Below are 57,671 nucleotides of genomic sequence, written 5' to 3'. Positions count from 1 at the left end.
TCGACCTGGTCGTCGTACGCCTCCTCGGCGGCCTCCGCGCCTGGCAGGACGGCCTCGACCTGCTCCTCGCCCCCGGCCAGACCCGCCCGGTCGTGGTCCTGACCGGCGAACAGGCTCCGGACGCCCAGCTGATGGAGGCCTCCACGGTCCCCATCGGCATCGCGGCCGAGGCGCACGGCTACCTCGCGCACGGCGGCCCGGCCAACCTCGACCAGCTGGCCCGGTTCCTCTCGGACACCGTCCTGCTCACCGGTCACGGCTTCGAGCCGCCCGCCGCAGCCCCCACCTGGGGCCCCCTGGAGCGCGACGCGCAGCAGACCGCCGAGGCGGCGCCCAAGGTCGCCGTGCTCTACTACCGCGCCCACCAGATGAGCGGCAACACCGCCTTCGTCCACACCCTCTGCGAGGCCATCGAGGTCAAGGGCGCCCAGCCCCTCCCCCTCTACGTCTCCTCCCTGCGCACCCCCGAGCCGGAGCTCCTCCAGGCCCTGGAGTCCGTGGACGCGATCATTACCACCGTCCTCGCGGCCGGCGGCACCCGCCCCGCCACCGCCTCCGCCGGCGGTGACGACGAGTCCTGGGACGCCGGCGCCCTCGCCGCGCTCGGCGTGCCGATCCTCCAGGCGCTGTGCCTGACCGGTTCGCGTTCCGCCTGGGAGGAGAACGACGAGGGTCTTTCCCCCCTCGACGCAGCCACCCAGGTCGCCGTGCCCGAGTTCGACGGCCGCCTGATCACCGTCCCGTTCTCCTTCAAGGAGCTCGACGAGGACGGCCTGCCCGCCTACGTGGCCGACCCCGAGCGGGCCGCCCGCGTCGCGGGGATCGCCGTACGCCACGCCCGACTGCGCCACATCGACCGCCGCGACAAGAAGGTCGCGCTGGTCCTGTCCGCCTACCCGACCAAGCACTCCCGCATCGGCAACGCGGTCGGCCTCGACACCCCGGCCAGCGCCGTCGAGCTGCTGCGCACGCTGATCGCCGGCGGATACGACTTCGGCCCCACCGAGGACATCCCCGGCCTGGTGTCCGGCGACGGCGACGAGCTGATCCGCGCCCTGATCGAGGCCGGCGGCCACGACCAGGACTGGCTGACCGAGGAGCAGCTGGCCCGCAACCCGGTCCGGATCCCGGCCGCCGACTACAAGCGCTGGTTCGCCGAGCTCCCGGCGGAGCTGCGGGGCAGCGTCGAGCAGCACTGGGGCGAGGCCCCGGGCAACATGTTCGTGGACCGTTCGGCGAACCCCGAGGGCGACATCGTCCTGGCGGCCCTGCGCCGCGGGAACCTGCTCATCCTCATCCAGCCGCCGCGCGGCTTCGGCGAGAACCCGATCGCGATCTACCACGACCCGGACCTGCCGCCCTCGCACCACTACCTGGCCGCGTACCGCTGGATCCAGGCGCGCGCGGAGGACGGCGGCTTCGGCGCCGACGCGATGATCCACCTGGGCAAGCACGGCAACCTGGAGTGGCTGCCGGGCAAGAACGCCGGCCTGTCCGCGGCCTGCGCGCCGGACGCCGCGCTCGGTGACCTCCCCCTCATCTACCCCTTCCTGGTCAACGACCCGGGCGAGGGCACCCAGGCCAAGCGCCGCGTGCACGCGACCCTGGTCGACCACCTGGTCCCGCCGATGGCCCGGGCCGAGTCCTACGGCGACATCGCCCGCCTCGAACAGCACCTGGACGAGTACGCCCAGATCTCCGCGATGGACCCGGCGAAGCTGCCGGCCATCCGCGCCCAGATCTGGACCCTGATCCAGGCGGCGAAGCTCCACCACGACCTGGGCCTCGAAGAGCGCCCGGACGACGACGGCTTCGACGACTTCCTGCTCCACGTCGACGGCTGGCTGTGCGAGGTCAAGGACGCCCAGATCCGCGACGGCCTGCACGTGCTCGGCGGCGCCCCGACCGGTGAGGCCCGGGTCAACCTGGTCCTCGCCATCCTGCGCGCCCGTCAGATCTGGGGCGGTACGACGGCCCTCCCGGGCCTGCGCGAGGCGCTCGGCCTCGACGAGTCCAAGGCCACCCGTACCTCGGCGGACGAGGTCGAGGCGCAGGCCCGCGCCCTGGTCCAGGCGATGGAGGACACGGACTGGTCCCTCGACGCCGTGGCCTCGGTCGCCGCGGACCAGTCGCCGGAGGTCGTGGCGGTCCTGTCCTTCGCGGCCCGCGAGGTGGTCCCGCGCCTGGCCGGCACGACGGACGAGATCGCCCACGTCGTCGCGGCCCTGGACGGCCGCTTCGTCCCGGCGGGCCCCTCGGGCTCCCCGCTCCGCGGCCTGGTCAACGTGCTGCCGACGGGCCGCAACTTCTACTCGGTCGACCCGAAGGCCGTCCCCTCCCGCCTCGCGTGGGAGACGGGGCAGGCCCTGGCCGAGTCCCTCCTGACCCGCTACCGCACGGACAACGGCGAGTGGCCGGCCTCCGTCGGCCTGTCCCTGTGGGGCACGAGCGCGATGCGCACCTCGGGCGACGACGTGGCGGAGGCCCTCTCCCTCCTCGGCGTCCGCCCGGTCTGGGACGAGGCCTCGCGCCGCGTCACGGGCCTGGAGCCGATTCCCCTCGACGAGCTCGGCCGTCCCCGCATCGACGTGACCCTGCGCATCTCGGGCTTCTTCCGCGACGCGTTCCCGCACGTCATCGGCCTCCTGGACGACGCGGTCCGGCTCGCGGCCTCCCTGGAGGAGCCGGCGGAGTCGAACTTCATCCGCGCCCACGCCCAGGCGGACCTCGCCGTGCACGGCGACGAGCGCAAGGCCACGACCCGTATCTTCGGCTCGCGCCCGGGTACGTACGGAGCCGGCATCCTCCAGCTGATCGACTCCCGCGACTGGCGCACGGACGCCGACCTCGCGGAGGTCTACACGGTGTGGGGCGGCTACGCGTACGGCCGCGGCCTGGAGGGCCGCCCGGCGCGCGACGAGATGGAGACGGCCTACAAGCGCATCACGGTCGCCGCCAAGAACACGGACACCCGCGAGCACGACATCGCGGACTCGGACGACTACTTCCAGTACCACGGCGGCATGGTGGCCACGGTCCGCGCCCTGCGCGGCACGGCCCCCGAGGCGTACATCGGCGACTCCACGCGTCCCGAGACCGTGAAGACCCGCACCCTGGTCGAGGAGACCAGCAGGGTCTTCCGCGCCCGCGTGGTCAACCCCAAGTGGATCGAGGCGATGCGCCGCCACGGCTACAAGGGCGCCTTCGAACTCGCCGCGACGGTCGACTACCTCTTCGGCTACGACGCCACGACGGGCGTGGTCGCGGACTGGATGTACGACAAGCTCACCGAGACGTACGTGCTGGACCCGACCAACCGCGCCTTCCTGGAGGAGGCCAACCCCTGGGCCCTGCACGGCATCGCGGAACGCCTCCTCGAAGCCGAGTCCCGCGGCATGTGGGAGAAGCCGGACCCGCAGATCCTCGAATCCCTCCGCCAGGTCTACCTGGACACGGAGGGCAACCTCGAGGGCGAAGGCGAGTAGGACGAGCGAAGAGGCCGTCCTCCCCACCCTTGCCGGCGGGGAGGACGGCCTCTCGCGTTGCCCGACTAGGCCTTGACGGTCTGGTTCAGCGCGACGAGCGCCTGCGCCCACCGCACGTACTTCAGCTGCCCGAAGTCGGCGACGGTCTTGACCCCGAACGCCTCGTGCAGCAGCTCGCCGTCCTTGTCGCTGACCCCCTTGAGAGCGGCCACGGGAGCCGCGAGCACCTCGGCGAGCGGCTTGTCGGCCCACGCCTTGTCGAGCACCTTGTCCAGATCAATAGCCACGAGTGTCCCTCCCGGAACGCCGAAACCAAATAACGTGGCAAACCTAACCGAACCAGACATTTCCCCCAAGCTCCGACACCCCGCACCACCCGTGTCGACCGTGCGGGGCACCGCAGCCCGAGGCCCATCGCCTGCGGGGATGCCGAGCGCGGCGGAGCGTGTCGGCCATACCGCCGCATTCACTTCGGTCTACGGTGAATCCGAGATCCCAGCCTCGCGTCCGAGCGATCTTCGAGGCAGCCGCCGCCACACGCCTTCACCTTCGAGGAGCCGCAGATGAGCGCGACATCATGGGCGAACGCCTCCACCCGCCGTGCCGTTGCCGCGGCTGACGGCGCGATCTGACCCGCCACCGAGCCCGGGCAGCAGTCGGCCGTGACCGGACACAGTCCTTCCGATACGAACCCGAGCGATCCGCACGAGCCGGAGCCGCAGCGTGCGCAGTCCGCCGAGACCCGCTGGCCGATGGCCGGAGCCGTCCTCGCTTCCGCGGTGCTGACCATGCTCCTGCCCGACGACTTGCGCCTGGGACCCCGATGGGCGCTTCCCGCCACCGAAGCGCTGCTTCTGGTCGCGCTGATCTCGGCCGACCCCGTCCGGATCAGCCGCCGCTCAGCCGCCTTGCGCGCCGTGTCGATCGCCCTGGTCGGCGTGCTGGCGTGCGGTGCCATCTGGTCGACCATCCGGCTGATCGACGATCTCATCCACGGCGGGGCGGAGACCAACTCCGCCGCCGCCCTCCTGCTGGCCGGCGGCAGCGTATGGGCCTCCACCGTCCTCGCGTTCTCCCTGCTGTACTTCGAACTCGACAGCGGCGGCCCGGCCGCCCGGGCCCACCACATGCCCCCCACGCCGGCACTCGCCTTTCCCCAACACCTCAGCCCCGAAGTGAAAGCCCCGCACTGGCGTCCCCACTACGTCGACTACCTCTACCTCGGCTTCACCAACTCCACCGCGTTGAGCCCGACCGACGTCATGCCACTCGCCGCCTGAGCCAAGATCGTCATGATGCTCCAGTCCATCGTCTCCCTGGTCATCCTGGGACTCGTCATCGCCCGCGCCGTCAACGTCCTCGCCTGACGAACGCCGAACCGGCGCACGCACCACACCGCACGACACCACGGCCGAGGCTGGTAGTCGTGGACCAGCCGGTCTCGATCGCGCTCTGCCGCTGACGGTGGCCCGGGACAGGGGCTGCCCGGTGGCCTGTCTGCCCAGGCTGAGGATGCGGCGGATCACCGATCTCTATCCGGGCGGGTGGCGGAGCCGAGAGCGGGCCGGGTGGGCGGCCGTGCCGCGCGCGACCCGCGCCAGCGGGTCGCCTTGAAGACGTATAGAAAGTTTGGACGCATCCCTCATCGGCGGCATGCCATGGTCATCGGTGGAGGCTCGTGCTGGGGATCCAGCCTCGGGCGTCGGCTTGGCTGGCGTGGCTTCAGGTGGTGCTGCCGTCGCTTCGTCTACTCAGCTCGGGTGACCTTGGCGTGGTCGGTCACGACGCGTCTGAAGAGGTCGTGGCCGGTGCGTCCGGTGTGACGAAGGGCCCAGTCTTGTGCGGCCTCTTGCTCGTCGTGCGGGCCGGATTCGGCGTCGCAGCCTGCGGTGACGCCGAAGGCTTCGTAGGTGATGCCGCCCTCGGGGGCGTGCCGGATGGTGTGGGGTACGTGCCGGTACACGGCGCGGGCTGTCACTGGTGACCCTCGGGGTGGCGTCGCATGTAGACGTTGCAGTCGGTCACGGTCGTCATATCGCCGACCAAGAGTGCGCGGTCGCGTACGTTGGCCAGTTCGGTGCAGCCTGCACAGCGCTCGACGGGGGCCGGGTCCGGCTCCAGTCGCAGCGGCAGTTCAACAGGCGCAGTCGAGTACCTGGTCGGCTCACTCATGGTGCGGCCACCCTTCGAACGTCACATGGCTGACCTGTTGACAGGTCGGTGCTCTAGTTCAGTATTCGAGTGACCGAAGCACTCCCGCTACGGTTCACAGTGCACTAGTGTGCCCTCACTGACAGCACGTCAACTCAATGGAGGGGCACGCCTTATGCCCAGTCCCAAGACGTTCACGAAGATCGCTGATCACTTCCGGGAGCGCATCCTGTCGGGCGAGCTTGCGCCGGGTGCCAAGCTGCCGACCAACCGGGAGATCGCCGGACAGTGGCAGGCCGCAGCCGCCACCGTCTCCCGGGCTCTGCAAGCTCTCCAGGTCGAGAACTTCATCCGCACCACCCCCAGGGGTACCTTCGTCGCCGATGACCCGCGGTGGACCCTGTCGGCGCGTGACCGGCTGGCCAGGGTCCAGCGGGTGAAGTCGTTTCTGGCCGAGGGTGAGACAAGCCGGGTGACGGCCGCTGAACTGATCGCCCCGCCGCTGTACGTGGCGGAGATCTTCGATCTGGAGACCGGGGACCAGATGGTCCGGCGCGAGTGGCTGGCCGGCCGTGGCAAGACTCGGACCGTGTTCGCGGTGACCTGGTATCCGGCGCCGTTCGCCGCATTGGTCCCCGATCTGCTGAACACCGCTCCGGGCCGCAATCACGGCCTGTCCGCACGCGTGCTCGAAGCCACCGGGCGCACGATCACCCACGCCAGGGACGACATGCACGCCCGCCCCGCCGACGCACGGGAGGCAAGTGCGCTGGGGCTAGCCGTCGGCTCACCCATCCTGGCCGGTGCCCACAGGTGGTCGGACTCAGAAGGGATCATCGAGTACGGGGAATGGTGCCTGCCGCCTCGGTTCACCATCGGCTACGAGTACCAGCCCTGACGATGAACACGAAGTGTCCCCGGAAGCATTGACCTCCGGGGACACTCAGTTCGGGGGCCGCTTTCAGCCCTCAACAACACTCTCAGCCCGACGCCGGAAGCTCTGATGAACCACCCGTCACGGCAGTCGTCTGCTGACGTGGCCGTCACCGTCAAGCGGCACCTGGCCCTCCGGATTCTCCCGGGGGGCGCAACCTGTGCAGGCGCATCACCGTGGTCGCTCCCACCGAGCTGCCGGCCATCTTGGCTCCGGGGCTACGACGTTGCCGCACGCTCCAGCGCACCAGTGCCAGCGGATTACCGCCACTGCCAACCAAGACGCGGGCCTCCGAACTCCGCATCGCACTCCCCACCCGCTGCGCCCAGTCACTGAAGCACCACCACGACCAGCAGCAGCACGAGCGCGAGACCGCGGGCGCCACATGGCAGCACAACGGGCACGTGTTCGCCACTGCGCACGGCAGCCCAATCGGCCCTTCACCACGCTCCTCCGCAAGGCAGACCTCCGCCGCATCCCCTTCCACGATCTCCGCCACTCCACCGCCACCGTCCTCCTGGAACAGGGCGTCGAACTCGTCGTGATCAAGGAACTCCTCGGCCACGCCCACATCGGCGTCACCGCCACCGTCTACGCCCACGTCAGACTTCGACTTCAGCGGGACGCCATCGACCTCTTCGGCCGCACTCTCCACAACCCCACCGAAGCCACCACCGGTTCGGAGGCCAGCGCCGGCCCACCGCTTGGCGCAACGGCCGACCGCTGACGTTGCCGTCAAATACTGCCGTCAAATACCCCAGCGGCCCCACCGGAAACAGATCCGGTGGGGCCGCTGGACGCTGTGAGGCTGCGACGGTCGGCAGTGCCTTATTCCGCGTGGAGCGGCAATCCAGGGCGCACAGTCAATTTCACTCACCCGCCCCTCGGCTATGCCGGACACTGATGTACGTCTCTACTCCTTCGTTACATCAGGATCAAGCACCTCTCGCGAGGGAACTATCAAGCCGATGCATGCGATCACCCGCGTAAGATCAGCACTGAGGAACACTATAAAGCGATACCCTCCCCTCTTTCGGTCATCGATAAACCCGACCAGCAGTTCCTGATTACCGATTTTCGCGAGGCTAGCCACCGCCTCCTCGAAACCCAATGATGGGCGCTCGAGTTTCTGCAATCTCCGCAACCGCCGGGCGTAGGTGTGATGCAGTCTCGCGGCAGGCATTCTCCCTGGCCATATTTCGAACGGCGCCCCAGCGGCAAGGGCACTCTTAGCCTGCGAGTTGACAGTGGATTCGACAGCGAACGCTTGCCTCAGCTCATCTCGCTCCACGTGCGCTCCTATTGTGATCGCGGATTGAACCATGCCCCATTCCCTATCCTGATCTCCGCCGCTTCAATTACCCCTTCAAGTAGATGCTCCTCCTCGAAGAACCCGGAGTCGATGTCCGTATCGTGAACCTGAATATCTCTACTCGGATCCACGTCGGAGCGACGGATTCGCATCACGACTGAGCCCGGCCCCCATTCGTCAACCTCTTCCTGGGCTCTCCCCTCACTGTGGCTCCAGGAAGTGTACGGACTGTCCGTATTGTTGCCGCCTGAATGACTCGCCGGAGTGGACGGACCACCTATCGGAACAGCTCGACCTTCAAGTGCATCGGCATGCTTCGGGTGCCCATCCCCGACTCCTCGATAATAATATTCACCATCGCCACCACAATTGTGGACCAGGACCGGGGCCGTACCCGACCTCGGCGGCTTCGACACCACCCCCGGAACCCAGCTCTGGCTCTACGACTGCAACAGCTCCCCCGCCCAGAGGTGGACGATCCCCACACTGGGCACCGCACCCTGCCGGTCCCCAGCCCGTAGCCACCACACCGCGCGGAGGCCGTCTCCCACCCCGGGGAGGCGGCCTCCGCCGGTTCCGGGGCGCAATCCCTCGAAGGGGGGCATCGACACCTCCGGGTGGTTCGAACGCCGGGTTACCGGGCGCGCCTTGGGGTTCGGAGGCGCGTCGCAACTGTGTGCGGGCGTTCGTTCTCCGGCGGCCGTGACGCCGCTCTGAGCAGCCACGTTCTTCCGGCGTCAGTTCGCAGCCGCAGCGCCTCGGGAGGAATCTTGCGATCCGTGCACGTTCATGTGGTGTTCGACCCGGCACCGGGCGGGGGTGGCTGCGCGTGAGGCTCCTCAAGCGGCCCGCGGCCGCCGAGCCCGCCGTCTCCGAGAGCGAGCGCCGTCTCTTCGGTGGGCCCCTGCGCTACGACGCCGGCTGGTCCAACCACGACTACGCCCGGCTGGAAGGCCGGCTGATCAGCACCCTGCGCTCCATGCCCCGCATGGTCGGCGGCACCCTGCGCCTCGCCTGGGACACCGACCGGCCCGCCCTGCTCACCGTCGCCGCCGCCGAGGCCGGGCAGGGGATCACCTCCGCCGTCGGGCTGCTCGTCATCAGCGAGGTGCTCCGTACGCTGCTCGGCGCGGGCAGTGCGGCCGACCGGCTGCACGCGGCCGTGCCCGCGCTCGCCGCCGGCGCGCTGGTCGCCGTACTGGGGGCCGTACTGGCCTCGCGCTCCACGGCGGCCGCCGGGCGGCTGGAGCCCAAGGTCGAACGGGCCGCGCACGAGCAGTACCTGAGCGCCGCCGTCGCGGTGGAGCTGGAGGCCATCGAGGACGGGGAGTTCCGGCGGCTGCTGGACAGCGCCCAGTGGGGGCCGCCCTCCGCCCGCCGGACGGTGGGTGCCTGCGTGGCCACCCTCGGCGGGGTCATCTCACTGGTCGCCACCGCCGGGGTGCTCACCGTGCTGCACCCGCTGCTGCTCCCCATGCTGCTGCTCATCGCCGCCCCGCGCGGCTGGGGCGCGATGCGGGTGGCCCAGCGACGCTACCTGTCCGTGATCACCTGGGTGGAACACGTACGGGCCGCCCGGCTCATCGGCCAGCTGCTGATCTCCCGCACGTCGGCCCCCGAGGTACGGGTGCACGGCGTCGGCCGCTATCTCCTCGGCCACTACCGCAACATGGCCGAGGTCGCCGAGGGCGAGGCCACCCGCCTGGCCAAGGACAAGGCCGCCACCGAGTTGCTCGCCGCCGCGCTCTCCGGCCTCGCGGCCCTGATCACCTACGGGGCGATGGGTGCGCTCATCGTCTCCGGCCGGATGGACCTCGCCGTCGCCGGCACCGCCGTGATCGCGGTGCGCACCGGGTCGGCGAGCCTGGGCGCGCTCGTGTCCACCACCAACACCCTGCACGAGGAGTCCCTGTACGTCCGGGACCTGGAGCGGTTCGTCGCCGAGGCGGCCCGCCGCGCCATCCCCTCCGGCGGGCAGGCGCTGCCCGAACGGCTCGCCGTGGTACGGCTCGACGACGTGGACTTCAGCTACCCGGACCGGGAAGAGCCCGCGCTCAGCGGGATCACCCTCACCGTCGAGGCGGGCACCGTCGTCGCCCTCGTCGGTGAGAACGGATCCGGCAAGAGCACCCTCGTCAAACTCCTCGCGGGCCTGCACCTGCCCGACTCGGGCTCGTTGACCTGGGACGGCGTGGAGCTGCGGGACGCCGACCGGGAGCAGGTCTTCGACCGCGTCGCCCTGCTGACCCAGGACTTCGAGCGCTGGCCGGTGACCGCCCGTACCAATATCGCCATCGGCCGGCCCGGTGCCGAGGACCCGGACCGCGCCGCCGGCCCGGCCGCCGAGGTGGTCGCCGCCGCCCGGTACGCGGGGGCGGACCGGGTCGTCGAGAAGCTGCCGCACGGCTACGAGACCCTGCTCGCCCGGGTGTTCCGGGGTGCCTCGGAGCTCTCCGGCGGGCAGTGGCAGAAGTTCGGTCTGGCCCGCACCCACTTCCGCGACGCCCGCGTCCTCGTCGTGGACGAGCCGACCTCGGCACTCGACCCGGAGGCGGAGATCGCCGCCTTCGAGAGCATCCGGGGCCTCGCCGGGCCGCAGCGGGCGGTGGTCCTCGTCACGCACCGGATGTCCGGCGTGCGCTTCGCCGACGTCATCTACGTGCTGCACGAGGGCCGGCTCGTCGAACAGGGCGGCCACGAGGATCTGCTCGCCCTGGGCGGGCGGTACGCGGCGATGTTCCGGATGCAGGCCGAGCAGTTCGCCGGCACGGCAGGCGGCACGGCAGGCGGCACGGCAGGCGCTACGGCAGGCGGCCCTGCGGACGCCAGTGCAGTCGGTACTGAGAACGGCGCGCCGGACGGCACAGCGGCGGCACCGCCCCCCTCTATCCCCCGCCAGGCCCCCGCGCCGCGGAACGGCAGGTCCATCACCTGAAGCGGTGAACTCCCCCTTATCCCGGCGGCACCACGGGTAGGGCACTGCTGATCTCGTGCGGGGGCCCGGGACGACCAGGCCCCCGCACCCATGGACGAAAGGCCCACCCCGTCGTGACGCAGCCGTTTCAACTGCCGGATTTCTATGTGCCCTATCCGGCACGACTGAACCCACACCTGGAGGACGCGAGGATCCACACCAAGCGGTGGGCGCGCGACCTCGGGATGCTGGAGGGTTCCGGCGTCTGGGGGGAGAGCGATCTCGACTCGCACGACTACGCGCTGCTCTGCTCGTACACCCACCCCGACTGCGACAGCGAGGCGCTGTCCCTCGTCACCGACTGGTACGTCTGGGTGTTCTTCTTCGACGACCACTTCCTGGAGATGTTCAAGCGCTCGCAGGACCGGGCCGGCGCCAAGGAGTACCTCGACAGGCTGGCCGCCTTCATGCCGATGGACCTGGCCGGCGGCTTCCCCGCGCCGACCAACCCGGTCGAGGCGGGCCTCGCGGATCTGTGGGCGCGGACCGTCCCCGCGATGTCCAAGGACTGGCGGGAACGGTTCTCCTTGTCCACGAAGAACCTCCTCGACGAGTCGATGTGGGAGCTCGCCAACATCAACATCGGCCGGGTGGCGAACCCCCTCGAGTACATCGAGATGCGCCGCAAGGTGGGCGGCGCCCCCTGGTCGGCCGGCCTGATCGAATACGTCGCCGCCGAAGTTCCGGCGCGCGTCGCGCACTCGCGCGCGCTCGGCGTCCTGCGCGACGCCTTCTCCGACGCCGTCCACATCCGCAACGACCTCTTCTCCTACCAGCGCGAGGTCGCCGACGAGGGCGAACTGTCCAACGCCGTGCTCGTGTTGGAGACCTTCCTCGGCTGCACCACCCAGGAGGCCGCCGAGGTCTCCAACGATCTGCTCACCTCCCGCCTGCACCAGTTCGAGCAGACCGCGCTCGCCGAACTCCCCCAGCTCTTCGCCGACCACGCGATGAACCCGGCGGAGATCGCGGCCGTCCTCGCCTACGCCAAGGGCCTGCAGGACTGGCAGTCCGGCGGCCACGAATGGCACATGGTCTCCAGCCGCTACATGAACAAGGAGGCCAGGGCCACCGCACCGGTCACCCTGCCCTTCCTCCCCTCCGGGCTCGGCACCACCGCGCTCGACCTGAGGTCCGTCTTCACGAAGCGCTCGGCCGACCTGCGCCGCCGCTCCTTCACCCACGTCCCCTTCGAGCGCACCGGACCGTCCGTGATCCCGGACATCTACATGCCGTTCGCGCTCTCCCTCAGCCCTCACCTGGACCACGCCCGAGAGGGATCGGTCGACTGGGCCCGGCGCATGGGCCTCCTGGAACCGCAGCCCGGCGACCCCGGCTCCGCCATCTGGACCGAACAGAAGCTGCGGGGCTACGACTTCGCGCTCTGCTCGGCCGGCATCGACCCGGACGCCGCGCCCGAGGCGCTGCTCCTCAACGCCTGCTGGCTGACCTGGGGAACGTACGGGGACGACTACTACCCGGTGGTCTTCGGCCAGGCCAAGAACCTCACGGCCGCCAAGGCGACGACCGCGCGGCTGGTCGCGATGATCCCGGTCGACCACGCCGAACAGCCGCCGCCGGCGACGGCGATGGAGCGCGCGCTCGCCGACCTGTGGGTCCGCACGAGCCGGAGCATGAACCGGGCCGTCCGCGCCGAGTTCCGGGCGACGCTCGTCAGCATGCTGGAGAGCTGGGTGTGGGAGATGGAGAACCAGATCCAGAACCGCATCCCGGACCCGGTCGACTACGCCGAGATGCGCCGGCACACCTTCGGCTCGAACCTCACGATGTACCTGTGCCGGCTGGGCCAGGCGGGCCGCGGCATCCCCGAGGAGATCTACGCCTCCGGGACCATCCGGTCCCTGGAGAACGCGGCGGCCGACACGGCGTGCCTGTTGAACGACATCTTCTCCTACCAGAAGGAGGTGGAGTTCGAGGGCGAGGTACACAACCACGTCCTGGTCACCCGAAACTTCTTCGACATCGGCTACCCGGAGGCGCTGCACATCTGCCACTCGCTGATGACCCAGCGCACGGAGGAGTTCGAGCACATCGTCGCGAACCAGCTGCCGCTGCTCTACGACGACTGGAAGCTGGACGCCGACGCCCGGGCCGGGCTCGACGCGTACGTCGGCGAGCTCCGGGACTGGCTCTCCGGAATCCTCAACTGGCACCGGAAATGTCGGCGATACCGCGAGGAGGACCTGCACCGGGCGGGCACCGCTCTGTCCACCGGCGTCTGGAGCTCCGGCTTCGGCATGTCGGCCGCCCGGATCTCCCTGCCGGCTTGAGGGCCGGCGTGAACCGAGCCGGCGTGAACCGAGCCGGCCCGATCCCCGCCGGCCCGATCCCCGCCGGCCCTCAGAACTCGTCGCTCGTGTGCGGCAGTACGGGCGTGCACAGGGCCGCGTCCAGCGCGGCGGCCGCGCCGGGCGTGTGCTCCCGTACCAGCCCGGCCGCGACGAGTTCGGCGACCCGGGTCCCGCCCAGGTAGCAGGCGGCCAGCTCCCTTACGTCCATGGCCAGGTCGGCGGCGGCGTCCGCATGCTCGTACGCCGCCCGGCCCGGCCCCGCGTCGAGCCGGAACCGCCCGGTGTTGCCGTGCAGCCGTACGTCGTGCACCTCCAGCACCACGTCCACCGGTGCGGCCCAGGACCGCGCGGTCAGCGCCGCGCGTACGTCGACCAGGCGCAGCCAGAGCGCCGGGAATTGGGCGGTGACCCGCACCTGGTCCCGGTCGGCGGCGAAGTGCAGCAGCGGGTCGTCGGGCGGGCGCCCCCACGCGCGGACCCGGCCGGTGAGGTCGAGGGCGGCCAGGCACTCCCACAGGGCGGCGGCGACCGCCGGGGTGTCGGCCTCCAGTTCATCGACCCGGACCAGGCCCTGGGGTGCGCGGGCGGGCCCGCCGTCGGCCTCGGGCTTCGTGCGGTAGAGCACGTAGCCGGCGATCGACTCGCCGGGCTCGCCGAGGACGATGATCCGCGGCGGGCTCAGTTCCTCGTCCTGCTCGTCCTGTTCGGCCAGCCACTCCTCGCGCCAGCGCGGTGCGCTGCGGCTGGGGCGGCCGGCCCGCCGGGCGCGGGCGGACTCGTGGAAGGGCCCGATCACCGCGAGCGCCTCCTGCGGATCGACGAGCCGCAGCGGGCGCCGGTCCGGGTCGATGCGCAGGGCCAGCGGCCGGGTGGAGTCGATCTCGATGGTGACGCCGGTGGTCGCGCCGCCGTAGCCGAAGCGGCCGTAGATGGCGGCCTCGGAGGCCCACAGGGCCGCGACCGGGCTGCGCGTGGCCGCAGCGCGCTCCAGCATCTCGGTCATCAGCCCGGTGAGCACGCCGCGGCGGCGGTGGGTGGGGGCGACGCAGACGAACGTGAGCCCGGGGCAGGGCAGGTCCGCCCCGGGCACCGAGAGCCGGAAGTCGTGCGCGGCCATGAAGCCGACGAGGGCGTCCCCGTCGTAGGCGCCGATCCGCAGGCACCGCACCAGCAGCGCGTGGTGTCTCGCGCGGGCCTCCTTCTCGGGCCGGTCGTGGAAGACGAGGTACGCGAGTTCCAGAGCGCGGTCGATGTCGGCCTCGGGTACCTCATGGATGTCCACCATGATCGCGAGACTAATCGGTCATCGCAGACCGGTCATCCCATAAGGGTCAGAGAGGTTACGGGTTTCAGCCGTTCCGGCGGCCGGCTGCCCGCTGCCCGCTGCCCGCTGCCAAGGAGTGACACCTCTCCGGCTCCGAAACTCCGCGGCCTCCGAGATCACCTGTGGGTACGGTGTGCCGTCGGCCGTCACGGGGAGGGGATCAGGGCGTGATCGACGGAGAGTGGAGCGGGAACGAGCGGGCCGTCCGGGCGTTCACCCGGCTCGGCTTTCGGGAGGAGGGGCGGCGGCGGGCCGCCGTGTTGCCGGCGGGTGAGCGGTACGACGAGGTCGCGGAGGAAGCGGGCGCGGCCGTCGCTACCGCCGTACGATCCAGGTCGACGCCCGGTACCGCTCGACACCGCCACCTCCACATCCCGGACATCTGCGCCGCCCAGTCCCGTACCCGAGAGACGGAGTAGCCGCCATGGCCCGACTGCACTCCTACGCCACCCGCGTCACCTGGACCGGGAACCTCGGCACCGGCACCAGCCACTACCGTGCCTACTCGCGGGCGCACGAGGTGGCCGCCGGAGAGCTGCCGGCGATCCTCGGCAGCTCCGACCCGACCTTCCGCGGCGATGCCTCCCGATGGAACCCCGAGCAACTGCTGCTCGCCGCACTGTCCCAGTGCCACATGCTCTCCTACCTGCACTTCTGTACGATCAACGGCGTGGTGGTCACCTCGTACGTCGACGAGGCGACCGGGACGATGGCCACCGCCGGGGACAGCGGGCAGTTCACGGAGGCTGTGGTGCACCCCCGGATCACCGTCAGCGAGGAGTCGATGGTGGCTGCGGCGATCGCACTGCACGAGGAGGCCCACCGGGCCTGCTTCATCGCCAACTCGGTGAACTTCCCCGTCCGGCACGAGCCGACCGTGACGGTGGGCTGAGCGTCCGGGCAGGCCCCGGTCACGCCGTTGTCCCGCGACGGAACCTAGCGGCCGGCGGGACCGGTCCAGGAGGCCGGGACACGGCCGATCCGGACCCGCTGGGGGTGGTCGCCGACGGGGACGGAGACCCGTTTGGCGCCGGTGGCGAAGTCGATGGCCGTGACCCGGTCGGCTCCGCTCTCGGAGATCACGCAGGCCGTCCCGTCACCGTCGACGGTGGCCCAGTACGGCTTGGCGGCGGGCACGAGCGGCCCCTCGGCGAGGGTGGCGCGGTCCACGACGGTCGCGTAGTCGTCCATGGTTCCGGCGATGCACAGCTTGGCCCCGTCGGGGCTCATGGACATGCCGTGGTGGCGGGAGTCGTTGACCCAGGTGGTGCGGTCGGTGCTGGTGGCGGGGTTCTCGGGGAGGGTCTTGAGGCGGGTGATCCGGTCGGATGCCACGTCGTACTCCAGGAAGCCGTTGAAGAACGACACCTGGAAGTAGAGCTTCGACTCGTCGGGGCTGAAGGACACGGGGCGCACGGCGTCGGACAGGTCGCGGCGGCCGAAGGCGTCCAGCCGCTCCCGCATGTCGATCACCCGTACGGTCCGGAAGGTCTGCGCGTCGACCACGGTGATCTTCCGGTTGCCCTTCGTCCAGTCCAGCCAGGGCGCGTCGAGGGCGGTGTTCACCTCGCCGATGGAGCTGTTCCACAGGAAGCGGCCGTCACGGGTGAAGGTGTTCTCGTGCGGCTTGTCCCCGGTGCCGAAGGAGCCGACCTGGCGTCCGGTGGCGATGTCCAGGACGTGCACGGTGTTGGAGGTGGAGGCCGAGACGGCGATGCGGGTGCCGTCCGGGGAGACCGCCATGTGGTCGGAGCGGTAACCGGAGACGGGGAAGCGCCAGTTGATCCGCCCCGAGGTCACGTCGATGGACACGACGTCGGCGAAGCTGGGGCGGGAGACGACGACCGCGGTGCCGTCCGCGGTGGTGAACATGTCGTCGACGAACTGGTCGTGGCCCTCGCCGGCGCTCTCCCGGATGCCGAGGAAGAAGGCGAGTTTCACGGGGTTGAGGTAGATCTCGCGGAGCCGCTCCGCCTTGTCGGGGATCACGTTGATCCGGCCGACCTTGGCGAGATCGCCGGTGGAGGCGAGGACGTCGGCGGTCCCCTCCCAGTTGTTCCCGACGAAGAGCACCTCGCGCAGGCCGGCCGCAGGAGCGGCGGGGGCGGCCGCGGGGGCCGGTGCCGGTGTGACGGCGGTGAGCAGGGCGGCCGCCGCCAGGACGCCCAGGGTTCGCACACTACGCAACATCCGCTCAACTCCGTTGTGGACAGGGGATGGAGAGGGCTCCTCCGGCGAGGACACCCCCTATTACCGGCCGGTAAGATAGGGGGAACGCCAAAAGGGCGCAACCCCTACGGGTGGCGCCCTTTTCTCACCTTCGGCCGTCACTCACCCCTTCAAGCGACGGAACCGATCCTGCTGACGACGGTGTTCGCGACGTCCGGGTGGATCGGGATGTGCGCGCCGGTGAGGGCCGCACCGCTGCCGCCGCGGCGGTTCGCGACGATCTCGGCGGCGATGGACAGCGCGGTCTCCTCCGGGGAGCGGGCGCCGAGGTCCAGGCCGATCGGGGAGCGCAGCCGGGCCAGTTCGAGCTCGGTGACGCCGACGTCGCGCAGCCGCTTGTTGCGGTCCTCGTGGGTGCGGCGGGAGCCCATGGCGCCGACGTAGGCGACGGGGAGCTTGAGGGCCAGTTCGAGGAGCGGGACATCGAACTTGGCGTCGTGGGTGAGCACGCACAGGACGGTCCGGCCGTCCACTTCCGTGCTCTCGAGATAACGGTGCGGCCAGTCGACGACGATCTCGTCCGCCTCGGGGAAACGGGTCTTCGTCGCGAAGACGGGCCGGGCGTCGCACACCGTCACCCGGTAGCCGAGGAACTTTCCGATCCGCACGAGGGCGGAGGCGAAGTCGATGGCACCGAAAACGATCATCCGCGGGGGCGGGACGCTGGATTCGACCAGCACCTTCAGCGGCTCTCCGCAGAGCCTGCCGTCGGCGCCGATCTCCAGCACGCCGGTCTTGCCGGCGTCGAGCATGGCGCGGGCTTCTTCGGCGATGGTGCGGTCCAGCTCGGGGTGTCCGCCGAAGCCGCCCTCGTGGGCGCCGTCGGTACGGACGAAGACGGCGCGGCCCATGAGCTCGGCCGGGCCCTCGGCTATCCGGGCCACGGCCGCGGCCTCACCGCGGGCCGCGGCGGCCAGGCCGGCCGCGAACACCTCCCGTACGGGAGAGCCCACAGGGACCGGGGTGACGAGGATGTCGATGATTCCGCCGCAGGTCAGACCCACGGCGAAGGCATCGTCGTCGCTGTACCCGAAGCGCTCCTGGACGGTTTCGCCGTCCTCCAGCGCCTGCCGGCACAGCTCGTACACCGCACCCTCCACGCATCCGCCGGAAACCGAGCCGATGGCCGTGCCCTCGCTGTCGACGGCGAGAGCGGCCCCGGGCTGCCGGGGCGCGCTGCCGCCGACCGCCACGACCGTGGCGACGGCGAAGTCACGTCCCTGCTCGACCCACCGGTTCAGCTCTTCGGCGATGTCCAGCATGGGGGCCTCCTCGGAGAGGTTCGTCTTCCAGTATCAGATACGTGGAGCGTGCGGTATTTCGTACGGATCAGGTCGGTCCGGGTCAGCCGACCCCGAGCCAGCCCTCGATCGGGTGGAGCGCGAAGAAGACCAGGAAGATTCCGGTCAGCGCCCACATGAAGCCGCCGATCTCACGGGCCTTGCCCTGAGCGATCTTGATGGCGACGTAGGAGATGACGCCCGCGGCGACACCGGCGGTGATCGAGTAGGTGAACGGCATGATCACGACGGTCAGGAAGACCGGGATCGAGGTCGCGCTGTCGGACCAGTCCACGTGGCGGGCGTTCTGCATCATCATCGCGCCGATGACGACCAGGGCCGCGGAGGCGACCTCACCCGGGACGATCTGCGTGATCGGGGTGAAGAAGAGGCAGGCGGCGAAGAACAGGCCGGTGACCACGGAGGCGAGGCCCGTGCGGGCGCCCTCGCCGACGCCGGTCGCGGACTCGACGAACACGGTCTGGCCGGAGCCGCCCGCGACACCACCGATGGCGCCACCGGCGCCGTCGATGAACAGGGCCTTGGACAGGCCCGGCATGCGGCCCTTGTCGTCGGCCAGCTTGGCCTCGGTTCCGACACCGATGATGGTGGCCATGGCGTCGAAGAAGCCGGCGAGCACCAGGGTGAAGACGATCATGCCGACGGTCATGTAGCCGACGTCGCCCCAGCCGCCGAAGGAGACGTCACCGAAGAGTGAGAAGTTCGGCATCGAGACCGCGGAGCCGTCGAGCTCCGGCGGACCGTTCTTCCAGGCCTTCGGGTCGATGTCGACGACGGCGTTGAGGATCGCGGCCAGGACGGTGCCACCGACGATGCCGATCAGGATCGCGCCGGGCACCTTGCGGGCCTGGAGCATGAAGATGGCGATCAGGGTGATGCAGAAGAGCAGGACGGGCCAGCCGGAGAGCTCACCGACCGCACCGAGCTGGACGGGGGGACCGAACTCCGGACCCTTGCCGACGAAACCGGCCTTGAAGAAGCCGATGAGGGCCACGAAGAGGCCGATGCCCATGGTGATGGCGTGCTTGAGCGCGAGGGGGATCGCGTTCATGATCATCTCGCGGAGGCCGGTGACGACCAGGAGACAGATCACGACGCCGTACACCACGCACATGCCCATGGCCTGCGGCCAGGTCATCTGCGGGGCGACCTGCGAGGCGAGCACGCCGGACACGGAGAGGCCGGCGGCGAGGGCCAGCGGCACCTTGCCCACGAAGCCCATGAGGAGCGTGGTGACGGCCGCGGCGAAGGCGGTGGCGGTGATGATCGCCGATCCGTCCATCACGGTGCCCGCGACGTCCTTGCCCGAGAGGAGCAGGGGGTTGAGCAGGAGGATGTACGCCATGGCCATGAAGGTCGTGATACCGCCACGGACCTCGTTGCCGACGTTCGAACCTCTATGCGTTATGTGAAAGTACCGATCGAGCCAAGAACGCCCGGCGGGATTGCGAGAGCCGTCGCCGGCCTCTTCCGCGGTGGTCTTGGTCTCCACAGACGATTGGGTCATGGTGCCTAACTCCCAAGGTTCACAGGGGCACCCGCTTGGGGATTGGAGATTGCGGGATTTGGGATGCTGCGTTTGGCTGCACGACCCGGGGTGACGGCCCGAGGCGACGCGAATGTGCACTGCGTGTACTGCGGGTAGTGCGGCGGTGACCGCTGGTACTACGTGGGGGTTTTGGCAGGGGTGCTGCCAGGTGAAGCGACCGCGAGCGGTGCGGTGCTCCGTAGGTACTCCGGACGGTGCGCTGTGAAGTGTGACGTTCCCAAATCGCACCGCCCGGAGAGTCTGAGGGGGTCCGGGGGCCTCTCGGCCCCCGGACCACGCCGTCCTAGAGGGTCCCGGTGAGGGCTTCCGGACGGATCGGCGTCTTGTTGATCTCCAGACCCGTCGCCTGCCGGATCGCCGCGATGACGGCCGGGGTCGACGAGAGGGTCGGGGCCTCGCCCATACCGCGAAGGCCGTACGGCGCCTTCGGGTCGGCGAGCTCCAGGACGTCGACCGGGATGGTCGGGGTGTCCAGGATGGTCGGGATCAGGTAGTCCGTGAAGGAGGGGTTGCGCACCTTCGCGGTCTTCGGGTCCACGATGATCTCTTCCATGATCGCCACGCCGAGGCCCTGGGTGGTACCACCCTGGATCTGGCCCACCACGGAAAGCATGTTGAGCGCCTTGCCGACGTCCTGTGCGGTCGCCAGCTCGACGACCTTGACGAGGCCGAGCTCGGTGTCCACCTCGACGACCGCGCGGTGCGCGGCGAAGGTGTACTGGACGTGGCCGTTGCCCTGGCCGGTGACCAGGTCGAAGGGCTCGGTCGCCGCGTGACGGAACTCGAGCTCGAGGTCGATGGCCTCGCCCTCGAGGACGTCGGCGATGTCCGCGAGGACCTCTCCGCCGTCGGTGACGACCTTGCCGCCTTCGAGGAGCAGCTCGGCCGTGGCCCACGCGGGGTGGTACGAGCCGTTCTTGCGGCGGCCGATCTCCAGAAGGGCCTCGCGGACGGCCTCACAGGTGTTCTTCACCGCGCCACCGGTCATGTACGTCTGCCGGGAGGCGGACGTGGAACCGGCGGAGCCGACCTGCGTGTCGGCCGGGTGGATGGTCACCTGCGTGACGCCCAGCTCGGTACGGGCGATCTGCGTGTGGACGGTGATGCCGCCCTGGCCGACCTCCGCCATGGCCGTGTGGACCATCGCGACGGGCTCGCCGTTGATGACCTCGAGCCGCACGCGGGCGGTCGAGTAGTCGTCGAAGCCCTCGGAGAAGCCGACGTTCTTGATGCCGACCGCGTAGCCGACGCCGCGGACGACGCCCTCGCCGTGAGTGGTGTTGGAGAGGCCACCGGGCAGCGCGCGGACGTCCGCGTTCTCGCCGGCGCTCTCCCACTGGCGCTCGGGCGGCAGCGGACGGGCCTTGACCCGGCGCAGCAGCTCGGCGACCGGCGCCGGGGCGTCCACGACCTGGCCGGTCGGCATGACCGTGCCCATTTCCATGGCGTTCAGCTGGCGGAACTCGACCGGGTCCATGCCCAGCTTCGCCGCGAGCTTGTCCATCTGGGCCTCGTAGGCGAAGCAGGCCTGGACGGCGCCGAAGCCGCGCATCGCGCCACAGGGCGGGTTGTTCGTGTAGAGCGCGATCGCCTCGATGTCCACGTCCTCCAGGACGTACGGACCGACCGAGAGGGAGGAGGCGTTGCCCACGACCGCCGGGGAGGCCGACGCGTACGCGCCGCCGTCCAGGACGATCTTGCACTTCATGTGCGTGAGCTTGCCGTCCTTGGTGGCGCCGTGCTCGTAGTAGAGCTTCGCCGGGTGACGGTGCACGTGGCCGAAGAAGGACTCGAACCGGTTGTAGACGATCTTGACCGGCTTGTTCGTGGCGAGGGCCAGGAGGCAGGCGTGGATCTGCATCGAGATGTCCTCGCGGCCGCCGAAGGCACCGCCGACGCCCGAGAGCGTCATGCGTACCTTCTCCGGCGGGAGGCCGAGGACCGGGGCGATCTGCTGGAGGTCCGAGTGCAGCCACTGGGTGGCGACGTACAGCTCGACACCGCCGTCCTCGGAGGGCACGGCCAGGCCGGACTCCGGGCCGAGGAAGGCCTGGTCCTGCATGCCGAAGGTGTACTCGCCCTCGACGATGACGTCGGCGCGCTTGCGGGCCTCTTCCACGTTGCCGCGGATGATCGGCTGGCGGTGCACGATGTTCGGGTGCGGGACGTGACCGATGTGGTGGTCGTCGCGGCCCTCGTGGATCAGCGGCGCGTCGGGGGCCAGGGCGGAGGCCTCGTCCGTGACGAGCGGCAGCTCACGGTAGTCGATCTTGATCTTGGCGGCCGCGCGGCGGGCGGTCTCCGGGTGGTCGGCGGCCACGAGGGCGACCGGCTCACCGTGGTGACGTACCCGGCCGTTGGCGAGGACCGGGGTGTCCTGGATCTCCAGGCCGTAGTTCTTCATCTCGGCCGGCAGGTCGTCGTACGTCAGCACCGAGTAGACGCCGGGCACGGCGAGCGCCTCGGAGATGTCGATGGAGACGATCTCGGCGTGGGCGACGGTGCTGCGCAGGGTCTGGCCCCACAGCATGTCCTCGTGCCACATGTCCGAGGAGTACGCGAACTCACCGGTGACCTTGAGGGTGCCGTCCGGGCGGAGGATGGACTCGCCGATGCCGCCCTTGTTGTGCTTCTGGGTGACGTTGGTGGGCGTACCCGCCGGAACGGTGCGCGTGTTCTGCGCCATGGTCAGACCGCCTCTCCCTGACGGGCGGCCGCGAGGCGGACCGCGTCGAGGATCTTCTCGTAGCCCGTGCAGCGGCAGAGGTTGCCGGACAGGGCCTCACGGATGTCCTGGTCGGACGGGGAGGAGTTCTCCTCCAGCAGCGCGTCAGCCTGGACCAGGAGGCCCGGGGTGCAGAAACCGCACTGGACGGCGCCGGCGTCGATGAACGCCTGCTGGATGGTGGAGAGCGGGGCGCCCTCACCGGTCTGCGAGTCGGCCGGCTTGGCCTGCCACTGCTTGGCCGCGTCCAGGGACACGCCCTTGCTGCCGCAGCCGCCGCCGGTGCCGCAGGCACCGCCGTGGCCGTGCTCGTCACGCTGCTTGGCGAACTCCGCCAGGCCCTCGACGGTCACGACGTCGCGACCCTCGACCTGACCGGCCGCGACCAGACAGGAACACACCGGCACGCCGTCGAGACGGACGGTGCAGGAACCGCACTCGCCCTGCTCACAGGCGTTCTTCGAACCGGGCAGGCCCAGGCGCTCGCGCAGGACGTAGAGAAGGGACTCGCCCTCCCACACGTCGTCGGCTTCCTGCGGACGGCCGTTGACAGTGAAATTGACGCGCATGATTACGCAGCCCCTTCAAGCGAGCGGCCGTTGCCGGTACCGCGGTACTGCTCCCAGGTCCAGACGAGCTGGCGGCGAGCCATGATGCCAACCGCGTGACGGCGGTACTTCGCCGTGCCGCGGACGTCGTCGATCGGGTTGGCCGCGCCGGAGGCGAGGTCACCGAACTGCTTGGCGATCGACGGGGTGATGACCTTGCCGGACTCCCAGAAGCCGCCCTCTTCGAGCGCGGCGGTCAGGAACTCCTCGGCGGCCTTCGCCCGGATCGGGGTCGGCGCGGCCGAACCGATGCCGGTGCGGACCGTGCGGGTCTCCGGGTGCAGTGCCAGGCCGAACGCGCAGACCGCGATGACCATCGCGTTGCGGGAGCCGACCTTGGAGTACTGCTGGGGGCCGTCCGCCTTCTTCACGTGGATGGTCTTGATGAGCTCGTCGGCGGCGAGCGCGTTGCGCTTCACGCCCGTGTAGAACTCGTCGATCGGGATCAGGCGAGAGCCGCGTACGGACTCCACCTCGACCTCGGCGCCCGCCGCGAGCAGCGCGGGGTGGGAGTCGCCGGCCGGCGAGGCGCAACCGAGGTTGCCGCCGACACCGCCGCGGTTGCGGATCTGCGGGGACGCGACCGTGTGCGAGGCGAGCGCGAGACCCGGAAGCTCCGTCCGGAGGTTCTCCATGATCTGCGTGTACGGGACGGAGGCACCCAGACGAACCACGTCCTCGCCGACCTCCCACTCCCGCAGGAGACCGATGCGGTTCAGGTCCAGGAGGTACTCCGGCCGACGGTGGTCGAAGTTGATCTCGACCATCACATCGGTGCCACCCGCAATCGGCACAGCTGTGGGGAACTCGGCCTTAGCGGCGAGCGCCTCCTCCCAGCTGGCGGGGCGAAGGAAGTCCATGTGCGGCTCTCTTCTTCTTCATCGTGTCGTTCACTTCAAGCCAGGAGGCCTACAGGCCCTCGACTGGTCGTTCACGTGCTGTTAACGCGGTGTGGACTCAGTACACCGGCCGCCTGTCCCCCGGGTGCAGTCACCGAAACCATGAAGGAGTTGGCTGACGGCCTCCCTCGTCTTGTAGATTCGTATGAAAGGCAGGATGCGACGACCTGCCCGATTTCCAACGGCAACATTCGAGACAGATCGGCGGCGACACCATGCGGCTGCGCGCACTGCTGGAAACCGAGGCGCTGGGGCTGCGGCTGCTCGGCGGCGAGGAAGAACTCGACCGGACGGTCCGCGGGGTCATGACGACCGACCTACGTGATCCCAGCCGGTACCTCTCGGGGGGTGAACTCGTCCTCACCGGCCTGGCCTGGAGACGAAATTCAGCCGACTCCGAGCCGTTCGTACGAATCCTCGCGAGCGCCGGCGTCGCCGGGCTCGCGGCGGGCGAGGCGGAGCTGGGAGCCATCCCGGATGATCTGGTCTCGGCCTGCGTGCGCAACCGGCTGCCGCTGTTCGCCGTGAACGAGGACGTTGCATTCGCCACGATCACCGAGTACGTCGTACGGCAGGTCTCGGGCGAGCGGGCCGGTGATCTCGCGGCCGTCGTGGACCGCCACCGCCGGCTCATGACGTCGGGGCCGGCCGGCGGCGGCCCCGACGTGGTGCTGGATCTGCTCACCACCGACCTCGATCTCCGGGCCTGGGTGCTGTCCCCCACGGGCCGGCAGATCGCCGGGGCGGGCGAGCCGCTGGCGCCGGGCGTGTGCGCAGCACTGGCGAGCGAGCACCTCGCGGCGGTCCGGACGGGCCGTAGGGGACCGCACCGGATCTCCATCCAGGGTATTACCTACTCGCTCTTCCCGATCAGGGGACACGGCCGCGGCGCGGCCGGCCCGGCGGCCCGGGACGTGCGCGAGACCGTGCTGTCGGACTGGCTGCTGGCCGTCGAGGCGGACGCCGGCGACTGGCCCGCCGAGCGGCTGGACCTCCTCCAGGGCGTCACCCAGCTGATCGCCGTGGAGCGGGACCGGCGCGACGCGGCCCGTACGGTGCGCCGCCGCCTCGCGCAGGAGGTCCTGGAGCTGGTCCAGACGGGTGCAGCGCCCGCCGAGATCGCCGCCCGTCTGCGGGTGGCGGCCCCGGTGCTGCTGCCCGGGCTGGGCGCCGCCCCGCACTGGCAGGTCGTCGTGGCCCGGGTGGACTGGGAGGGCGGGGACATCCCCGGCGGCCCGGTGGCCCAGTCGCTGCTGGAGGAGATCCTCGTCGACCCGTCGGTCTCGGGGCCGGAGCCCTCCGACCGGATCGCGGTGGCCCATGCGGGTGACGAGGCCATCGCGCTCGTACCGCTGCCCTCGCTGTCCGGGGACGCCGGGGAGGACAAGGGCCCGGACTCGGCCCTGCACGCCGACGAGCTCCTCGCGGCCGTACGGGACCCCCTGGCGGCCGGTCTGGACGGCGACGGCCGGATCACACTGGGCGTCAGCGCGGCCGTGCACTCCGCCGAGGGGCTGCGCGGGGCGCTGGAGGAGGCCCGGCACGCCCGCCGGGTGGCCGCGGCGCGCCCCGGCCGGGTCTGCGCGGCCGGCCACCACGAGCTGGCCTCGCACGTGCTGCTGCTGCCGTTCGTCCCGGACGACGTCCGCCGCGCCTTCACGGCCCGGCTGCTGGACCCGCTGCGGGACTACGACCGGCGCCACCGCGCGGAGCTCATCCCGACCCTGGAGGCCTTCCTGGACTGCGACGGTTCGTGGACCCGCTGCGCGACGCGGCTGCACCTGCACGTCAACACGCTGCGCTACCGGGTCGGGCGAATCGAGCAGTTGACGGGGCGGGACCTGTCCCGGCTGGAGGACAAGCTCGACTTCTTCCTGGCACTGCGCATGAGCTGAGAAGATCCGTCCCGCGGCCGGAGGGGTCCGACCTGCGGGACGGCTGATGATCCGTCCGGACTTTGTGAAAGAGTTCACCCGACCCCTTGGCCGATGCCGCCGATCCGTGCTCTCATTTCGCCCCAGGGCTCAACGATGTGCTGCTTGGTTGCTTTGGGGAGGGCAATGTGGCGGATACCGCCATGTCGGGTGCCGGAACAACGGGAGGGGACGACCCCCTCCAGCGGGCGATATGGCGGCTGCGCTCGCGCGGCTGTTGGACCGACGCGGCGGCGCTGCTGACGCCGCACCTCGCCGATGCGGGTGCCGCGGTCCAGCGCACCGCGCTGCTGGTCGAGCGGTGCCTGTTCACCGGCCAGGGCTGGGCCGAGGCCGAGGACGCGCTGCGGGTCGCCGAGGCGGTGGCGCAGGACGACGACGACCGGGGCGCGGCCGCCTGCGAACGGGGCCAGCTGGCGTACGCCGCGACCGTGCTCGGCGTGCGCGACCGGGCCGACGAGGCCCGCTCCGCACTGGGCCGGGCCGCGGCCCTGCTGTCCCCGGGTTCCCGGACCCGCCCGCTGCTGGACTTCCGCCGCGGCCTGGTCGCCGAGCACCTGGCGGACGCCCCGCAGTCGGCCCGGCCGGCGTACCACCGGGCGCACGCGGGCGCGGAGGCGCACGGGGACACCCTGCTGCTGTCGTTCACGTGGCGGCACCTGGCCGCGCTGTCCCTGCGGGACGGCGAGGTGGCCGAGGCCCGCAAGGGCTTCGCGGAGTCCCTGCGGATCCGGGAGGACCTGGGCTTCCTGATCGGCACGGCCCCCGCGCTGGCCGCGCTGGCCGAGGCCGAGCCGGAACCGGAGGCCGCCCGCCTGCGCGCGGAGGCCCGCCGCCTGCTCCACCTCCTGGGCGGCATCCCCACCTGGCTGGCCGACCAACTCCAGCCGACCCCGACCCCGTCGCCTGCCCCGTCGCCTGCGGCGTAGCTCCCCGTACCTGCAGGGCGCTCCGCGCCCCCGCCTCAAGCGCCGGCGGGGCTGGAGAATCCAGCCCCGCCGGCGTTTGAGGCGATCTTTCAGCCCCTCCGGCGCTTGAGGAGCGGGGTACGGGGCGGAGCCCCGGAGCTTTGAGCCGCGCCGGCGATCGAGGCGCGGGCACGGAGCGTCGTAAGGGGTATGGGGCGGAGCCCCGGAGGTCAGGAGCCGGCGAAGTGTTCGCGGACGAGGGACTCGACCACCGGGAGGTCGCGCGCGATCAGCGCCTCCAGCAGCGCCGAGTGCTCCGCCGCGTCGGCGACGAGATCCGCCCGCCGAACCCGCGGAGCGCCCGGCAGGGGCCACTGCGCCCGCCGGTGGAGCTCCTCCGCCACCTGCACCAGCTGCGCGTTGCCGGCCAGCCTCAGCACCGCCCGGTGGAAGGCCCGGTCCGCCTCCGCGTAGCCCGGCAGATCACCCGCCGCGGCCGCCTCCGCCGTGGCGGCGGCCTCCGGGCGCAGGGCCTCCCAGGTCTCCGCGGGCACCGTGCGGGCCAGCCGGAGCATGACGGGGACTTCGAGCAGCGCCCGGACCTCGGCCAGCTCGGCCCGTTCCCGCGGGGTGCGCGACAGGACGCGGAAGCCCCGGTTCGGCAGGCATTCCACCGCCCCCTCGACCGCCAGCTGCTGCATCGCCTCGCGCACGGGGGTCGCGGAGACCCCGAAGCGTTCTCCGAGGGCGGGGCCCGAGTAGATCTCCCCGGGTACCAGCTCACCGTCGATCAGCGCCGCGCGCAGGGCGTCGAGGATCTGCCCGCGCACCGAATGGCGCAGTACCTTCCGAGTTTTTTGTGCCGGTATCCGGGCTCGGTCCGTGTCGTGCACTCGGTCCTCCTCCGGGTCTCGACCTGACCTGAGGATACGGCCTCGCCGAGATCGGATAAGGTAAGGCTAACCTGTTAACGATCGTGCGATTCGGTGGTCCACCCCATGGCCGTCACTGTCGTGACCCCTGCCCTGCACGTCCCGTCCGCCCCGGCCGGCTCTCCGGTGACGGACGCGTACGCACGCCTGGCCGAGGTCTACGGCGGACTGAGGGTCGACGAGCGGGCCGCGCACGAACCCGTCCCGCGCGGTGTGGGATGGGTCGGCGCGGACGAGCTCGCGGCGGGCGGACCGGCCCTGGACGCCTTCCTCGCCTGGGACGACGCCCAGGTGTTGAGGGACTACGGGACCCAGGCCCGCCCCGATGTGATCGCGAGCTTCGGGCTGCACCGGTACGCGTGGCCGGCCTGCCTGCTGATCACCCTCCCGTGGTTCCTGGACCGGCGGGTCCCGTACCTCCCGGTCGCCGGGGTGGCCTTCCACCGGACCCTCGGCCGGATGGCCGTGCACGTCGAGGGCTTCGCCTGCCTGCCGGACGATCCGGCGGCCGTTCTCCCCGGGGCCCGTGTCGTGCCCGACGAGGAGGCGCTGCGCGGTGAGGTGCGGGCTGCGGTGGCCCAGCACCTCGGGCCCGTGCTGGAAGGTTTCGGCCCGCGCATGCGGCGCGGCCGCCGGGCCCTGTGGGGCATGGTGACCGACGAGGTCGTCGAGAGCCTCTGGTACATCGGCGACCTGTTCGGCGAGGAGCGCCGGGCGATGGCCGAGCTGGAGGCACTGCTGCCCGGCTCCACCGCCCCGTACACCGGGGGCGCGGGATTCCGTACGCTCACGGGTCCCGACGGCCGCGGGCTGCCCACCCGGGACCGGGCCAGCTGCTGCTTCTTCTACACGATCCGGCCCGATGACACCTGCGTCACGTGTCCCCGGACCTGCGACGCGGACCGCGTCGCCCGGCTCACGGCCGACGCCGTCGACTACTGAGCGTGATCCCGGCACTAACCCACCCGTAGGGGTGACCGTAATCGAACACAACTCGGTCCATGCGGCCGCCAGTTCGAGCTACAACACCCTATCCGGCGGGCCCCGCCCCCCGAAGGCGTCCACTTGCCCCGAAACCCGCGTGCACGGCTCACCGGCTACGCCACTATGGCGCCCGGAAAGCCGCACGGCCGCATGGACGCATACGCGAGGCAAGGGACATCCGCATGAGACTGACCGACATATCGCTGGACTGGCTGCTGCCCGGCAGCCTGCTGATCCTGGGCGTACTTGCGGCAGTTGCGGTACTCGCCCGTGGCAAGCGCGAGAGCGAGAAGGCCGCGGCCGACGACAGCTGGGAGCGCAGCGAGGAACGGCGGCGGCGCAAGGAAGCCGTCTACGGGTCGGCCTCGTACGTCCTGCTCTTCTGCTGCGCGGCCGTCGCCGCAGCGCTGTCCTTCCACGGTCTCGTCGGCTTCGGCCGGCAGAACCTCAACCTCTCCGGGGGCTGGGAGTACCTGGTTCCCTTCGGCCTCGACGGCGCCGCCATGTTCTGCTCGGTGCTCGCCGTCCGCGAGGCCAGCCACGGCGACGCGGCCCTCGGTTCCCGCATACTGGTCTGGCTGTTCGCGGGCGCGGCCGCGTGGTTCAACTGGGTGCACGCCCCGCGCGGCCTGGGTCACGACGGGGCCCCGCAGTTCTTCGCCGGGATGTCGCTCTCGGCGGCCGTGCTCTTCGACCGCGCCCTCAAGCAGACCCGCCGGGCGGCGCTGCGCGAACAGGGCCTGATCCCGCGGCCGTTGCCGCAGATCCGGATGGTGCGCTGGCTGCGCGCGCCCCGGGAGACCTTCGGCGCCTGGTCGCTCATGCTGCTGGAGGGGGTCCGCACCCTCGACGAGGCCGTGGACGAGGTGCGCGAGGACAAGAAGGAGAAGGAGCAGGACCGGCACCGCAGGCGGGAGCAGCACCGCCTGGACCGCGCGCACATCAGGGCGCTCGGCCGCCAGCACCGGGCCTTCGGCCGCGCCCGCGGCCGCCAGGTCGAGCTGCCCGAACTGACGCAGGGAGCGGGCTCCGCGCCGGTCGGCGCGGAGCCGGCCATACCGGAAACGGGACAACTGCCCCCGCGCCGCCGGCCCTCCCTGCAGGCCGTGAACGGAACCGAATCCTTTGACGTGACCGGCGCCCGGACGGTGGACCTCACCGCCGAGGACGACACCCAGACCATTCCCCGGCTGGACTCGCTGGAGCGCAAACTGAAGGACCTGGAGCAGCAGTTCGGCTGACAGGTCCCGATCGGGGAAGACCTCCGAGGGCCCGCCCCATCAGGCGGGCCCTCCCTCGTACGGCGCGTCGTGGCGCCCGTCCAGCTCGAACCACACCACCTTGCCGCTGCCGAGGGCCAGCGCGTCCACCCCCCAGTCGTCGGCGAGCGCCTGCACCAGCACGAGTCCCCGGCCGTGCGTACCGTCGTCGGCGGTCGGTACGTACGGCCGGGGCCTGCGTGCGGCGTAGTCCCGGACCTCCACCCGTAACCGTGTGACGGCGAGACTCGCGGACACCTCCGCGCCCCGGCCGGTGTGGACGAGGGCGTTGGTGACGAGCTCGGTGATCAGCAGCTCGGCCACCTCGGCCGCATCGGTCCGGCACCGGTGGTGCATCAACTCCCTCAGGGCCCGGCGGACTTCGCCCACCGCCTTCAGGTCGGCCCGGCGCACGCTCCGGGTGATCCGCAGCGTGTCCACCGCTCCCCCGTCCTCACCGGCGGACGGTTCGCGCGGCACCGGCCCGCCTCTCCGCCACAACTTCCCGTTCTTCGCCCCCACCCGCACGGCGATGTCCCTCCCCGCGTCCACGCTCTCGAACAGGTCTACGGGATGCATGCCCCCCGAGGGGGTCCGCACTCCTGCGGGCTTACGGGCGGGGCACGTTACGGAGGTTGGATCGAGCCATCTGGATCATGCGACCCACCCCTCCGTCCAACACGATCTTGCTGGCGGACAGTGCGAATCCGGTCACCATCTCGGCGCTGATCCTCGGTGGAATCGACAGGGCGTTGGGGTCCGTCACCACGTCCACCAGAGCGGGCCCCTTGTACCGGAAAGCGTCCTTCAAAGCCCCTGTGAGCTGCTTGGGCTTCTCGACGCGGACCCCGTACGCGCCCGCCGCGCGGGCGATCGCGGCGAAGTCGGGGTTCTTGTTGGTCGTCCCGTAGGAGGGCAGGCCGGAAACCAGCATCTCCAACTCGACCATTCCGAGGGATGAGTTGTTGAAGAGGACCACTTTGACGGGGAGGTCGTACTGCACCAGGGTGAGGAAATCTCCCATCAGCATCGAGAAACCGCCGTCGCCCGACATCGACACCACTTGACGGTTCCGGTCGGTGAACTGTGCGCCGATGGCCTGCGGGAGGGCGTTGGCCATGGAGCCGTGGCTGAAGGAGCCGATGATGCGCCGTTTGCCGTTCGGGGAAAGATAGCGCGCCGCCCACACATTGCACATGCCGGTGTCGACGGTGAAAACGGCGTCCTCGTCGGCCAGTCCGTCGATGACCGCGGCCACGTACTCGGGATGGATCGGGGTGTGCTTCTCGACCTTGCGCGTATAGGCCTTCACCACCCCTTCCAGCGCGTCCGCGTGCTTCTTCAGCATCCGGTCCAGGAAGCGGCGGTCCGTCTTGGCCTTCACCCTCGTGTTCAGCGCGCGCAGGGTCTCCCGTACGTCTCCCCAGACCGCGAGGTCCAACTGGGATCGACGGCCGAGGTGTTCGGGTCGGATGTCCACCTGGACGATCTTCACGTCGTCGGGGAGGAAGGCGTTGTACGGGAAGTCCGTGCCGAGCAGGATCAGCAGATCGCACTCGTGGGTGGCCTCGTAGGCCGCGCCGTAGCCCAGCAGCCCGCTCATGCCGACGTCGTACGGGTTCTCGTACTGGATCCACTCCTTGCCGCGCAGGGCGTGCCCGACGGGCGCCTTGACCCGGCCGGCGAACTCCATCACCTCGGCGTGCGCCCCGGCCGTGCCGCTGCCGCAGAAGAGCGTGACCTCGTCCGCCTCGTCGACGAGGCGGACCAGCTTCTCGATCTCGCCGTCGCCGGGCCGCACCGTGGGGCGGGCGGTGACGAGCGCGTGCTCCACCGCCTTCTCCGGGGCGGGCAGGGCCGCGACGTCCCCGGGCAGGGCGACCACGCTGACCCCGCTGCGGCCGACGGCGTGCTGCACGGCGGTCTGGAGCAGACGGGGCATCTGCGCGGGGTTCGAGATCAGCTCGCTGTAGTGGCTGCACTCGCGGAACAGCTGGTCGGGGTGGGTCTCCTGGAAGTAGCCGAGGCCGATCTCGCTGGAGGGGATGTGCGAGGCGAGCGCGAGCACCGGCGCCATCGAACGCTGGGCGTCGTACAGCCCGTTGATCAGGTGCAGGTTCCCCGGGCCGCAGGAGCCCGCGCAGGCGGCGAGGCGGCCGGTGATCTGGGCCTCGGCGCCCGCGGCGAAGGCCGCCGTCTCCTCGTGGCGCACCTGGATCCAGTCGATGTCACCCGTCCGGCGGATCGCGTCCACGACGGGGTTGAGGCTGTCGCCGACGACTCCGTACACCCGCCGCACGCCGGCGCGCACGAGGATGTCGACGAACTGCTCCGCCACGTTCTGCTTGGCCATGAGGGGGGCACCCTTCCCGGTCTCCGGTCCGGTCTCTCCGACACGCGTGCCTCCCATCCAGCCATGTATGCGCCGGTTACGCCTCCCAGACCGCGGCGGCCGTGCGGTCGTCGGCGTACCCCTTGAGGCGGAGCTGGGTGTCCGCGAGGAAGGCCGCCAGGCCCGGCGGCTCCGCCTCGCTCCAGCGGGCGGCGAGCTCCGCCGTGAGCGCGGCCTCCTCCCGCATCGGCTCCGCCAGGCCGCCGGAGCACAGCAGCAGGGTGTCCCCCGGCCGGGCCACGGCCGCGCGGAACCGGAAACCACCCTCGGTGTCCTCGGCCTGCCCGGCGGGTTCCAGGTCCTGCCACTGGCCCGAACGGAGGCGGAACAGCCCGCCCGCGCCGGCGCCGAAGCAGACCCTCGTGCGGCACTCCGGGTCCACGGGGAGCAGCAGCCCGCGCAGCCCGGCCGTGTACGCCGCCTCGGCGAGCCCCAGTTCGGCGGCCCGGGCCCGGAGCCGGCCGTAGCCCCGGTCGGTGAGCCGCTGGAGGCCCGAGCGCAGGGCGTCGCGGCGCCCGGCGCGGATGTCCTCGGCGAGGCGGCTCTGGCTCCGCCCGACGGCCGCGGCGACCGTGCGGCACAGCTCGGCGGCGGCCTGCGCGGCCCCGGGCGCGGCCCGGTCCCCGCCGGCCAGGGCCACCAGGACCAGGGCGTCGTCGCCGCCGCCGAAGCGGGCGGTGAGCAGGAAGTCCCGGCGGGCCTCGCCGCGGAAGCGGGCGGAGTCCCCGCGCAGGGAGGCGGCGCGCAGGGTGTACGTGCCGTAGCGGGCCCCCTCCAGCACGGTGTCCGGGGTCAGCCCGTCGAGGGCGGCCGGGTCGGCGGGCGGGAGCGCGCCCGGTTCGGCGGCGTAGGTGGGGGCGCGGTCGCCGAGGTGGTGCACCTCGGGCCGCCGCTCCGCCGGGGCGTCCGCTGCGGGTACGGGTACGGGTACGGGCGCGGGCTGCGGCACCTCCTCGGTCCGGTCCTCCCGGCGCGGCGCCTGCGCACGCCGGGCCGGCAGCTCGGGCCCGGCCACCGGCGGCACCTCGACACCCCCGAGCGCGTACCCGGTGGCCCCGCCCGCACGAGGATCCCGCGGCGCGCCGACACCCACCGGGGCCGAGGGCGACGTCGGGGGCGCGGGCGGGCCCGGGGGCGTAGGCGGGGCCGAGGCCGCTGACGCAGGCGGGGCCGCAGACGAAGGCGGGCCCGAGGCCGCAGGCTGTCCCGAGCCCCAAGGCGGGGCCGAGGCCTCAGGCGAAGGCCGTGGCAAGGCCGTGGGTGAAGCCGCAGACGCAGGCGGCGGTGGCGGAAGCGGAAGCGGTAGCACAGGCGGTGCCGGCGCCGAGGGTGGAGGCGGTGCCGGCGGCTGCGCCGGCGCCGAAGGCTGTGCCGAGCCCCAAGGCGGGGCCGAAGCATCGGGGGAAGGCCGTGACGAGGCCGAGGGCGGGGCCGCAGACGAAGGCGCGGCCGAGGCCGCAGGCCCAGTGGAAGGCGGAGCCGGGGGCGCCGGCGGAGTCGAGGCCGCATGCGGGGCTGATGCCGGTGCCGAAGACGGGGCCAAAGGTGCGGGCGGAGCCGGCGCCCAAGGCTGCGCCGAGGCCGTAGGCGAAGGCTGTGGCGGGGCACCGGGCGGAGGCGGGGCCGAGGCAGTAGGCGGAGGCGGGGGTGGCGGGGCGTACCGCTCGGCGGGTGACGGCAGTTCCGCTTCGGGCGGGGACTCCGGGGCCGGGCGCGGGCCCGGAAGCACCGGCGGGGGCGGCGGCGGGACGTACCGCTCGCGGGGCGACGGCACTTCCGGCGCGGGCGGTGGCTCCGGAGCCGGGCGCGGGCCCGGAAGCAGCGGCTGTGTCCGGCCCGGGTCGCCGGGCCCGGCGTCCCGCATCGGAACCGGCCCCGGTGGGCCGCCGTCCCGCCGGAACGCGTCCGCCACCGGCGGCCGGGCGGGCAGGCCCGCGTCCGGGGCCACAGCCGGTCGCGGGCCCGGCAGCGGCCCCCGCTCCGGCGCCTGCTCCGGCCCCCACTCCCACTCCCGCTCCGGCGGAGGCGGTGACGCGGGTACGGCCGGGTCCGCCGTCACCCCCGCCGCCGAGCGGAACCGGTTGTCCAGGGTGTCCCCCGGGTCGGCTTCCGGCCCGGCGTCCGGATCCTCGTAGAGCTTCTGCCACCAGTCGTCCGCGCCCTGCTGACTCATGTCCCCATTCTCGGCCCCCCGCACGGGCGGAAAACGCCGAACGCACGAAATCGGCCTTGGGGAACATCGGTACAGAGGTCAACGCGGTTCTCGTACGCGCGGCGGGACTTGCGCCGAGCCGGGATCGCCGGGCCGGCGGTGGACCGCGGGCGCGGTGCCGAACCGCAGGCTGTGGTCCTGGGCGGCGCCGTACGGTCACGCCGTAGGCGAGCGTGGTCCGTTCGGCCCGTTCGGCGGACTCCTGCCCGGCCCCGTCTTCAGCCGGGCCAGGAGCGCCTGCCCCTCGGCGGCCTCGATGGCCATCGTGGGCAGCGCGCCGCCCGCGTAGCCGGTGAAGGCGACCCAGCGGCCCGGGGCCTCGCGGTGGGCGAGCACCGCCTTGGCGCCGGCGGCCTCGGCGTTCCGCGCGACCTCGTACAGCGCGCCGTCCACCGCCTTCACCAGGACGACCGCGTCCTTGGCGCCGGCGGCGGCGAGCTCCTCGGGGGTGCCGGAGCCGGCGTCGACCAGCGGGGCACTGCCGGTTCCGTCGAGGTTGTCGCTGCCGGTGGAAGCCGTGATCGGGTGCAGGACCGGGCCGCCGACGGCCTTCAGCTCGGAGATCTGGAGCGCTCCAGGTTCGCCCGGACCTTGCCGTCCAGCCACAGCTTCTTCAGCCCGCCCGAGACGGAGCGCGCGCGGGCGTCCGTACCGGTGACGTCGGCCCAGAAGGCAGCGGCCTGCTCCTTGTCGGCGGAGAGCGCGACGGCGCCGATGGAGCCGAGGACGAGCGAGCGGTCCGCGCCGCGGGGCGCGGGCGGGGCGCTGCGCGCCACGTTCACGGAACCGTCGTAGACCGCGATGAGCGGGAGCTTCTTGGTGTGCGCGTCGTCGTAGCCCTGCCGGACGAGGCCGGTGACGTTGAAGAGCTCGTGGTCGGCCCGGCCCGCGGCGAGCGCCTTGACCGCACTCTCGGGGTACACGTACAGGTCCTTGCCGGACTGCCTCGTCTGCACGAGCGGCTGCGAACCGTCCTCGCGCGGCATCACGGTGGCGGCCGGCCGGCCGCGTCCGTGGAGACCAGGATCCGGTCACCCGTGACGAGGGTGACGGTGACGGGGGCCGTGGGCTGCTTTCCGGCCGCCTCGCTCCCGACGAGTGGTCTCTTTCCCGCTCCAGGTGCTCCGTCGACCGGCTGCGCCGTCGACGGGCCGACGGCGGTGACGGCAAGGACGGCCGCGGTGGCCGCCCCAAGTGCCGTACGCGATATCGGGCGCATCGCTCTCCCCAGGTGAATTCCGGCCAACTGCTGCATTGCACGGCAAAGCTGCCGCGTAAATGGCTTCTGGCCAGCGGATGTTGGTGCTGCGGTGGCGCCACCTTGGCAGAGGGGCGGGGGGTGCGGCGATGATGTCCGCGGCGGGTTTGCGCCGTGGCCGCTTCCCGCCAGGCGCTGTGTCGAAAGGTGGTGGACGGGTTGCTGGGTGCCATAGGCCTCGACGAGGGGCAGGAGTCGGCGTACCGCGTGCTGGTGGCGCTGGGTGCGGCGGAGGTACCCGACCTCGCGCACCGGCTGACGCTGCCGGTGCCGCAGACCGAACGGGCCCTGCGCCACCTGGAGCGGCACGGGCTCGCGGCGCAGTCCTCGGCCCGGCCCGGACGCTGGGTGGCGGCCCCGCCCGGGGTCGCGCTCGGGGCCCTGCTGACCCAGCAGCGGCACGAGCTGGAGCAGGCGGAACTGGCGGCGGCGCTGCTGGCGGAGGAGTACCGGGCGGAAGCGGCCGAGCCGGCGGTGCACGACCTCGTGGAGGTGGTGCAGGGCGCGAGCGCGGTGGCGCACCGCTTCCGCCAGATCCAGCTGGGGGCCGAGAAGGAGGTGTGCGCGCTGGTCAGCGGCCGGCCGCAGGTGGTGACCGGGACGGACAACGAGGCCGAGGACCGGGCCTGCGTCCGCGGTGTCGACTACCGGGTGGTGATCGAGCGGGAGGTGCTGACCCTGCCGAGCGGGATCCGGGAGGCCTCCACGGCCCTGGCCCGGGGCGAGCAGGTCCGGGTGACCGGGCAGGTCCCGACGAAGCTGGTGATCGCGGACCGGACGCTCGCGATGGTTCCGCTGACGGTCCGCGGCGCGGAGCCGGCGGCGCTGGTGGTGCACGCGTCGGGGCTGCTGGAGTCCCTGACGGGCCTGTTCGAGGCGGTGTGGCGGGAGTCGCTGCCGCTGCGGCTGGGGCCGACCGGCTCGGCGGAGGAGTCCGACGGCTGCCCGGACTCCACGGACCTGGAGATCCTGTCCCTCCTCCTGGCGGGCATGACGGACGCGAGCGTGGCGAAGCACCTGGAGCTGGGTCTGCGGACGGTGCAGCGGCGCGTCAAGGGCCTGATGGAACTGTCCGGGGTGACGACACGCCTGCAGCTGGGCTGGCACGCCTACGAACGGGGCTGGGTGGCCCGATAGGCCCTGGTCGGTCAGGCTGAGCAGATGGATCTGCCTCAGCTGCTCCTGGTGGGGCTGGTGCTGCTGCTCGGGGTACTGGGGGTGCTGGTCCCGGGTGTGCCGGGCACCTGGCTGGTGTGGGCGGGGCTGCTGTGGTGGGCGCTGCACGTGCGGTCGGCGCTGGCGTGGTCCCTGCTCGTCTCGGCGACGGCCCTGCTGCTGGTGGTCCAGGTGGTGAAGTGGCAGTTGCCGCCGCGGCAGGTGCGGGGGCTGGGGATCACCCCCCGGACGGCGGTGTTCGCGGGGGCCGGCGCGGTACTGGGCTTCGTCCTGGTCCCCGTACTGGGAACGGTCCCGGGCTTCGTGGGCGGCATCTACCTCTGCGAGCGGCAGCGCCTGGGGACGCACGGCGAGGCGTGGGCGTCGGTACGGGCGGTGATGCGGGCGGTGGGGACCAGCGTGCTGGTGGAGCTCTTCGCGTGCCTGCTGGTGGTGGGGGCCTGGGTGGGGGCGGTGGTGGCGGGGTCGTAGTCGTGTCCCCGGGGGCCGGTGCGGGACCCGCGTCCCGGCGGCGGGCCCGAAGGACCGCACCCGGAGTGCCCGGAGGCGCCGCGGAGAGCTTCGATCCCGCTCTCCCCGGCGCCTCCCGGGGCCGCCGCGGCGGCCCCGGATCACCGGCGGCCCCGGCCGGACCGGTCGTCAGACCACGAACCACACCTTCTCGATGCGGTCCGGGCCGACCTCGTACATCGCGACGGCCGATCGGGCCTCGCCGCCCATGAAGCCGGTGACGCGTTCCTGGTCGATCACGATGCGGCCGTGCGTGACGCGGGAGACGAGTTCCGCGTGCAGGTCCGGGCTCGACTCGAAGAGGGTGGCGTAGCGCTCCGCGAACGCCGGACCCGAGCGGTCGGCCATCACCTCACCCGACGGGAAGGCGTGCACCGGCACGTCCTTCACGTAGAAGGCGAGAAAACCCTCCAGGTCACGCGCGTTGTAGGCGGCGAGCTGGCCGTCGACGATCTCCTCCGGAGACATCCGGCGAGTTCCTTTCCTCATCCCGCCGGCACCAGGGTGCGGCGGGAACGTGTACGGATGACGAGCAGCGCGCCCGCCAGTGCGATGCCGCCGGCCACGTGCACCAGGTCGAGCAGCAGCAGACCGGAGGGAATCTCCAGCAGCAGGCCGACGAACTGCTCACCGAGGCCGAACACCACACCCAGATAGAAGATCATGCTCGCCCTGACCTGTCCGAGCCGGTCCGCGGGGGCCGGTTCCAGGATCCGGGCGTTCGTGAAGTGGATCCAGTAGGCGTTGACGAAGGTCAGCACCACGTACAGGGCCATGTGCACGGCGAAGGCGGACCGGCCCGACACCGCGCTGACCACGCCGCAGCCGGTCAGGACCGCGGCGAACACCAGCGCCCAGCGCTGGGCGAGGGCGGGCCGGCGCAGCAGCGGAGCGGTGACCCAGAATGCCAGGCCGTAGAAGAACCACGCACCGGAGAAGGCGATCCCCGTCGGCACCAGGTCCTGGGCCTCGGCGAGCACGCTCGCGTAGACCATCATCCCGGAGAGGCTGACCAGGAAGCCGATCTGGAGCAGGTTCCAGGGCCAGAGCCGGGGCAGCCAGTAGCTCTTGACGGCGTCCGCCCCGCGTGCGAGGACATTGCCCCAGCCGAGGTCGAACCCGCCCGTGCCCGGGGCCCCCGGCTCGCCCGGTGCCCCGGGCCGCTCCAGCCGGGGGGCCAGCAGCGACAGCACCAGCACCGAGGCGGCGAGGTCGAAGACGAGCGCCACCACGAGGGTCCGGGCGGTCCACGCCGGTACGGCCGCGCAGATCACGGCGGCGAACACCATGGCGCCCTGCGGTGAGGTCACCATCTGCAGCACGGCGCCCTGCGAGCTGGAGCCGGAGACGTCGGCGAGCAGCCGGTAGGCCAGCACCGAGCTCGCGCCCACCAGGGCGAACCGCACCGCCGTCCACACCAGGACGAAGTCCGGACCGGCCGTGCCCAGCCAGGTCGTGAGCAGGAACACGACCGCCAGGACCAGCTGGAGGCCCTGGAGCAGGGCGAACTTCCGGTGGATCAGCCCGCGGTCGGCCCATACGCCGACCAGCAGGGCGCCCACCACGCCCAGCACCTGGCGCTCCATGCCCAGCAGCCCCACCAGCGAGTCGGAGTGGGTCTGGGCCGCGAAGCTGGGCACCAGGAGCAGCCACAGCACCGTCGAGCCGAGCGAGCTCAGCAGGATCGTCGAGAACGTCGCACGCATCATCGTTTTCTTCACCGGCCCAGGACGGCGACGCCGCCGTCGAGCAGCAGGCGCAGCGGCACGCTGACGCCGAAGGTGTCGCGTACGGCCGTGGCCAGCCGCAGCGCGGTCAGCGAGTCCAGCGTGCCGACGGCGTCCGGATCCCCGCAGATCCTGCTGACGAGCGCGTCCAGCGCCGCGGGGTCGATGCGTTCCGCGCCCTCGACCCGGGCCGGCAGCGCCGCGTTGCCGCGGTCGTAGCCGTCGGGGGCCGCGTGCGCGGGCCGGGGCAGCCGCGCGAGCGGCCCGGCGGTGCGGTTCCCCGCCGCCTCGTCGCCGAGCAGTTCTGCCAGGACCGCCTCGTAGACCTCGGCGACGTCCCGTACCGCTGCCCGGCCGAGAACGGAGGCCGCCGCGTTGAAGTTGACCCGCATCCGGCGCGTGAACAGGTCGGCGTTGAAGGTCACCAGCAGCGCGAAGTCCGAGTGCTCGAACCACTTCAGGTCGCCGATCACCTGTCCGCCGTCCGCGCCGAGCCGGTCGGCGTAGGCGCTGAAGTTGACGAAGTTGAACGCCGTCTCCACCAGGCGCCGGCCGCCCATGGCCTGCTGGATGGAGGCGTACGCGTAGCGCCGGTGCGGCAGGTGCTCGTGACCGATGCGGTTGACGTCCGCGAGGAGCTCCGGCCAGGAGCCGCCGGTCCGGGCGCGCAGCGGCACGATGTTGAGGAACAGCCCCACCATGCGCTCGGCGTCCACGTGTTCGGGCCGGCCGTGGCCGAAGACGCCGGTGGTCACGTCCTCGGTGCCGGTGATCAGCGACAGGGCCCGGAAGTGGGCGGCCAGGCAGACGTCCTTCACGGACACCTGGTGGCGGGCGGCGAGCTCGGCCAGCTGGTCGTAGCGCGACTCGTCGAGCAGCAGCTCGGCCTCCGCCCAGCGGGCGCCGGGTTCGGGCAGGCGCGGCAGCTTGGTGTAGCCGGCTCCGTCCAGCAGGCCGGTCCAGTACGCGCGGGCGGCACTGTCGTGCTGGGCGGCCAGCTCCAGGCGTACGTAGTCGCGGTAGGCGAGCGGTGCGGGCGCCGGCGCGGTGCGCGGCTGTCCGGCGAGCACCCTGCGGTAGTCCTCCAGCAGGCGGGCCATCAGACCGGAGAAGCTCCAGCCGTCGATGACGGCGTGGTGGAAGCTGACCGACAGGTGGAAGGAGCCGGCGGAGGCCCGGTGCACGAAGAAGCGCATCTGGGTGGGCGCGCTCCACAGGAAGCCGGTGCTCTTCTCCGCTTCGAACCACGCGTCGACGGCGGCGTCGCGGGCGGCCTCGCCCAGGTGCGAGAGGTCGTGGACGGTGAGGTTGACCTGTCCCTTCTCGTGCACGAGCTGCAGGGGCACGCTGTACCCGGTGAGTGCGAAGGAGGTCTTGAGGATCTCGTGCTCGTCGACCACGGCCGTCAGCAGGTCCTGGAGCACCTCCTGGTCGAAGGGGAGGTCGATGCGGTAGCGGATCAGGTCGTGGAAGACGGCCTGGGCGGGGTCGGTCTCCGTGTGGAAGATCATGCCCAGCTGGAGCCGGGTGGCCGGGTAGGCGTCCTCCACCCCGGCCGGGACCGCGTCCCGGTCCTTCTCCGGAAGCAGGTCGAAGGGCCGGCTCGGGGCCTCGTCGGCGCTGTGGGCGGCCGCGGCGATGAGGCCCTGGTCGGTGAGCGCACGGATGGTCTGGACGCGGAACAGGTCGTTCAGCGCCACCTCGAAGCCGGCCCTGCGCAGGGCCCCGACCAGCCGGATGCCCTGCAGGGAGTCACCGCCGAGCCCGTGGTAGGTGTCGTCGACGCCGACCCTGGGCACGCCCAGGACGTCCTGCCAGACGGCGGCCAGCCGGGACTCCACGTGGTCACGCGGTGCGGCGTACGCATGGGCGGCAGCGGCCAGGTGCTCCTCCGGGTCGGGCAGGGCCCGCCGGTCGGTCTTGCCGTTGATGGTCAGGGGCCACTGCTCCACCTCGATCAGGAAGCTGGGCACCATATACCCGGGCAGTCTGTCGGCGAGGTGGGCGCGCAGCTCTGCGGCGTCGACCGGTTCACCGGACGCGGGCACGTAGTACCCGGCCAGGGCCTTGCCCCCGGTGCGCCGGGTGAAGGCCAGCACCAGGGAGGAGTCGACCCCGGGGTGGGAGGTCAGCGCGGCCTCGATGTCGCCCGTCTCGATGCGGTAGCCCTGGATCTTGACCTGCGCGTCGCCGCGGCCCAGGTACTCGACCTCGCCGCCGGGCATCCGCCGGGCCAGGTCGCCGGAGCGGTACGCCCGGACGGGTCCGTGGCCGAGGTCCAGTTCGACGAACCGCTTGGCGTTCTCCTCGGGCCGGCCGAGGTAGCCGCAGGCCACGCCCGCGCCGGTCACGACGAGTTCGCCGACGGTGCCCACGGGGACCGGCCGGCCGGCCCGGTCCAGCAGGTACATGCCGAGGTCCGGAATGGGCTCGCCGATCATGCTGCCCGGGGCGGTGGTGTCGGCCGCGGTCACCGGACGGTAGGTGACGTGCACGGTGGTCTCGGTGATGCCGTACATGTTGACCAGCTGCGGCCGGGAGTCGCCGAAATGGGCGAACCAGTCGGTGAGCGAGGCGAAGTCCAGGGCCTCGCCGCCGAAGACGACGTGGCGCAGGCGGACGTCTTCACGCCCGGCCCGAGCCATGATCGCGTGCTTGACCTGGGCGAACGCCGACGGCGTCTGGTTGAGCACGGTCACGCCCTCGGTGACCAGCAGGTCGGCGAAGTCCTCCACCGAACGGCTCACCCAGTACGGGACCACGACGAGGCGGCCGCCGTACAGCAGCGCGCCCCACAGCTCCCACACCGAGAAGTCGAAGGCGAAGGAGTGGAACAGCGACCAGGTGTCCTCCTCGCTGAACCCGTACCAGTGCTCGGTCGCGCCGAACAGGCGCAGCACGTTGCCGTGGGTGACCAGTACGCCCTTGGGGCGCCCGGTGGATCCGGAGGTGTAGATGACGTAGGCCGGGGACTCGGCGGTCAGCGTGTGTCCGGGGGCCCGGTCGGTGCCGTCGCCGACGAGTTCCGCCAGGGCCTCGGCGGTGCCGGACACCGTGGCGCGGTCGGGGAAGAGGCCGCACACCTCGGGGGTGGCGACGACCAGCCGGACGTCCGCGTCCTCGACCGTCGTACGGATGCGGTCCTCGGGGTAGCCGGGGTCGATGGGCACGTACACGGCGCCGGCCTTGAGGGTGGCCAGGATCGCGAGGACCATTTCCAGGTCGCGGTCCAGGGCGAGGGCCACGAGGTCACCGGGGCGGACGCCGCGCTCGGCGAAGCGGTGGGCCAGGGCGTTGGCGCGGCGGTCCAGTTCCCGGTACGTCAGGGTGCGGCCGGCGCAGGAGACGGCGGTGGCGTCGGGGTGCTTGCCCGCCATCGCCTCGAACCGGTCCACCAGGGTGCGGTGGCCTTCGAGTTCGGGCGCCGCGGGGCGGGCGGGCGCCGGCAGCAGCTCGGCCCGCTCCGCCTCGGACAGCGGAACGGTGTCCGACCAGGCGGTGTCGCCGCCGGCTGCGAGGGCCTGGAAGCAGCCCAGGTAGTAGCCGAGGTAGCGGTCGACCTGCTCGGCGGAGAACTGGCCGGGGTCGTAACCGATGCGGTACTCCCAGCCGCCTTCGTAGGCGTTGGCTCCGACGTACACCACGAGCGGGGCGTTGGTCTGCTCGAAGTAGTCCACCGAGACGACGGCCGGCTCGCGGTCCGGCGCGTCCGCGGCGTCCCGCTGGTGCACGTGGAAGTTGGTGAAGTTGAAGAGCACGTCGAAGGCCGGGCCGCCGTGCAGCTTCTGGATGGCGGGCAGCGGGTACCAGCGGTGCGGCTGGACGCGCTGTTCCAGCTCGAAGCAGCGCTCGGCCAGCCACCGCCAGCTCTGCTCGGGGTCCAGCCGCAGCCGGAAGGGCAGGGTGTTGAGGAACATGCCCAGGGCGTGTTCGGCATCCTCCACTTCGGGGCGGCCGTTCGCCACGAGGCCGGTGGTGACGTCGTACTGGTTGGCGATCAGGGACTGCACGCGCAGGTGCGCGGCGAGGAACACGCTCTTGAGCGGCACCGACCACTGCGTGGCGCGCTCGCGCAGCGCGGTGAGCAGGCCGTCGTCGAGCGGGCGGGCGCTGACGACGACTTCGGCGGCCGTCTGCTGTCCCCGGGCGCCCTCCCCCAGCCTCGGGACCTCCGTGAGCTGGCTGCCGGCCAGTTCCGTGGTCCAGAACGCGCGCTGCGCCGGATCGCTTTCGGCCGCGTCCTCCAACTCGGCGTAGCGGCTCTGCAGCGCGGGTACGGCGGCGGCGGCGGTGGTGCGGCCGGCCAGCCGGTCGCCGTAGCCGCGCACCCACTCCTCCACCAGGGAGGCGACGCTCCAGCCGTCGAGGATGGCGTGGTGGAAGCTCAGCCCGAGGACGACGCGGCCGGGACCGGTCAGGAAGAACCGTGCGCGGTACGCGGGTCCCGGGCCGGCCGGGTCGACGGGGCGGCCCTTCTCGGCCTCGGCCCAGGCGGCGACGGCGGCGAGCGGATCGGCCTCGGTGCGCAGGTCCACGACCTCGGCGGGCGGATTCGGGGTGTCCTCGACCACCATGTGCGGCCGGTCGAAGGACTCCAGGTCGAAACGGGCCCGGAGAACGGCGTGACGTTGCGTCAAGTCACCCCATGCGGAGAGGAGTTCGGCCTCACCGATACGGGGCACGTCCACGTGGTAGCGGAAGATGTCGTGGTAGACGGGGACGTCCGGTTCGACGCTGCTGTGGTAGATCATGCCCTGCTGGAGGGCGGAGGCCGGCCACGCGCGGGCCGGTTCGGCATCGGCGGGCACGGCGGCTGCGTCCACGGCGACGGGCTCGGCCCGGCGGACCACGGCGGCCAGGTCGGACAGCACCTGGTGGGCGAAGACCTCGCCGACCGACACCTCGTACCCGGCCTGCCGCAGCGCGGCCACCACCCGGATGGCGAGGATGGAGTCACCGCCCAGGGCGAAGAAGCTGTCCCGGGCGCCGACCCGGCTCACTCCGAGGGCGTCGCTCCAGGTCGCGGCGAGCAGCCGTTCCACCGCCGTGGCCGGCTCGGTGAACTCCCGTTCGGGGTCGTTCTGCTGCCGGGGCGCGGGCAGCGCGGAGACGTCGCGCTTGCCGTTGTGGTTGGTGGGGATGGCGGGGACGGTGACGACGAACTGCGGCACCATGTACGAGGGCAGTTCGGCGGCCAGCGCCGCCCTCAGACCGGCTTCGTCGAAGTCCGGGCCCGCGATCACGTAGGCACACAGGGCCTTCTCGCCACGGTCCCCCGCGACCGCCGTCACGGCGCACTCGGTGACGCCGGGCGCGCCACCGGCCAGGTGTTCGATCTCGCCGAGTTCGATCCGGTAGCCGCGGATCTTCACCTGGGTGTCGAGCCGGCCGAGGTACTCCAGGGTGCCACCGGGCAGCCAGCGCGCCAGGTCGCCCGTCCGGTAGATGCGGCCGTAGCCGTCGGGGCCGGCTACGAACCGGTCGGCCGTCAGTTCGGGAGCGTGCAGGTAGCCGCGGGCCAGGCCGACGCCGGAGATGCACAGTTCGCCGGGGACGCCCAGCGGCGCGAGGCGCCCGTCCCGGGTGCGGACGATCAGGCGGATGTTGTCGATGGGGCGGCCGATCGGCACCGACCGGGTGGCGTCGAGGCTGTCGCAGTTGAACCAGCTGACGTCGACGGCTGCCTCGGTGGGCCCGTAGAGGTTGGCCAGCAGGGTCTGCGGGAGAGCGGTGTGGAACAGCTCCACGTGGGCGGCGGCGAGCGCCTCACCGCTGGCGAACACCCGGCGCAGGGTGCCGAGGCTGCCGGAGGTCCCCGACGCCTGGGTGTACGTCAGGAAGGCGTGCAGCATGCTGGGGACGAAGTGCATGGTGGTGGCCCGGCTCTCGGCGATCCGGTCCGCGATGCGCGCCGGGTCCCGCTCCGCACCGTTGGGCAGGGTGGCGACGGCCGCGCCCGCCAGGGACCACCAGAAGATCTCCCACACCGACACGTCGAAGGTGAACGGCGTCTTGTGCAGGATGATGTCGTCCGACCCGAGGGGGTAGCCGCGCTGCATCCACCACAGCCGGTTGACGATGGCGCGGTGTTCGACGACGACGCCCTTGGGCTTGCCGGTCGAACCCGACGTGTAGATCACGTAGCAGGCGTCGCCGGGGCCGGTGACGGGGTCGAGGTCGCTGTCGTCGGTGGCCAGGTTGGCCGGGTCCGCGACGTCGAGGACGGGCCGGTCGCCGAGGACGGCCGCGGTCTCGGCGGTGGCCAGCACCAGGCCGGTGCCGCTGTGGTCCAGGAGGTACTGGATGCGGTTGTCCGGCAGGGTGGGGTCGATCGGCAGGTAGGCGCCGCCCGCCTTGAGCACGGCGTAGATGGCGGTGAGCATGGCCGCGGAGCGGGGTACGCAGACCCCGACGATGCTGCCGGCGCCGACACCGCGCCCGCGCAGCGTCCGGGCCAGCCGGTTGGCGTCGGCGTTGAGCCGGGCGTACGTGGTGCCCGAGCTGTCGGCGACGGCGATGCGCTCGCCGTTCTCGCGGGCGCCCTGCTCCAGGAAGGAGTGCAGCAGCCGGTCCTCGGGGAAGGGCGCGTCGGTGTCGTTGAACCCGGCGATGAGGGCGAGGTCGGCGGCGGAGGGCGCGCGCAGCTCGTCGGTCGTCGTCGCGGGGGCCGTGGTGAGGGTGTGCAGCAGGGTGCGGTAGGTCTCCAGCAGCCGGCCGGCGGTCTCCTCGGTGAAGAGGGTGGGGTCGTAGCGCAGGCCGACGCGGGCTCCGTCCGTGCCGGTGGTGAGGGTGAACAGCAGCGGGGTGCCGGCACGTTCGGCGTCCTCGGGGCCGAGGTCCCCGTCCACGTCGGCCATGAAGTCGGTGGGGCGGCTGTCGCTCCGCTCCAGGATGTGCGCGACGGGTACGTCGAGGTTCCCGGCGGCCTCCAGGTAGGCCGCGCGGACGGCACGGAGCACGTCCTTGGCCTCGGCACCGGCCGGCAGCCGGACGTCGAGCGGAAGGGCGCGGTTGGCCACGGCGCCCGGGGCCGCGGCCGGGGCGGACGGCGCGGGCACGAAGACGACCACGTCGTCCCGGTCGGTGGTACGGGCCGCCAGGAGGGACAGGGCCGTGGCGGCGACGGTGCGCAGGAGGACGGCGTCGCCGGAGGTGATGCGGTCCAGGGCGGTGACGGTGTCGGCCTCGAGGGTGACGGCGGTCGTCCGGGGCTCGCCCGCTCCGGGACGCAGGTGGTCACGGATGACCTGGACCGGCTCCGTCCAGTTCTGTCTGCGGGTCTCCCAGTACTCCTGCTGCGCGGGGTGGGCGAGGAGTGCTTGCTGGGCCTGAAGTGCGCTGGTCATTCGGGGTCCTTCTAGAAGGTGAAGTCGGCGTGGGCGGACGTATCCGTGGTGGGTCGTTCCACCCGGCCGGACAGCGGGGCGTGCGGCGAGCGTTCGAGATCGTCGATGAGCTCGGCCACACTGCGGAGCAGGTACTGCGCGGATGACGCGGCGAACAGGGCGGTGCTGTACTCGAGTTCGAGCACGATGCCCTCGGGCCGCTGGAACGCCTGGAGGTTCAGGTCGAACCGGCAGGTGCCGGTGTGCAGCAGGTGCACGTCGGCCCGCACTCCCTCCCGGGAGACGGTGTGGAAGTCGATGTTCTGCAGGGCGAAGAAGGCGTCGACCAGCGGCAGGCGGGAGGTGTCCCGCTCCGTCCGGAGCCCCGCGACGACCTGGTCGAAGGGGAACGCCTGGTGCTCCAGGGCCTCCTGGTGGCGGTCGTGCGCGACGGTCAGCAGGTCGGCGAGGGTCGCCGTCCCGGGCACGGTCAGCCGCAGGGCCGCGGTGTTGACGAACATGCCGACGACCGGCTCGACCTCGGGGTGGACCCGGCCGCTCATGGGGCTGCCGCACACCACGTCGCGCTGGCCGGACAGCCGCATCAGCGCGGCGGTGTAGGCGGTCAGCAGCACGGCGTACGGGGTGGTGGACGAGCCGGCCGCGATGCGGGCGACCGCCCCGGCCCGCTCGGAGGTCAAGGGCAGCCGCTCCACGGCACCGGCCTCCGCGCGCACGGGCGGGCGGGGGTGGTCGGTGGGCAGTTCCAGCCGGGGCGGGTCGGCGAGCACGCCGAGCCAGTAGTGCTCGTCCGCCGCGTGCGTGCCGTCGGCCAGCCGGTCTGCGCACCACCGGGAGGCCTCCGCGTAGCCCCACTTGGGCTCGGCCAGGATTCCGCCCGAGAGCAGCTCGGTGAGCTCCTCGGCGAGGATGCGCAGGGAGACCCCGTCGAAGACGATGTGGTGGACGTCGAGGTAGAGCCGGTGCCGCGTGTCGTCGAGCCGGACCAGCAGGGCCCGCAGCAGGGGCGCCGTGCCGAGGTCGAAGGGCTGCACGAAGTCGGCCAGGACCCGGGCGTCGTCCGGATGGGCGGCGAGGTCGGACTCCGTGAGCTGGACCGGTTCGGCCGGCCGGACCTCCTGGCGGACGCCCTCATGGGTGGTACGGAACCGGGTGCGCAGGGCGTCGTGCCGGCGTACCAGCTCGGTGAGGGCGGACCGGATCTCCGCAGCGGTGAGCCGGCCGTGCAGGTCCACCCGCAACGGGATGTTGTAGGCGACCGAGGCCGGGGCGACCTGGGCGTGGGTGTGCATGCCGTGCTGCTGCGGGTGCAGCACGGTGGGCGTTCCCTCGGGTACGTGGGCGGGCGGCCACTTGGGCCCGGGCGCAGCGGCGGGTGCGGCGGCGTGCCGGCCGACGGCGTCCGCCATCGCCGCGAGCGTGCGGTGTTCGAACACCTCGCGGAACGGGAGCCGGATGCCGTCGTGGACGGCGAGCCGGCCGACGAGCGCACCGACGGAGAGGGAGTTGCCGCCGAGGGCGAAGAAGTCGTCCTGCGGGGTGAGGGCCCGTCCGTTCAGGCGCAGCACGGTGTCCCACAGCACGGCGAGGGAGCGCATTCCCGGCGGGAGGCCCGCGAGGGCCGTGCCGTCGGGTGCGCTGGCGCGGGCGGACGGGGCGGGCGACGGGAGCGCGGCCTTGTCCACCTTGCCGTTGGCGTTGAGCGGCAGCCGGTCCATGACCACGAGGTGGTCGGGCCGCAGGTACTCGGGGAGGCGGGCGGCGAGCTCCTCGCCCACACCGGCCGCGGTGGCGCCGTCCGCGAGGACGACGTGTCCCACGAGGTGCTTCCCGCCCTCGTCGGCGGCGACGGTCACACAGGCGTCACGGACGCCGGGGCAGCCCAGCAGGACCGCTTCGACCTCCTTGACCTCGACCCGGTGGCCCCGGATCTTGACCTGGTCGTCGACGCGCCCGTGGAAGTGCAGCAGGCCCTGCGCGTCGGTGCTGACGCGGTCGCCGGTGCGGTAGTACCGCTCGCCGCCGATGGTGACGAATCGCTGCGCCGTGAGTTCCGGGCTGCCCAGGTAGCCGCGGGCCAGACCGGCTCCGCCGGTGTAGAGCTCGCCCTGCGCACCCTGCGGCACCGGGGCTCCGGACCCGTCGAGGACGAGCACGGTGGTGCCCGCGACGGGACGGCCGATCGGGAAGGCACCGGGCTCGTCGGTCCCGATCTCGTGGGTGGTGGTGAAGGTGGTGTTCTCGGTGGGACCGTAGCCGTTGATGATCCGCAGGCCCGGATGCGCGGCCTGCAGGGCCCGGACGTGCCGTACCGAGAGCACGTCGCCGCCGACCAGGACGGCGCCCAGGCCGGCGAAGACCTCCGGATCGGTGTCCACCGTCTGGTTGAAGAGCGGCGCGGTCATCCACATCACGGAGACCGCGTGCTCGCGGAGGGTCTGCTTCAGGGCGGAGGCGACGAGCAGCGTCTCGGTGTCCGCCACGCACAGCGTCGCTCCGTTGAGGAGGCAGCCCCAGATCTCGAAGGTCGCTGCGTCGAACTCCAGGGCCCCCGTCAGCAGCAGCCGGTCCTGCGGCGTGAACCGGTAGAAGTCGCTGTCCCTGACCAGCCGGACGATGCCGGACTGTTCCACCAGCACCCCCTTGGGGCGCCCGGTGGATCCGGACGTGAACATCACGTACGCCAGCGGGGAGCGGTCCTGCGGCCGCGGCGCGGCGGCGGCCGGCGCGGTACGGCCGGCCAGCCGGCCCTCGGCGACCAGGGTGTCAGGCGTGGCGGTCCGCATCCCCTCCGGGACCGCCGGGCCCAGTGTGTCCTCCAGACCGGGCGCGCACACCAGCAGGTCGGCCCCGCAGTCCTCCAGCATCATGCGCAGGCGCTCGCCGGGGAACCCCGGGTTGACGGGCAGGTAGGCGCCGCCGGCGAGGACGACGGCCAGGGTGCACACCACCGCTTCCGCCGACCGCGGGAAGGCCATGGCCACGAGGGTCTCGCGGCCCACACCGCGGGCGGCGAGTCCGGCCGCCAGCAGCCCGGCGCGCTCGTGCAGTTCGGAGTAGGTCAGCCGGGTTTCGCCGTCGATCACGGCGAGGGCGTCGGGGCTGCGGCGGACCTGTTCGGTGAAGAGGTCTTCGAGCAGCTGATGTCGCAGGTGCGGCGGGACCGCCGTATCCATGAGAGTGGGCCTTTCCGGTGGAAGCCGCGCGCAGGCGCAGTCCGGACTCGGGCAGCGATGGCCTGAATCAGGGCGTGGCTCAGCGGCGAGCGTTGCGTGCGTACATCTCCGCCACGGCCTGCCCGCCAGGGGCGCCGGGCGGAGAGCGGGCATGCCGATCGGAGGGCAGGGAGAATCCCGTGCCGGTCGGTCGATCGGAAGGGTTAGCCAGGGAAGCAGCCGGTTCGGCCTGCGATCACACCTGGAACTCCAGCGAGGTACAACAGGAATGAATGCCGAGTGAAGACGTAATGCCATCTTGGCGGAAGGCGTGCGGCGCCATTATTGGTTCCCCCTGCGTCACATAAGTCGTGATCAACTTAACAGTCGCACACCAGGAATCGGTGGGTGTCGGCCAGAGACGGCGTGAACCGTACGGTCCCCGGCAGCCGGCGTCCGACGACCCCCTGCCGACCGCCCGGACACCCTCCTGCGAGCGCCTCGACCGGGGGCGGGCACGTTCCCCGTCCGGCTCCACGGCGGGCGGAACCGCTTTTGCACGAAGCAGAGTTGACCCTTGTGGAACCGTCTGCCGACTGGCCGGGGACGGCGCCGCGCATCACGCCTCGGCCGATGGCCGAGCGGCGGGGCGCCCCCCTTCCCACCTGCCCGGAAGGGCGACGACGGTCCCGATTTGCCCAGCTGCCACCAGAGCCGGAACCTGCCCCTCCGCGGCACCAGAGTGTCTGAAAACCGACCGGTCTGCCGCTGCCCTCCGCTGCCAGTGGCGGGGGCGGGCGGCGGGGCCCAAAGACCTGGGGCTCCGCCCCAGACCCCGCGCCTCAGACGCCGGCGGGGCTGACATTGCCGCTGCGCGGCACCTTCGCGCACAGCTCAGCCGAATCCAGCCCCGCCGGCAACGGAGGCGCGGGGCCGGGGACGGAGCCCCGGGTGGGGCTCCGCGCGGGCGGCGTGGGTCAGGAGCGGGCGCCGCGCTTGGCCGCGTAGTTGGCGCGGCCCTCCGCCGACTTGAGGCGCCAGTCGCGGCGGATCTCCGACCGGAGCCGCGCGTCCGTCTTCGCCACGATCCGCTGGTTCTCCCGCAGCAGCTTGCGGTAGCTGTCCAGGCGGCGTTCCGCCAGCTCCCCCGAGTCCAGCGCGGCCAGCACCGCGCACCCCGGCTCCGCCTCGTGCGCGCAGTCGTGGAAGCGGCAGTGCTCCGCGTACTCCTCGATCTCCGAGAAGACCTGGCCGACGCCGGTCTCGGCGTCCCAGAGCCCGACGCCGCGCAGTCCCGGCGTGTCGATCAGGACGCCGCCGCCCGGCAGGGCGAGCAGGTTGCGGGTCGTCGTGGTGTGGCGGCCCTTGCCGTCGACCTCGCGGGCCTCCTGGACCTCCATGACCTCCGCGCCGAGCAGCGCGTTGGCCAGGGTGGACTTGCCGGCGCCGGAGATGCCGAGCAGCACGCTGGTGCCGCCCGCGACGACGGCGGCGAGGACGTCCGTGCCCTCTCCGGTGACGGAGGAGACGGTCAGTACCTGGACGCCCGGCGCGGTGGCCTCCACGTCCTGGACCAGGTGCCCGAGCGTCACCGGGTCGGGAACGAGGTCCGCCTTGGTGAGGACGACCAGCGGCTGCGCCCCCGACTCCCAGGAGTCCGCCGACGTACGCAGCAGTGCATCACCGCTCGAACTGGACATCGCGAGCGCGAGGAACCGTTCGATCCGCCCGAGGTCGAGTTCGACCGCGAGCGACACACAGATGACGATGTGGTCGATGTTAGTGGCCAGCACCTGGCCCTCGGAACGCTTGGACGACGTCGACCGGACGAACGCGGTCCGCCGAGGCAGGATCGTCCGCGCGTACCGGGGGTCACTGCCCTCGGGGTCGACGGCGACCCAGTCCCCCGTGCACACGACCTTCATCGGATCGCGGGGAACGACGAACTCGGTGTCGGCTCGGATGACCCCATCGGGGGTGGCCACATCACACTGGCCGCGATCGACACGGACGACCCGGCCCGGGACCAGGCCCTGGGCGGCGTACGGGGCGAACTCGGCCTCCCAGCCCTCGTCCCAGCCGTAGACGGCGAGCGGGTGCTGGACAGCGGAAGAGGAAAACGGGTGGAGCGGAGCGTTGAACAAGGGGAACCCTTCGAAGGGTGGCCCCGGCGGCGCGCTCCGAGCGCGCGGAAGTCGAGTGGGTGTCAGCCGGAGACCACAGGGGTGGGAACGATGAACTCCTGAATGCGGGCAGAGCCCGTCACCACGACAGTCATCAATGTCCTCACCTCCTGCTTCTTCTCAACGAACCAACACCGTGCCCTTGGCAACGACACACAGCCGCGCCTTGGAACGAGCAGAACCATAACCCCACCCCAGTGCACGGCACCACCGATTAAATTCGGGACCTCACCTGGACGCCCCCGACAGCCGGCGGACCAGCGTCACGCCGCGAGTCGTACAGCATCCTGGGCGAGGACCTGGGTCCTGCCGATGTCAACCACCGGCCGCCTGTAGCTCACAGCGATCCACGTGCGCCCGACGGAACACACCAGTGCCTGACGGCGGCCACGACGCGGTGGTTCGCGGCGCAACTGGCGGATCCTCGGATGACGTGCAATCTCCTGCTCGCGACAGTACTCGCCGCAGCCACGGTGCCGTCCGTCCCCGCGCCGCAGGCTTACGCCGCCGGGTGTGACGACGACGAGCTGTACTGACCCTTGCCGGCATGCCCGCACAAAGGACAAGGCCCGGGTCCGTGACCCGGGCCTTGTCCCTTCCAGGGCTCAGGCGACAGGGCCGTAGAGCCAGTTCCCCCGCGCGGCGGCATCAGGGCTGATGTAGTACTGGCGCATCGCCGCGAGGAGTTCGTCGACGCTCAGCTTGCCGCTGCCGTCCGTGTCGAGGTGCTTGAACGCGGCGGCTCGGTGTTCGGGCGCGGTGCCGAAGACCTGCTGCCAGGCCTGGAACTCCCTCTCGTCCACCTCACCGTCCTCATCGGTGTCGAGCAGTGTGCACACCGCCTGGGCCAGGGGCCGCAGCGACGCGTCGAAGCCTCCGGCGGAGGCCACGAACGCCCCCGTCATGCCCGCGCGATACTCCTCCGCGGTGAGCTGTCCGTCCGCGTCCACGTCGGCGGCCTCCGCGAGGGCGTCCCAGAAGCGGGTCATACCGTCCATCAGCGCGGTGCCCTTGGGTGAAGTGGCGGGCTCGCCGAACTTGGCCAGCAGCCGGGAGCCGAGGGTGAGCAGATCCTCACGGTCGACTTGGCCGCTGCCGTCGGCGTCGAAGTGCCCGAAGCAGACATCGATCTTGTGGTGGAGCAGGGGGGTGCCGGAAAGCGCGGTCATGGGGCATGCCTCTCTTGCGCGGCTGCGCCGCTGTGTTCGTGCGGCCGGACAGCCGTGGACGGCGGCCCGGAGGCTTGGCGGAGTCCGGCAGCGGCGAGGTGGTCGAAGTGCCCCGGTTCGCCGGTGCCGATACTGATTCCCTGGAGTCGAGTGGTACGCAGAAAGGGGATGTTGGCCTCGCCGAACACCCCACCGGAAAGCCCCGTACCGCCGATGATGGGCAGGACGGGCAGGGTGCCGATGTGGCTGTCGTTGACCTTCAGCACCCCGCCGTTGGTCACCTCGTCGGTGAACCGGTGGATGACGTCCAGGTCTTGGGCCCACAGGGAGTTGCGCAGCCCGTACGGATTCGCGTTGACGAAGGCGATCAGCGCGTCCAGGAGCTCGCGGTCGATGGCCTCCTCGGTCCCTGCTGCGCCTGGTGCGCCGTCGGGAACGATCACGCACATGAGTGGGAAGAACGTCTCCTCCGTGACAGCCCGCATCGTCGCCGCCTCCGGCAGCCCCCTTACGCGGAGCAGTACCGGCCTGATGAAGGGCCCTCGCTGGGTCGGTGTGTCCGTCACGTCGACCAGCTCGCCCCCGCACAGCAGCTCGGCGCCCTTGGCCACGGCGTCGTCGAGCACGTCCTGGCACTGGGAACGCTTGACGACGGGAGTGAGCACGACGTCCGGATCCTCCGGAGGCCCGACGCGCAGCCTGAGCGCCCGGCTGCGCACCAGCTCGGTGAACTGCTCGGCCACGGCCGGGTGGACCAGCGTGAACTTGGGCGCGAAGCAGAGCTGTCCGGAGCCCTGATACCGCTCCATAGCCGCGTCGGCCGCCTGGTGCAGATCCGCGTCCCGCCACACCACCAGGGCATCGTTTCCGGCCAGCTCCATGATGGGCTTCTTGCCGTACTCCAGGCAGGCCCGGGTGAGCTGGGCGCCCTGGCTCGGTCCGCCGAAGAAGAAGATGTCGTCGCAGTCGGGCGAGGCGAGCCAGGTCCGCAGGGTGGGCCGCGCGGGCGCGCAGAGCACGCTGAGCGTGCCGGGCGGGGCCCCGTACTCCGCCAGCAGCGGGGCGACCAGCTCGTGGAAGACGTACGCGGTGCTCAGAGGGACCGCGGGCGGTGCGTTGAGGATCAGCGCGTTCCCGGCCGCCAGGGTCGGTACGGCGGCCATCGCGGTGAGGACGGGGGCGTTGCGTGCCGGACTGAGGCACACCACCCCGTCGGGCTTGCGCACCAGCCGGACCAGGCGGCCGGCCTGTTTACCCTCCCACAGCATGGCGTCCCGGGCGTGGTCGACCGTGTCCGGGTGCGTCAGGCTCAGTGCCGCCGACAGGGCCCATTGCGCCACGCGTACCGGGTGCCCCTCGGACACCAGGACCTCGACGAACTCCTCCGCCCGGTCCCGCAGGAGGTGGTGGAAGGCGCGGACGAGGTCCAGGCGCCGCTCCAGGGGCACTCGCGCCCACACCGGCTGCGCCGTGCGGGCCAGGGAGAGTGCCGCCTGGGCCTGCGCGTCGGTCGACCGGGCCACCCGTCCGACCAGCCTGGGATCGGCGTGATCCTCTCGGGTGGCGCGATCGTGGTCGAGACGCGCCTTGAGCGCGAGTACGTCGTACGGCTCGCGGAGCAGCGCACTGCTCCTGGGCCAGTGCACCCAGCCGTGACCGGGCTCGGGGGTGCCGCCCAGCAGTACCGGGTAGGCGGGCTGAGACAGGCGAGGAGGAAGGCTCACGTTCCGAATACTGCGCTGCGACTGGCGACTTCCGGCCTTCCGGCAGGCCACTTCTGCCGGAACGAGTGATCTTTGCCTTTGGCTGAAATCAGTCTGGCGAATTCAGAGTCAACAATGCGGAGCATGTAGCAGGATGTTTCGTCCTCGTGCCCGGCTCCTGATCGGGTGACGCCGGTGAGGTTGAGGTGATGGCCTCAACGCACGAAGCCCCCGTGCCGTTGGGGGAGGTGTTCGAAGTCTCAACCCACCGGCACAGGAGCCTCGTTGGTTCCCCGTCCTGCCGCACTCGACCTCCCGCATGCCCTGGTCGAGTGGGTCACGATGCTCACCGTCACCCGTGAGAGTGACCGACGGTGCAAACTCCCGCCGCACCAGCGGGCGCTCGTCGCTCTGGTGTACCTGCGCCGCCACGTACCCTCACCCGGATCGCGTCCGGCTTCGGGATATCCGTCGGCACCGCCCACGCGTACGTCACCGCCGTGACCGGCCTGCTGGCCGACCGGTCCCCTGGCCTGCTCAAGACCCTGCGCGAGCATGATCCGGAGTTCCTCCTGCTGGACGGCACCCTCGCCGAGTCCGACCGCGTCGGCGACAGCCGGGCCGATCACTCCGCCAAGCACCGCCGGCACGGCGTGAACATCGAGGTCGTCACCGACCCCACCGGTGAGGTCCTTGAACATTCCCCCTGAGTTACGTTCTGCGTAAACCTCTCTCCGCTGCATCTTCGCGCCGGACTCCCAGGAGTCCGCCGACGTACGCAGCAGTGCCTCGCCACTCGAACTGGACATCGCGAGCGCGAGGAACCGTTCGATCCGCCCGAGGTCGAGTTCGACCGCGAGCGACACACAGATGACGATGTGATCGATGTTAGTGGCCAGCACCTGACCCTCGGACCGCTTGGACGACGTCGACCGCACGAAAGCCGTACGGCGAGGGAGGATCATCCGCGCGTAGCGCGGATCACTGCCCTCCGGGTCGACGGCGACCCAGTCCCCCGTGCACACGACCTTCATCGGGTCGTGAGGAACGACGAACGCAGTGTCGGCACGGACGACGCCGTCAGGGGTGACCACATCACACTGGCCACGATCGACCCGGACGACCCGGCCCGGGACCAGGCCCTGCGCGGCGTACGGGGCGAACTCGGCCTCCCAGCCCTCGTCCCAGCCGTAGACGGCGAGCGGGTGCTGGACAGCGGAAAGAGAAGACGGGTAGAGCGAAGCGTTGAACAAGGGGAAACCCTTCGAAGGGTGGCCCCGGCGGCGCGCTCCGAGCGCGCGGATCGAGTGGGTGTCAGCCGGAGACCACAGGGGTGGGAACGATGAACTCCTGAATGCGGGCAGAGCCCGTCACCATGACAGTCATCAATGTCCTCACCTCCTGCTTCTTCTCAACGAACCAACACCATGCCCTGGGCAGCGACACAGCCGCGCCTTGGAACGAGCAGAACCATAGCCTCGCCCCAGGACACGGCACCACCGATTAAATTCGGGGTCCCCCCGTACGACGCCGACAAGCAGCGGACCAGCGTCACGCCGCAAGTCGCACGGCGTCCTGGGCGAGGACCTGGGTCCTGCCGATCTCAACGACCGGCCGCCTGTAGCTCGCGGCGATCCCAGAGCGCGTGGTGAACTCCACCAGTTCGTACCGGAGTACACCCACGACCGGAACAGCCGCCGTGTCCAGGGCGGCAGCCAACGCGGGCAGCTCGGCAGCGAGTTCCCACGAAGTCGATACGAGGTCGAACGCACCCAGCCCGGGAAGGTCCGCCAGCCGGAAGCCGATTCGGACCTCAGGTGTCGGCCCGCGACCTGCCTGGGCTGCCGCCTTGCGATCAGCCAGGCTCGCCGGACAACCACACAGCGATCCACGTGCGCCCACCGGCTCCAAGAGCCGAGTTCCGTCGCAGACATGGAAAGTCTCACCAGCTCCGCGCATCACCATGCGAAGCGAGATGGCCCCGCGGCCATCCAGCAAGACAGGGATGTGATCGCGGCGAGTCAGGATCTCGACGACGTGCTCGTCGCCGGCGTCCAACATCCGCGGCACACCTCCATAGAGCCCACCCACAGCGTCAGCGACCGCGGGATTCTCCGTTGTAACGCGCCATGCCTGCACCGCAATGGGCTTTCCACCTCGCTGTCGCGCCACGTGGAATCGGCCCACGGGATCCGACGCGGATACGCGCGACCGATCCGCCCTAGTGTCGTCGAGCTTCTGATCCCGACTGGGGCTGTAATGCAGGTAGGGAGCCATGGCCTTCCTCCGGCAGCGCGATGTTCAGAGGCTCCAAGGATCCGATGCCCTCGCCGGTTGGCGTAGCCGGAATTCACGTGTAGAGAGATGCCGGCTCGCACGTCATGAGGTCCGAGCAAGGTGTGATCAGTTCCCCCAACACCGCAACCTCAGCGACACCCCACCCGCGCACTATGCGGCCATGAGTGATCGTGCTGTAGTGCCTCGTCGCGCTGCCCCATGAACCGCTCTGGTCTACCGCAAGATGCTGGTGACGCTGGCCGCCTGGTGAGACCACTGCGACCTGGTTGCCGCGCGTCCGGGGCGGCGTGCCAGAGCCGACTCCACAGTCAGTCTGTTGACAACGTCAACGCGAGTGTGTGAATCTCGTCAACACGTAAAGGTGTACGCTCCATGCGGGGACGTACCCACCTTGCACACGACGGGTGAATCGGGGAGGGCCAGTGGGCCTGGAGACGGTCGGCGGACGCTTCCGGATCACGGGGATCGTGGGCCGCGGGAACATGGGCGAGGTACACCGCGCCGAAGACCTCCAGGCCACCCCGGACGCCCCACACCGGGAGGTCGCGGTCAAGACCGTGCTGCGCGGCCGGACAGGGATCGCCGTCGACACGTCGGGTACCGGCAAGGAGATCGACCGCTTCCGCCGCGAAGTGCGGATCATGCGCATGCTCTCCCAGGGCCACCCGAACCTCACCCGGCTGATCGACGGCGGCGTGGACGAGTCGCCTGGGGGCAGTGGT

At 71.4% G+C, this 57,671-nt stretch carries 41 protein-coding genes and 4 pseudogenes (2 of these 45 only partly in view); 17 read left to right on the top strand and 28 right to left on the bottom strand.

The genetic code is table 11. From position 1 onward, the window contains the following. Nucleotides 1-3,485: the 3' portion of a cobaltochelatase subunit CobN gene (gene cobN / locus OG332_RS35025; protein WP_327417209.1), read on the top strand. It extends 139 nt beyond the left edge of the window; only the last 3,485 of its 3,624 coding nucleotides appear in the window; its start codon lies off the left edge, out of view; it ends in the stop codon at nt 3,483-3,485. 65 nt (nt 3,486-3,550) lie between these two features. On the opposite strand, the gene OG332_RS35020 is transcribed toward cobN, so the two are convergent. Next, a complete protein-coding gene (locus tag OG332_RS35020) occupies nt 3,551-3,832 on the bottom strand; it encodes a hypothetical protein (protein ID WP_327417208.1) in 282 nt (93 codons plus the stop codon). A 315-nt stretch (nt 3,833-4,147) separates the two neighbouring features. Between OG332_RS35020 and OG332_RS35015 the strand changes: the two genes are divergently transcribed. Then, nucleotides 4,148-4,765, top strand: coding sequence for a hypothetical protein (locus OG332_RS35015; protein ID WP_327417207.1), 618 nt, complete (start codon nt 4,148-4,150; stop codon nt 4,763-4,765). Between the two features lie 137 nt (nt 4,766-4,902). Then, nucleotides 4,903-5,027: pseudogene (locus OG332_RS35010) on the top strand (IS110 family transposase); the annotation flags it as partial. A gap of 205 nt (nt 5,028-5,232) precedes the next feature. Here OG332_RS35010 and OG332_RS35005 read toward each other — a convergent pair. Then, complete coding sequence (locus tag OG332_RS35005; protein ID WP_327417206.1) at nt 5,233-5,463, bottom strand: DUF7848 domain-containing protein; 231 nt, start codon at nt 5,461-5,463, stop codon at nt 5,233-5,235. Beyond that, complete coding sequence (locus OG332_RS35000; protein ID WP_327417205.1) at nt 5,460-5,657, bottom strand: hypothetical protein; 198 nt, start codon at nt 5,655-5,657, stop codon at nt 5,460-5,462. The genes OG332_RS35005 and OG332_RS35000 overlap by 4 nt, the downstream gene beginning before the upstream one ends. Nucleotides 5,658-5,811: 154 nt before the next feature. Between OG332_RS35000 and OG332_RS34995 the strand changes: the two genes are divergently transcribed. Both OG332_RS34995 and OG332_RS34990 read left to right on the top strand, forming a co-directional pair. After that, nucleotides 5,812-6,534 carry a GntR family transcriptional regulator gene (locus OG332_RS34995; protein ID WP_327417204.1) on the top strand — a complete coding sequence of 241 codons (723 nt, stop codon included), beginning with the start codon at nt 5,812-5,814 and terminating at the stop codon, nt 6,532-6,534. Between the two features lie 266 nt (nt 6,535-6,800). Then, a pseudogene (locus tag OG332_RS34990) lies at nt 6,801-7,297 on the top strand (tyrosine-type recombinase/integrase); the annotation flags it as partial. A gap of 186 nt (nt 7,298-7,483) precedes the next feature. On the opposite strand, the gene OG332_RS34985 reads toward OG332_RS34990, so the two are convergent. Continuing rightward, complete coding sequence (locus OG332_RS34985; RefSeq protein WP_327417203.1) at nt 7,484-7,861, bottom strand: hypothetical protein; 378 nt, start codon at nt 7,859-7,861, stop codon at nt 7,484-7,486. Between the two features lie 850 nt (nt 7,862-8,711). Here OG332_RS34985 and OG332_RS34980 point away from each other — a divergent pair. Both OG332_RS34980 and OG332_RS34975 read left to right on the top strand, forming a co-directional pair. Continuing rightward, a complete protein-coding gene (locus tag OG332_RS34980; protein WP_327417202.1) occupies nt 8,712-10,817 on the top strand; it encodes an ABC transporter ATP-binding protein in 2,106 nt (701 codons plus the stop codon). A 113-nt stretch (nt 10,818-10,930) separates the two neighbouring features. Beyond that, entirely contained in the window at nt 10,931-13,147 is a 2,217-nt protein-coding gene (locus OG332_RS34975) for a terpene synthase family protein (protein WP_327417201.1), read from the top strand. Between the two features lie 70 nt (nt 13,148-13,217). Here OG332_RS34975 and OG332_RS34970 read toward each other — a convergent pair whose 3' ends face one another. Next, a complete protein-coding gene (locus OG332_RS34970) occupies nt 13,218-14,453 on the bottom strand; it encodes a GNAT family N-acetyltransferase (protein WP_327417200.1) in 1,236 nt (411 codons plus the stop codon). Between the two features lie 206 nt (nt 14,454-14,659). On the opposite strand from OG332_RS34970, the gene OG332_RS34965 reads away from it, so the two are divergent. Next, nucleotides 14,660-14,911: a hypothetical protein gene (locus OG332_RS34965; protein ID WP_327417199.1), complete on the top strand. Its 252-nt coding sequence runs from the start codon at nt 14,660-14,662 to the stop codon at nt 14,909-14,911. A gap of 5 nt (nt 14,912-14,916) precedes the next feature. Continuing rightward, complete coding sequence (locus OG332_RS34960) at nt 14,917-15,384, top strand: OsmC family protein (protein ID WP_327417198.1); 468 nt, start codon at nt 14,917-14,919, stop codon at nt 15,382-15,384. 44 nt (nt 15,385-15,428) lie between these two features. Here the strand turns inward: OG332_RS34960 and OG332_RS34955 are convergent, their stop codons facing one another. The 6 genes from OG332_RS34955 to OG332_RS34930 form a co-directional block, all read right to left on the bottom strand. Beyond that, nucleotides 15,429-16,682: a YncE family protein gene (locus tag OG332_RS34955; RefSeq protein WP_327417197.1), complete on the bottom strand. Its 1,254-nt coding sequence runs from the start codon at nt 16,680-16,682 to the stop codon at nt 15,429-15,431. 149 nt (nt 16,683-16,831) lie between these two features. Next, nucleotides 16,832-17,983 carry an XdhC family protein gene (locus OG332_RS34950; RefSeq protein WP_327417196.1) on the bottom strand — a complete coding sequence of 384 codons (1,152 nt, stop codon included), beginning with the start codon at nt 17,981-17,983 and terminating at the stop codon, nt 16,832-16,834. A gap of 82 nt (nt 17,984-18,065) precedes the next feature. Next, nucleotides 18,066-19,529 carry an NCS2 family permease gene (locus OG332_RS34945; protein WP_327417195.1) on the bottom strand — a complete coding sequence of 488 codons (1,464 nt, stop codon included), beginning with the start codon at nt 19,527-19,529 and terminating at the stop codon, nt 18,066-18,068. A 325-nt stretch (nt 19,530-19,854) separates the two neighbouring features. Next, entirely contained in the window at nt 19,855-22,257 is a 2,403-nt protein-coding gene (gene pucD / locus OG332_RS34940) for a xanthine dehydrogenase subunit D (protein WP_327417194.1), read from the bottom strand. A 2-nt stretch (nt 22,258-22,259) separates the two neighbouring features. Further along, complete coding sequence (locus OG332_RS34935; RefSeq protein WP_327417193.1) at nt 22,260-22,865, bottom strand: (2Fe-2S)-binding protein; 606 nt, start codon at nt 22,863-22,865, stop codon at nt 22,260-22,262. A gap of 2 nt (nt 22,866-22,867) precedes the next feature. After that, on the bottom strand, nt 22,868-23,764 hold the full coding sequence (locus OG332_RS34930) for an FAD binding domain-containing protein (RefSeq protein ID WP_327417192.1): 897 nt from the start codon (nt 23,762-23,764) through the stop codon (nt 22,868-22,870). 254 nt (nt 23,765-24,018) lie between these two features. On the opposite strand from OG332_RS34930, the gene OG332_RS34925 reads away from it, so the two are divergent. Next, nucleotides 24,019-25,698 carry a PucR family transcriptional regulator gene (locus tag OG332_RS34925; protein ID WP_327417191.1) on the top strand — a complete coding sequence of 560 codons (1,680 nt, stop codon included), beginning with the start codon at nt 24,019-24,021 and terminating at the stop codon, nt 25,696-25,698. Nucleotides 25,699-25,865: 167 nt separating this feature from the next. After that, nucleotides 25,866-26,666, top strand: a complete 801-nt coding sequence (locus tag OG332_RS34920; protein ID WP_327417190.1) for a hypothetical protein — start codon at nt 25,866-25,868, stop codon at nt 26,664-26,666. Between the two features lie 209 nt (nt 26,667-26,875). Here OG332_RS34920 and OG332_RS34915 read toward each other — a convergent pair whose 3' ends face one another. Continuing rightward, nucleotides 26,876-27,538: a GntR family transcriptional regulator gene (locus OG332_RS34915; RefSeq protein ID WP_327417189.1), complete on the bottom strand. Its 663-nt coding sequence runs from the start codon at nt 27,536-27,538 to the stop codon at nt 26,876-26,878. Nucleotides 27,539-27,643: 105 nt separating this feature from the next. Between OG332_RS34915 and OG332_RS34910 the strand changes: the two genes are divergently transcribed. Next, nucleotides 27,644-28,519, top strand: a complete 876-nt coding sequence (locus OG332_RS34910; RefSeq protein ID WP_327417188.1) for a (2Fe-2S)-binding protein — start codon at nt 27,644-27,646, stop codon at nt 28,517-28,519. A 224-nt stretch (nt 28,520-28,743) separates the two neighbouring features. Next, complete coding sequence (locus OG332_RS34905; RefSeq protein WP_327417187.1) at nt 28,744-29,802, top strand: DUF2637 domain-containing protein; 1,059 nt, start codon at nt 28,744-28,746, stop codon at nt 29,800-29,802. A gap of 39 nt (nt 29,803-29,841) precedes the next feature. Here the strand turns inward: OG332_RS34905 and OG332_RS34900 are convergent, their stop codons facing one another. The 7 genes from OG332_RS34900 to OG332_RS34870 form a co-directional block, all read right to left on the bottom strand. Next, nucleotides 29,842-30,234 (bottom strand): ATP-binding protein, encoded by a 393-nt coding sequence (locus OG332_RS34900; RefSeq protein WP_442816393.1) that lies wholly within the window; start codon nt 30,232-30,234, stop codon nt 29,842-29,844. 196 nt (nt 30,235-30,430) lie between these two features. After that, nucleotides 30,431-32,173: a pyruvate dehydrogenase gene (locus tag OG332_RS34895; protein ID WP_327417185.1), complete on the bottom strand. Its 1,743-nt coding sequence runs from the start codon at nt 32,171-32,173 to the stop codon at nt 30,431-30,433. Nucleotides 32,174-32,249: 76 nt separating this feature from the next. Beyond that, on the bottom strand, nt 32,250-33,227 hold the full coding sequence (locus OG332_RS34890) for a protein phosphatase 2C domain-containing protein (RefSeq protein WP_327417184.1): 978 nt from the start codon (nt 33,225-33,227) through the stop codon (nt 32,250-32,252). A 217-nt stretch (nt 33,228-33,444) separates the two neighbouring features. After that, on the bottom strand, nt 33,445-33,780 hold the full coding sequence (locus OG332_RS34885) for a hypothetical protein (protein WP_327417183.1): 336 nt from the start codon (nt 33,778-33,780) through the stop codon (nt 33,445-33,447). Between the two features lie 800 nt (nt 33,781-34,580). Continuing rightward, on the bottom strand, nt 34,581-35,030 hold the full coding sequence (locus tag OG332_RS34880) for a PA domain-containing protein (protein ID WP_327417182.1): 450 nt from the start codon (nt 35,028-35,030) through the stop codon (nt 34,581-34,583). Continuing rightward, a complete protein-coding gene (locus OG332_RS34875; protein WP_327417181.1) occupies nt 34,976-35,380 on the bottom strand; it encodes a hypothetical protein in 405 nt (134 codons plus the stop codon). The genes OG332_RS34880 and OG332_RS34875 overlap by 55 nt, the downstream gene beginning before the upstream one ends. Before the next feature lie 29 nt (nt 35,381-35,409). After that, nucleotides 35,410-35,643 carry a hypothetical protein gene (locus tag OG332_RS34870; protein WP_327417180.1) on the bottom strand — a complete coding sequence of 78 codons (234 nt, stop codon included), beginning with the start codon at nt 35,641-35,643 and terminating at the stop codon, nt 35,410-35,412. A 198-nt stretch (nt 35,644-35,841) separates the two neighbouring features. On the opposite strand from OG332_RS34870, the gene OG332_RS34865 reads away from it, so the two are divergent. Together OG332_RS34865 and OG332_RS34860 are read left to right on the top strand one after the other, a co-directional pair. Next, entirely contained in the window at nt 35,842-36,819 is a 978-nt protein-coding gene (locus OG332_RS34865) for a helix-turn-helix domain-containing protein (RefSeq protein ID WP_327419476.1), read from the top strand. Between the two features lie 24 nt (nt 36,820-36,843). Continuing rightward, nucleotides 36,844-37,329: a DUF456 domain-containing protein gene (locus OG332_RS34860; protein WP_327417179.1), complete on the top strand. Its 486-nt coding sequence runs from the start codon at nt 36,844-36,846 to the stop codon at nt 37,327-37,329. Between the two features lie 168 nt (nt 37,330-37,497). On the opposite strand, the gene OG332_RS34855 is transcribed toward OG332_RS34860, so the two are convergent. From OG332_RS34855 to OG332_RS34825, 7 genes are all read right to left on the bottom strand, one after another. Further along, nucleotides 37,498-37,836: a nuclear transport factor 2 family protein gene (locus OG332_RS34855; protein ID WP_327417178.1), complete on the bottom strand. Its 339-nt coding sequence runs from the start codon at nt 37,834-37,836 to the stop codon at nt 37,498-37,500. A gap of 17 nt (nt 37,837-37,853) precedes the next feature. Beyond that, entirely contained in the window at nt 37,854-39,077 is a 1,224-nt protein-coding gene (locus OG332_RS34850; RefSeq protein WP_327417177.1) for a hypothetical protein, read from the bottom strand. An 8-nt stretch (nt 39,078-39,085) separates the two neighbouring features. Continuing rightward, nucleotides 39,086-46,441, bottom strand: a complete 7,356-nt coding sequence (locus OG332_RS34845; RefSeq protein ID WP_327417176.1) for a non-ribosomal peptide synthetase — start codon at nt 46,439-46,441, stop codon at nt 39,086-39,088. A gap of 11 nt (nt 46,442-46,452) precedes the next feature. Further along, a complete protein-coding gene (locus OG332_RS34840) occupies nt 46,453-49,617 on the bottom strand; it encodes an amino acid adenylation domain-containing protein (RefSeq protein WP_327417175.1) in 3,165 nt (1,054 codons plus the stop codon). 956 nt (nt 49,618-50,573) lie between these two features. Beyond that, complete coding sequence (rsgA, locus tag OG332_RS34835; RefSeq protein ID WP_327417174.1) at nt 50,574-51,740, bottom strand: ribosome small subunit-dependent GTPase A; 1,167 nt, start codon at nt 51,738-51,740, stop codon at nt 50,574-50,576. A gap of 644 nt (nt 51,741-52,384) precedes the next feature. Further along, nucleotides 52,385-52,948: an EF-hand domain-containing protein gene (locus tag OG332_RS34830; RefSeq protein ID WP_327417173.1), complete on the bottom strand. Its 564-nt coding sequence runs from the start codon at nt 52,946-52,948 to the stop codon at nt 52,385-52,387. After that, nucleotides 52,945-54,672 (bottom strand): aldehyde dehydrogenase family protein, encoded by a 1,728-nt coding sequence (locus OG332_RS34825; RefSeq protein WP_327417172.1) that lies wholly within the window; start codon nt 54,670-54,672, stop codon nt 52,945-52,947. The genes OG332_RS34830 and OG332_RS34825 overlap by 4 nt, the downstream gene beginning before the upstream one ends. A gap of 264 nt (nt 54,673-54,936) precedes the next feature. Here OG332_RS34825 and OG332_RS34820 point away from each other — a divergent pair. Beyond that, nucleotides 54,937-55,358, top strand: a pseudogene (locus OG332_RS34820) (helix-turn-helix domain-containing protein); the annotation flags it as partial. Between the two features lie 72 nt (nt 55,359-55,430). On the opposite strand, the pseudogene rsgA (OG332_RS34815) reads toward OG332_RS34820, so the two are convergent. Continuing rightward, nucleotides 55,431-55,904 (bottom strand): annotated as a pseudogene (gene rsgA, locus OG332_RS34815) (GTPase RsgA); the annotation flags it as partial. A 298-nt stretch (nt 55,905-56,202) separates the two neighbouring features. After that, a complete protein-coding gene (locus OG332_RS34810) occupies nt 56,203-56,928 on the bottom strand; it encodes a recombination directionality factor (RefSeq protein WP_327417171.1) in 726 nt (241 codons plus the stop codon). A gap of 443 nt (nt 56,929-57,371) precedes the next feature. Between OG332_RS34810 and OG332_RS34805 the strand changes: the two genes are divergently transcribed. Then, nucleotides 57,372-57,671, top strand: the beginning of a protein-coding gene (locus tag OG332_RS34805) for a protein kinase domain-containing protein (protein WP_327417170.1). 6,042 nt of this gene lie beyond the right edge of the window; only the first 300 of its 6,342 coding nucleotides appear in the window; it begins with the start codon at nt 57,372-57,374; the stop codon falls past the right edge of the window.

This window comes from Streptomyces sp. NBC_01233, assembly GCF_035989305.1.
GTDB lineage: Bacteria > Actinomycetota > Actinomycetes > Streptomycetales > Streptomycetaceae > Streptomyces.
This window is presented reverse-complemented; position numbering and strand designations above follow the sequence as displayed.

What these genes read in the sequence shown, in the direction of transcription:
- OG332_RS35020 (WP_327417208.1), bottom strand. Translation starts at nt 3,832, where the DNA reads ATGTCTGGTTCGGTTAGGTTTGCCACGTTATTTGGTTTCGGCGTTCCG.
- OG332_RS35000 (WP_327417205.1), bottom strand. Translation starts at nt 5,657, where the DNA reads ATGAGTGAGCCGACCAGGTACTCGACTGCGCCTGTTGAACTGCCGCTG.
- OG332_RS34995 (WP_327417204.1), top strand. Translation starts at nt 5,812, where the DNA reads ATGCCCAGTCCCAAGACGTTCACGAAGATCGCTGATCACTTCCGGGAG.
- OG332_RS34970 (WP_327417200.1), bottom strand. Translation starts at nt 14,453, where the DNA reads ATGGTGGACATCCATGAGGTACCCGAGGCCGACATCGACCGCGCTCTG.
- OG332_RS34960 (WP_327417198.1), top strand. Translation starts at nt 14,917, where the DNA reads ATGGCCCGACTGCACTCCTACGCCACCCGCGTCACCTGGACCGGGAAC.
- OG332_RS34955 (WP_327417197.1), bottom strand. Translation starts at nt 16,682, where the DNA reads ATGTTGCGTAGTGTGCGAACCCTGGGCGTCCTGGCGGCGGCCGCCCTG.
- OG332_RS34950 (WP_327417196.1), bottom strand. Translation starts at nt 17,983, where the DNA reads ATGCTGGACATCGCCGAAGAGCTGAACCGGTGGGTCGAGCAGGGACGT.
- OG332_RS34945 (WP_327417195.1), bottom strand. Translation starts at nt 19,529, where the DNA reads ATGACCCAATCGTCTGTGGAGACCAAGACCACCGCGGAAGAGGCCGGC.
- pucD (WP_327417194.1), bottom strand. Translation starts at nt 22,257, where the DNA reads ATGGCGCAGAACACGCGCACCGTTCCGGCGGGTACGCCCACCAACGTC.
- OG332_RS34935 (WP_327417193.1), bottom strand. Translation starts at nt 22,865, where the DNA reads ATGCGCGTCAATTTCACTGTCAACGGCCGTCCGCAGGAAGCCGACGAC.
- OG332_RS34930 (WP_327417192.1), bottom strand. Translation starts at nt 23,764, where the DNA reads ATGGACTTCCTTCGCCCCGCCAGCTGGGAGGAGGCGCTCGCCGCTAAG.
- OG332_RS34925 (WP_327417191.1), top strand. Translation starts at nt 24,019, where the DNA reads ATGCGGCTGCGCGCACTGCTGGAAACCGAGGCGCTGGGGCTGCGGCTG.
- OG332_RS34910 (WP_327417188.1), top strand. Translation starts at nt 27,644, where the DNA reads ATGGCCGTCACTGTCGTGACCCCTGCCCTGCACGTCCCGTCCGCCCCG.
- OG332_RS34905 (WP_327417187.1), top strand. Translation starts at nt 28,744, where the DNA reads ATGAGACTGACCGACATATCGCTGGACTGGCTGCTGCCCGGCAGCCTG.
- OG332_RS34895 (WP_327417185.1), bottom strand. Translation starts at nt 32,173, where the DNA reads ATGGCCAAGCAGAACGTGGCGGAGCAGTTCGTCGACATCCTCGTGCGC.
- OG332_RS34870 (WP_327417180.1), bottom strand. Translation starts at nt 35,643, where the DNA reads ATGCGCCCGATATCGCGTACGGCACTTGGGGCGGCCACCGCGGCCGTC.
- OG332_RS34860 (WP_327417179.1), top strand. Translation starts at nt 36,844, where the DNA reads ATGGATCTGCCTCAGCTGCTCCTGGTGGGGCTGGTGCTGCTGCTCGGG.
- OG332_RS34855 (WP_327417178.1), bottom strand. Translation starts at nt 37,836, where the DNA reads ATGTCTCCGGAGGAGATCGTCGACGGCCAGCTCGCCGCCTACAACGCG.
- OG332_RS34850 (WP_327417177.1), bottom strand. Translation starts at nt 39,077, where the DNA reads ATGATGCGTGCGACGTTCTCGACGATCCTGCTGAGCTCGCTCGGCTCG.
- OG332_RS34845 (WP_327417176.1), bottom strand. Translation starts at nt 46,441, where the DNA reads ATGACCAGCGCACTTCAGGCCCAGCAAGCACTCCTCGCCCACCCCGCG.
- OG332_RS34840 (WP_327417175.1), bottom strand. Translation starts at nt 49,617, where the DNA reads ATGGATACGGCGGTCCCGCCGCACCTGCGACATCAGCTGCTCGAAGAC.
- OG332_RS34830 (WP_327417173.1), bottom strand. Translation starts at nt 52,948, where the DNA reads ATGACCGCGCTTTCCGGCACCCCCCTGCTCCACCACAAGATCGATGTC.
- OG332_RS34810 (WP_327417171.1), bottom strand. Translation starts at nt 56,928, where the DNA reads ATGGCTCCCTACCTGCATTACAGCCCCAGTCGGGATCAGAAGCTCGAC.